The organism is Paenibacillus sp. L3-i20 (assembly GCF_022180385.2).
In the GTDB taxonomy this organism is placed as follows: domain Bacteria; phylum Bacillota; class Bacilli; order Paenibacillales; family Paenibacillaceae; genus Pristimantibacillus.
This window is the reverse complement of record NZ_BQME02000001.1, coordinates 2465307-2522977: the sequence shown is the minus strand read 5'-3', so window position 1 is coordinate 2522977 and position 57671 is coordinate 2465307. Positions and strand designations below refer to the sequence as shown.

The following is a 57671-nucleotide window of genomic DNA, read 5'->3' as shown; positions in this document are numbered from 1 at the left end:
CTTTTTAGCTGCCAATCTCACATTAATCGCACCGATCATCTTCGCGTCTACTGCAGCCGTTGCAACCCAAGGGCTGTTTTCTTCTTGCATTAGCTGCAAGTCTGCATTTGAAACGTCTATGCCGTAGATTTTGATTTCTGTTCGTCCAGCTTCTACAAGTGCACGAGTAGCACCGATTGCGAATGCATCCCACGTTGCGAATATTGCGTCAATTTCGCCTTTTGGATGTTTTGTTAACAATGCAGCAACAGCATTTTGTGTTTCAACGGAAGTGTTATCCGATGCTACTCCAAAACGCCCAACCTCAGTTATACCTTTATATTTTGCTAGTGTCTCTTCATAGACTTTGTTGCGTCGAACCATTGGAGGGAAGCCATCTACCCAAAGGTATACGATCTTTGCTTGTTCTCCCTTTTCTTTCACTAACTGATCTAGTGCGTATTGGGCAAGCGCCTCGTCCTTCTGCGAAGTTAGCGTTACACCACCAACTTGTCCAACCTCTGGCAAGGAATCAAATGCTACAACCTCAATCCCCTTATCTCTCAGCTTCTGAACAGCAGCCACTGTTGCCGGATCATCGCCATGGGACAAAATAACTGCATCTGCATCGCTGCCAGCAGCTTGTTCAATTGCATCTAGAAACTTCGCTGTATCGCCATTTGCAGAGAACGTGTCCACTTTAAAACCAAGTGCTTCTCCCTCTTGCTTCGCTCCTGCTAAAAATTGTGCAGTATGATCATCTCCGCCGATCTTGCGGATAACTTTAACTTTAATATCGCCCTTCTCTTTGAGCTTAGCAGGTAGGTTTTGTACTTCCTTAGAAGCTCCACCTTGCTTTGCCTTATCCGCTCCACAGCCTGTAACTACGATCATGATCGCAAGCATAAACACAAGTATTGCCTGCAGCTTTTTCTTGTTGTTCATTCTGACTACACCCCTTATGTATTAAAATAATAATACAAGTAATCCTATCGGATATACTGAGGTACGTCAATAGTTTTTTAGTAAATATTTACCTTGTTGTTCATTCATGGTTCCCTCTGAACATAGCTAAGCGCCCTTATCCGTAGGCATAGGATAACGACGCTGAATAATAAATGTTATTACATTACTACACTTCTTTTCGCTTCAAATAGATAAGACCACCTGCACAAAATAGAATGAAGCTGCCCGCAATCGTAATCATCATACTCTCCATTGGAAGTGTAAATGCACCAAACTCCATATCTTTGCTGCTGATCATTGCAAGTGCTGGCTGCGCCCATGGATAATACGGTCCGTAGGTAGCCGAATTAACGATAAGTATGTTCGGCACAGTCATAGCTACATTTATCGCTAACGGGGCAGCAAAGCTACTCCATCCAATTGAAGCCCATAATTGCAGAGCTGCAAGCGGAAGACAGGCAACAAGACCGCTTATAACATTCGGAATGAGTTGACCCCATTGAACGCCCCCGGCAATTCCTTGATAGTGAACTGAAATTACGACAGCACCCATAAACATCAGCTGTGTCAAAGCTAGCATTATTACTACTAATACAAACTTTGCAGCATAAAGTCCCGTTCGTGATACTGGCAATGATAATAGTTGCTTCCATCCGCCGCCGCTATGTTCATATCTGCACACGAATGCTGAGAAAATACCTGTTAATATAGGAAGCAGCAAAAGTGCATGCAAAGTTGTTACAATGGAATGGAGAGCACTATAATGCTGATCACTCGGATATTCATTCAAGTTGCTCAACATCCCCATAATCAATGACAGCAGTGGGCTTACTGGTATGAGAAGCCAAATATAAGAACGACTCAGTTTCATCCGTTCAGAAGCTAGAAGTCTAAAGAAACCTCTCATCTTAGCTCACGTCCTTTCCATTGAAATGGAGTAAGCCAAGAAGCAGTACTATAAACCCACATCCAATACCAGCCCCCATAAATAACATATGATCGGGAGCTGCATATGCAAGAGACGGCCAATTAAGCGGCACCCACTCTGATATCGGGAACAACGATAACATTGACATAACGACACCGAGCGTAATTGGCAACGCATGATTTTTCATCACATTACAAAGCCATAACAGAAGAGCAATCATCGGCATTGCCGCTACGAATGGAAAAAAGCAAAGCTTAGCAATTTCACCAAACGGAACATTACCGCCAAACTTCATAAACAATCCTAAAAGAATGATACCAATGAACAGCAGCAGACATGATACTGTTAACAGGAATACAGTAACAAGGAATTTTGAAATAAACACCGTACTCCGCGATATGGGAAGTGCCAGAAGCTGCTTCCACGAACTCGTATGATGCTCAATGCTAGCAAGCAAAGAGCAAAGGATAGTAGCTCCTAATCCCAATGCTAAAGGGATAAACATAAAAATATTTTCTAATAAGCCGCCCCAGAGATCATCTTTGTAGATTTCCTTCAAATAGTCATAGCGAAGACCGAAGTTGAGCCCTTGCATAGCGATAAGTCCAACTGGACCTAACATGATTAGAAACCATATTCCTTTTCCTTTTATCTTAAGCATATCTGAACGTATTGCTCTACCGATCATCGATTAACACCCTCCTCCATCATACGAAGGAAGAGTTCTTCCAGAGATTTGCGCTTCTCCTCTACTCTGTAGACCGAATGTCCTGCTCGAACAATTTCATTAACAGCTCCTGACACAACAAGATCATCCGTATTATCAAATGTTAGTGTAGAGCCGGACAATATTGCCTTGATACCATTTCTACGAAGCAATTCAAGTACTTGCTCCCCCTCGGAAACTCGAAGCGACATCGACCCTTGAGCTTGCAGGCGCAAGTTATCGATTGTATCTTGAAACACAAGTTCACCCTGACGAATAATACCAACCGTACTTGCCATCTGCTCTACCTCGGACAACAAATGGCTGGATATGAGTACCGTAATACCATGTTGCTTAGGCATCGCCTTAATTAGCTCTCTCATCTCAAGAATTCCGGACGGATCTAGCCCATTCGTCGGCTCATCCAAAATTAGCAATTCCGGATTACCAAGCAAAGCACTTGCGATACCAAGTCTCTGCTTCATCCCAAGCGAGTAACCTTTAACAGCTCGTTTAGATTCCTTCGTTAGCCCTACAATGTGCAAAACTTCGTCAATTCGTGACTGCGGGACATCAAGAATACGGCGAATAGCTTCCAAATTTTCTACCGCATTTAGATGTCCGTAATAGGATGGATACTCAACAAGCGATCCCACTTTTCTCAAAATAGACATCCGGTTTTTGGCAAGCGATTGTCCGAATATACGAATGCTTCCGCCCGATGGCTTTATTAAACCAAGCAACATACGTATAGTCGTCGTTTTGCCCGCTCCATTCTGACCCAGAAACCCATATATTTCGCCCTTAGCAATCTTCAAATTCAAATTAGAAACCGCATAACGCCCTTTATAACGTTTACTTAACATTCCTGTATCAATAACATAATCCTTCATTCCTCATCACCTCAGAAACAATCTTAACGCTCTCAGGTTAAAAGAACTTTCGATGAAGGTTAAGTTTTGTTTAAGAATGTGGGAACTATTTACTTTGTTGATAGATGTAAATGCGAGTCCCTTGCTTCGAACTTGCTACTTCCCAAGCCAGTCCCATTTCCGCTACAAGATAGTCGACAATCGCTAGACCAATGCCTGCTCCTTTATTTGAAGTAGAGGAGGCTAGATTGACGGGACTATTCACCATTTGATGCATGAAAGGTTGTTGCTCGGTAGCTTCTACAAATCCAGGTCCTCGATCCTCGATGACTAATGTTTGCTGCCCATTCCTTTGCTCTATAGAAAGGCCAATATAAAGCCCCTCTGAAGCATGCCGTACAATGTTTTGAAATAGATTATCCAAAATACGTCTAAACCCTTCCTTATCTACGCTCCATATCAACCCCTCTTCCTCCGGCAGATCTACATCCATTTCGATTTCCTCTTTTTCCAAGATTGGATACCAAGCTGCTGCACATTCTCGTGCAAGTCTCACGATATCTTGCTCTTGTAATTGCAGCGGATAACGTCCGCTCGTCATTAGTGTATAAGCAAGCAAATTATCGATTAGATCACTTAAACTTGCCGATTTCTCCTGCAAAATGACCAAAGATTGTTGACCACGCTCGCTTAATGGCTCTTCGCCCAACACATAGATATGACCTCCCATAACCGTCAAAGGTGTTCGGAGATCATGTGAAAGACTGGCAATTAGCCGTTTTCTAAGCTGTTCCTCTTCTAGTTGCAGCCCTCTGCTTGCCCTCAACTGCTCAATCATGCCATTAAAAGCTTCTTCTAACCCACCGATTTCATCCATACGTTTTAACGAAACGGGTATAGGGATATGTTGTTCATCATAAATCGTCATTGCCTCTTGAAGTCTAAGCAATCGTTTTCTTATCCGCTGGAAAAATAAGAGCGACATAAGCGCCAACAAGCTAAATAACACAAATATTAAAATAACAAAATAGGGAGTGCTTGATACAGCTACAGAAGGAGCTTGAACGATGGACCTCGGTATTTGCAACACCATAAATCCATCCCCTGAGTTATTGCTCCCTATAAAGGAAACAACTGTAAAGGGGTCACTGTCTACGTGCTCTTTCATAAATCGTATAGCATCAGCATGCGACCATTGCTCAGGCAGTCCCCCCTGCCGTGGGAGCTGCAAACCTATCCGACCATTCTCATCTACCCAAAACATGTTCGCCTCAGTATAGCGCTGCTTGAGCTCATGAAGCTTCAACTCTACTACTTCGGGAGATGCTCCATCAATTGCAGCAGCCTCTTTGTGCCAAACTGCCGCCAATTCTATTGAGCTACCATATTTCAACTTCTCCGAATGTTTAACGTTAAACATCGTTTCCGTACCAAAAATGATAACTGCCGAAATAGGGATGACAATAGGAATAAACAGAAAGGATAAAATGATTATGAACATGTAACGGCTCATCAAGGACTGGTTCGCAAATTTCATCTTCCACGTTTTAATTCGCTTTTTATCCTTCATAGTCGTACTCTGTAGCCGATGCCACGGACCGTTTCAATAATTTGAGGATTTGCTGGGTCTCTTTCTACCTTTTCACGAAGATAGTGAATATGCACCATTAAAGATTTATCCCCAGCTATATAAGACTCTCCCCATACTGCCTCGTAAATTTGTTCCTTTGTCAAAATTTGCCCGGTGCGTCGCAGCAAATACATAAAGATATGAAATTGCTTGCCGCTTAGACTAATTTCTTCATTAGTATCTCTATTCACTACCCTATTTTCCTTTTCATACACAGAAAGATGCTTCACTGCTATCGATTCCGCTGAGTGAGTCCCGTTCCTTCGCAACAATGCATCAATACGCGCAACTAGTTCATCGGGATGGAATGGCTTCGTCAAATAATCATCTGCAAAGCGAAGTCCCTGCAATTTGTCATCGATTGAAGTTCTAGCAGATAACATAAGAATTGGAATAGAGGGCCTAGCCGTCTTCAGCCTTTGTCCAACCGAATAGCCGTCCAGACCCGGCAGCATAACATCCAATATGACCAGATCGCAGCCTTCATGCAGCGCAGCAGCTCCTTCTCCGCTCCTTAACCACACCACTTCATACCCTTTGGACTCAAGATGATCTTCGACAAAGCGTCCGATTTCCTTATCATCCTCTATATATAGCACCTTAACTGCCATAACATTTTCCTCCAAATATACGTATTGGTTCGATTATAAGGCATAAGCGAAAAGCTGTCGAAAGTATAGCAATTCATATGCTTAAAAATTTATTTGCTGCACAAAAAAAGAGCACCTGCATAGGCGCTCCTTGGATAATTAACACTATAATAATTTACCTCATTAATTAAAGCACATCTTGTGGATGCGGCTCCGTAACAAGTGCTGCTGCTCTTGCATTGGATTCTACTTGCGCAGCATCCTTGCATCCCGGAATAACAGTTGTTACAGCAGGATGCTTCAAGCACCATGCTAGCGCCCAGCTTGCCATATCAATACCAGCTGGCACTTCTTCACGACCGATTCGCTCTACTTCTTCTAACTTCAGTCGCGTCGCTTCTGCATCATGACGATGGCGTACATCTGTATCGCTGAACACAGTACCAGGCTTGTACTTACCGCTCAAATAACCACTTGCAAGCGGCACACGTGCCAATACGCCAAGATCTTGCTTCTCGCATGACGGAAATACGCGTTCCTCTGGCTTACGATCTAATCGGTTATAAACAACCTGTATCGTACGTGAGCCAACTTGTGTCGACGCATCAGTCTGATGAACATTGTCGTTGCTGCCAATAGATGTACCTAGAAAACGTATTTTCCCCGCAGCTATTTGTTTATCCAGTACTGTCCAAAGAGCCTCATTATCGAATGACGAATCTGGTCCAGAATGGAATTGATACAGATCGATATAATCAGTCTTTAATGCCTTCAGAGAGGCATCTAGCTGAGCTACTACACCCTCCGCATCAAATACGTCTGTACGAGTAAATAAATTGTGGAAATGATGACCGAACTTCGTCGCAATAATCCAGTCCTCACGATTGCGGCGACTAATGTAGTCCCCAATAAACTGCTCTGACAGATGGTCACCGTAACATTCTGCTGTATCAATCAAGTTAATGCCAAGCTCATGCCCTTTATCCAATATGGCATCTGCTTCCCCTTGCGTATATTGTCTGCCCCATTCTCCTCCAAACTGCCATGTACCAATACCGACAGTCGAAACACGAAGGCCTGTATTCCCTAAACGTCTATATTTCATATGTAACACTCCCTTCATTTGATCGTTCTTACCATAACCATTATAACGCTCAATATGCTCCGATTCTATGAAAATCCACTTCAGCCATGGTACAGAGAAACAAACTCTTCCCTTCATTGTTGAATAAGATGTCCTATCAAGAGAAAAGGAGTGATGTCTTATCGCAACTTTTAGAGCAAGACTAAGGGGTAGAAATCAGGTTCCCCCTGTTCGAACGAATGCAACCGGCTCTGCCACATTTCGTGAGATTGATAATGGTTTTGGTCCATTTTTCAACAATGAAAATAATGTGGAAGACAATGCGCGCAACCGTAACCGCAGACGTAATCGTCGCCTCAGATTCAGACTTGTACTAAACAACATTAGGCGGGTAACAGCTGCACATATTCACCTCGGTCGCCCTGGCGAGAATGGCCCTGTTGTCGCATTCTTATTCGGACCGAGCATTCGAGGCGTATCCTTCAGACGCGGTGTTATTACAGGTACGCTTAGAGACCGCGATCTTGTAGGTCCACTTCGGGGAAGTACTATTCGCCAATTAATTCGCGAAATTGAGCGTGGCAATGCATATGTTAATGTGCACACTGTTCAATTTCCAGATGGTGAAATTCGCGGACAAATTAGATAAGTGCTCGCCTGAACGCAAGAATGCCACTGAATCGTATTATATTCAGTGGCTTTTTTTACGCAGAAAACCATACATAGTGTGAACCTTCAATTTATAGTACTTATAAGTAACTACAATCTATCTATTGAAGGCTTCATGCTTTGTAATACTGGTATACGAATTTGATGTTGTTCTGCTGTTGCACGTATATCCTGATAGATCCGTTTTATTTCTTCCGTTCCGTTATAGAGCTCGAATATCCGTCGCTGGACTTTATCCGTCTTTAACATCATTCGAAACGAAAAAGCTACGAGCCATACGGGCAAATAAAAGGCTTTTGCATCAGAAAACGATTTGATATCTACTCCACGAGATTTGCATACTTCAAATCCTTCGCGTACAGCGAGTACACCTTGGCTAATATCTCCTACACTGCTCATAAACTTCTCTGCACTACCAGACTGCATGATCGAACTGCTAATCCCAGCGTTTATAGCAAAGTGCTTTTGCAACCAATGTCCAATATTCGACTGCAGAACAGGCTTAACACCAATATTTTGAAACATCTGAGCCACATTCTTCAGTCTAGACGTAACTTCCCCGTTCCACTCACCTAAGTTGACGTTATTCATTAACACACCATTCAATACATGATTATGATTCAGATCAAATCCACCGCCTGCCCCCGGGAAGCCCCAAAGACATTTCTCCTTCGGTATGGCTTTAGAAACCTCGCTAATGTCCTGCCATGAGTGATTTAGAACTAGTATATCCGCTTTGCCAAGCTTGCCCGCGAGTAACTGTAAAACTGCTTCGACTTGATAATGTCTAACGCTAATGAGTACCAAATCAAAAGTGTTTAAATCGGGAAGTTCATCAACCATTTCAGCCTTATAATTGTCCTGAATCTCCTGCGGCCTCTTCTTATTCCTACCGTCTAATAGGTTCAGCTTGATTCCATCCTGGAGTTCATTTAATCTTTCTGAGCGGACGTAATGTACGACATGATGACCGCCCCTTGATAGGACATATCCATATACACTTCCGATAACTCCTGCCCCAAAAACGAGGATGTTCATGACTTCTCCCCTTTGACAACTATTTCAATAAGAAAACAAGGTTTTGATTCCACGTTTAATAACGTACTTCGTTAAACAACAAAGGATACTGCACATAATAATTACCTAATTTTAGAAACTAATTCTATTATATCTTTATAAATCTACCATGTAAAATTTGTATATATTTGTTTCTCTTATTGCTATAGTTTCGACTTAAAAGTTTGGTTTGGGAGAGTTTATTCTAATATACTTCATGGCATCCTATAGGTGTGCCTTTGAGGGGGCATATTGTGTGCGAATTGGGGTGTTCACTACAATAGACGGATTATTAATATCTAGTGTTAGACCAGCAATGTAAAATCCGTCTACAATAATAAGTGGAGATTGATGTACAGTTAGCGTAGATCGTAATTTATTTAATATAAACACTCCCAAAGGGGAGCACTTCTCGAAGCAAACGTTTAAGCCAGCCATCATCGGTCATCTTATCCTGCAAATCTTTATCACGTGAACCGGTTTGAATAAGTACGGGTCCTCGGCCTTTAATCTCCCATTGCACATTCATATGTTGGCTTGCAAGCGAGTTGCCATACACGGATAACTGGATAGAAGCATTCTCTGGATAGGCGACAAGTGCATTTTTGTCCACAAATAACGGTTGGTCAGGGTCTAGCTGAATTGTCGCCAAATCGCCGGCAGTTAAGATGCCCAGTGTGCCCGGTCCTGAAAATTTAATTCGCACTAATTCTCTAGTAATCCACGCTGTCTTCCACTTCAAAACTTTCGTCTTAAATGCTATACCATCGGTGAACATAACGACATGTCGGAAATCAAACAAGAGACTGCTGTCTTCAGGTATTTCTAACACTTCCAAGGAAAACCCAGCAGGTAGCCCAAGTATAAATTGGGAAGGACCTTGAAGTCTTGAACGTATCCATTTCTTCTTCCGAAATGCTCCACCCAAATCCATAAATCGATCCTCGCGACTGCGAGCAGGTCCTTGATAAGCAACTATCGATTGAGGATTCAGCACATGCAGTGTATCTTGTCCACTTAATTCAATTCGAACATGTCCAACTGGCGCTGGGGAAGTTATCTTCATGGCAGAAAGGCACCTTGTTGTTCTCTGCCTTGCTTGCGCCATACGATGTAGCGCCATATTCGAACGGAAATAGCATACAGGGCAATAAGCGCAATCAATGTGCCTACTGTATAGGCAATTTTACTGTAAATCGATTGGCGATTTGCTTCCATCTTCTCCATTCGCTCTAACAGTTGCTGATTTTCCGCCATTAGCAGCTCATTTTGTTTACGATAGCTTTCCTGCTGTGCGAGAAGCTCACTCGCTTGCTGCTTTGACAGCTCAAGCTCTTCACGCTGTGACTCCAACTGACCTTCCATTAACGCTTTGGTTGCATCATAGTTATCTTGTATTTCTTGCAGCTTATCGGGAGCTTCATAAATATCTTTAATTCGATCAATGACACCAGCATTCGCAATTGAAGATGCAAACGGATATAACATGACAACAAAAATAAACGCAGTTATAAATTTGATATTCTTCATAGGAATCACCTTCTTTTACATACTAAAATGATCTGCCTGAAAGCAAAGACTTGTCCCTATTATTCTATCATATTTCTGTCACTGTTTGTCGAATGAAAGATTGCTCTCCTACTATTTAGCACTTGACCGATTAAGCTACCCTAATTTCTAGAATTGAACAGTTTCTCCATGTTTATTTTTCCAGTTTTACGAACAGGATGATTATTAACGAGCGCTGTGCTACAATACGTTAGTTATATAGGTAACTAATGATCAGGAGGGTATGGAAAAACCATGCTTATTATAGGAATTGCTGGAGGCACAGGTTCAGGAAAAACAACTGTGGCACGCTCAGTCATCGACCATCTTGGATGGGATAAAGTAACATTTATTTCTCAAGATAATTATTACAAGGATCGTTCAATGCTTTCCATGCAAGAACGTGAAACGATCAACTATGATCACCCGAATGCGTTCGACAACGAACTGCTCATTTCGGATCTAATGCTTCTAAAAGAAGGAAAGATCGCAATCTCTCCTGTATATGACTTTACCATTCACGCCCGTTCAACAAGCAAGACGATTGAGATGCAACCAAATCCTATCGTCATCTTAGAGGGACTACATGTGCTCTCTGATGAAAATTTGCGGGAGATGCTTGATATTAAAGTATTTGTCGATACTGATCCTGATGTGCGTATCCTTCGTCGGGTATTGCGGGACATTGAGGAGCGCGGTAGAACGATTCATTCCATTCACGATCAGTACCTAAACGCTGTTAAACCGATGCATGAAGCTTTTATTGAGCCATCAAAAAAACACGCTCATATCATCATTCCAGAAGGCGGACATAACCAGGTAGGCATTCAAATGCTTTCAACTATGACCGAAAAGTACTTGTTAGAAAACAGTAACTAAACATCGGTTAAGCATGTTAAAGAGTCTGCCCCAAAAGTAGGTGCGCTTACTTGAGGATACAGCTCGTTTTATGAAAAATAGGAAAAATCAGAAAGGGCAGTGCTAGGAAGGTTATCCCTGCACTGCCCTTTCTGATTTTTGGTCTATTGCCGCCTTCTTGTGCAAATTGTAGGCGAGTGAAAGACATTCGACCTCAAGGCGCTCAGTTTCTACCATAAAATAGCATATAACGCTTCTCGGATTCGTTAAAAGGGAGTGACCACTCCGCTCCGCTCCGTGCGAGAAGCCCCCCAGCTACAACAAAAGACGCTGCCCAAAGTAGTTTACTTTGCTTATGGGACAACGCCTATTTACCAATCAATCTTCTTCACGTTAGATAAATAAATTAACCTTAGCATTAGTCGCATCGCCTAAATAGGCTGCAACTCCGGCATATTCCAAGCCTTCAATCAATTCCTCCTGCTTAAGCCCTAGAAGATCCATCGTCATCGTACATGCCACCAACTTCACACCTTGCTCCTGGGCAAGCTCAATCAATTGTGGCAAGGAAAGTGCATTGTGTTTTTTCATCACATGTTTAATCATGCTCGGACCCATCCCAGCCATATTCATCTTCGACAGTCCTAACTTCCTCGCACCACGCGGCATCATCCAACCGAACATCCGCTCAAGCATTCCTTTGTCTGTCTTCACAACTTCATCTTTTCGCAACGTATTAAGTCCCCAAAAGGTGAAGAAGATGGTTACATCATGATCATATGCTGCTGCACCGTTCGCAATAATAAAAGCAGCTATCGCTTTATCGAGTTCACCGCTGAACAACACAATCGTCGTTTTTTCCTTTTCCAATCTATTTCGCACTCCTTCTTATTATCTAATATCTATTTATACTCATACCCCTATAAGTATTTGTTGAGTATGAAGTGACCCTTTAAAATAGCAATCATAGAGTAAATAACAAATTGATTATTCTGTGATAAAAAAAGCAAGCATCCTCCGTCCAAATTCGACTTCTGGCTGCTTGCGCATAATGAAAACAATGAAGGTCGATGGTCAGAATCCGATTATCTGCTCTTCACGAGCAATTCAACCGCTTCCTTCACCAGTTTGCTAGTGTCTCCGCCTCTTTCCTTCTCATCCATAATGCATTGCTCCAAGTTCTGAGCTACGATATAAGCCATACCCTTGTCAGCGGCACTGCGTACTGCGGATAATTGTGCGACAACATCTTTACAATCCTTCTTTTCCTCCATCATTCTCATAACACCGCGAATTTGACCTTCCATTCGCTTCAGCCTTCTTATTATACTTTCATCGTATGTGTACATCTTTATCTCTCCCTTCCTTCTTTACCCGATACTCTGTATACCCTTAGAGGTAATATATATCGTCCAAAGCGGAATAGCAACAGGAGCATACAGCATTATCGTTTACGTACATAAAAAGTGAAAACTCCGTCTGCTTCCTCATGCTTAATAAGTTCATGCTTCGTTCCTTTGACCCATGCTTGAAAGTCTTGCAACGATCCCTTATCCGTGGATAGTACCTGCATAATATCACCATTTCCCAACGCATCCAAAGCACGCTTTGCTTTTACAATCGGCATTGGACATGCCATTCCTTTTGTATCTACAACTACATTTGCATTCATCTTAATATTGCCTCCTTATTTATCGTGAATTGCACATCGATTAGGTCCTAATTCCATATCCCGCTGCTCTTCTGCGGTGGGGTTTAACTTGCCCATGTTCGTTTGACGAATTTCCTCGTAAGCGTTTGGTTGCTGTGGCAAATTCTCTGTGACCAATTTCCTGAATACTGCCTCATCACCCATGTTTAGTCCAGCATTCCGCCGAAATAGTTCTCCCAGTTTATCTGCTACTCGTCCACCTTCGCCTAGTTCATCTATACTGCCGAAATGAGCTGGAAGAACAATTAATTCCTCCGACAATTTCGCAAATCGGTCATATAATGATTCCCGTAAATCCCCCGCCCAATCTTCGGCTAATCCAGCAAGATCTGGACGTCCGATAGACCGGGTAAACAATATATCTCCAGTCATCAAATAATGATCATCAATGATGAATGAGGTGCTCCCAATCGTATGTCCCGGTGTATAAAGCGCTTTGATCATCACTTGAGTGTTGCCAATAGTAAGGCTTCGGCCGTCTTCCAGCCCTTCATAAAGGAATGTTACTTCTGTCGCATCTTTAGTTGGAAGCCAATAGGTTGCTCCCACTTGCTCTGCAAGCACTCTTCCTCCTGAAATATGGTCGGCATGCAAATGTGTATCCATCGTATGTTTAATAACGACTCCAAGCACATCCGCAAACAACTTGTATTGCTCAGTCATTCTCATCGCATCTATCACCGCGGCCTCACCACCGGATACGACCATATAAGACAAGCAGCCCTTACCTAAACGAACGAACTGGTACACAGCACCACCATTCTTTAGATCACCAACTCTAACTGGTTCCAGATACTCGCTCCAATACTTCATTCCCCCTTCTAGGAAGCTTATATGCTCCAATCCTGCTTCTATTAACTGCTCCGCAATGAATATGGATGAGCCTTCCTTCGCACACACAACAAGTACCTCTTGATTAGAAGGTATTTGTGCCAGCGCTGTATCGACACCTTCCAGCAAATCGAAATACGGTATATTGATCGATTCAATGTGAGAACCTTCGATTTTCCAATTCTCATAATCGGCTTCATTTCGTACATCCAAAATAAATAGCTCTTTGTCATAAATAATATATTGAGCAAGCTCCCTTGCACTCATTGCTATCGCTTCTGCCTTTGTCATGATGAAATGCCCCTTCCTTGAATCGTTTTAAATCGACGTTGCAATTGAGCCCTTCCACTCAGACATACCAGGCAACACATTTTTTATGTGAGTAAAATCGTGCTTCGCAAGCAATTGGCAAGCCAAATCACTTCTTGTGCCCGTTCTGCAAATGACATAGATATTCTCTTGCTTATTTAACTCAGAGAACCTATTCTCCAACTGTCCTAAAGGGATAGAAATGGCCCCCGGCAAATGATTAAAGACATATTCTGCGGCTTCTCTCACATCCAAAACGACTGCTGTTTTATCCTTACTCAAAACCAATTCCAGCTCATCATTCGTAATGGTGTCTGGAAAAACCGTAGACTGCTTCATCTCGCTAGGCTCTGACTTCCTGACGAAATGCCTGAGCTCCTCGCCCTCTATAGCTGTGCCAAGATAGTGATGTCCGGCATTTCCCGACCAAGCCTGCAAGTCGGCGAGTGATCCTTTGTCTGTAGCTTGGACTTCTAGCACCTGACCTGGCAACATCCCTTCTATCGCCTTTTTTGTTCTGATGATTGGCATTGGGCACGCAAGCCCTTTGCAATCGATCGTTATATCTCCGACAAGTAGTGTTGATTTTGTCATATTTCCACTCCTCTATACCTATGGGGGTATATTTATTTGAAAAAAATTAGTTCAACATATCTGCCCAAATTTTTATAACCGTTGCAATAATAAGACCGGATAACAGCCACTGTAGTGCTTTCACATTCATTCGTTGTCCAATCTTCGCTCCAATCGGAGCTCCAATAATACTTGCTATAATCATAATAATTGCTGGTACGAGCAGCATATGACCACCAAGCAGCTTGCCTCCTGTTGATCCAATTGACGATAAAAACGTAATCGCTAATGAAGAAGCAATAGCAACTCGGGTCGGAATTTTCAATAGGACCAGCATAATTGGAACAATAATAAATGCACCAGCCGCACCTACAATTCCCGATAATATCCCAACTACAACAGCCGCACTCGCTGCTAGCCACCGATTAAACGTTAGCGCTGTATAATCTTCCCCATCTACTTCTGGCTTAGGGAGAAACATCATCACCGCAGCGAACGATGCAAGCATCGCATACGTTAGATTGATTGCGGAATCAGCCAGTAATTGAGAGCCTAAACCACCAACAAAACTTCCAATAAGAATCGGTACTCCCATATAAAAAACTAATCTTTTGTTAATTAATCCTCCTTTGCGATAAGCAAAAATACCTGCCAAGGAAGCGAAAAATACTTGTACTGCACTAACAGCAGAAACTTCCTGTGCTGTGAAGGAGATAAATCCTAATGCCGGAGGGATATAGAGCATCATAGGGTATTTAATAATAGAGCCGCCTATTCCAACCATGCCAGAAATAAAGGAACCTATAAAGCCAATTGCGAACAACAGTAGTAACCAATCTATTTCCACACTTATGTGAATCTCACCTCATCTCGTTTATATACCAATACCCCTATAGGTATAATAATAGACTCGATTCAACCATCTGTCAACTCAGCCAATATTAAGCCAGCACCCATAGCAACATATTTTATTAACCCATACAAAAAAAGGAACGCTCAAGCGAGCGTCCCCTTCCTTGCTATGATGATTGATTCAACGTATTTCGCTGATCGAAAATAGGAAAACTTAATGTTACTATAGAGCCGCTACCTATGATTGATTCTGCCTCAATGCGACCTTGATGTGCAAGTGCAATAGATTTGGCAATACTCATTCCTAACCCAACTCCATCGCTACTTTCGTCCGTATTCGTACCACGATAATAACGTTCAAATAGATTCGACAACGTCTCTTGGTCCATCCCTACCCCGTCATCGCATACAATAAGAATTGCCCTTTCTTGCTCTTTCTTCGTCATAATCGTCACTGTCGTACCCGCAGGATTATGTTTAACTGCATTAACAATGATATTGTTGAGCATTCTTGTAAACCACTTGTCATTCGCCTCAACATATATTGGACCCGTACTGCCTTCATATAAAAAATTAATTTGTCCCATCGTCTTGTCATTCACAAATGTCAAAACGATACGTCTTACGAACTCGCCAAGCTCTATCTTTTGTACCACAAATGGCAGTTGTTTATTTTTCAATTGGAATGCAAGAGAAAAGTCTTGAATCAAATCAATTAAATAATCGCTTTTCTCCCGTATCGTACTGCCCATATCTTTAAGTTCCTCGTCTGTCCATTCAAATTGCCCACTTTCGAGCAAATGACCATAGCCTTGAATAGAACTAAGCGGTGTTCTCAAATCATGAGAAATGCCGGTCATCCATTCCTCTCTCGTCTTGTCCAAGCGAATACGATCCTGCTCTATAGCGTTTAGCTTCGTCGTCATATCGTAGAAACCTTCGATCATTTCCCGATATAACTTATACCGACTGCGTAATTTCCCATTTTTACGATACAATCGCTTACGTTCTTTATCTGACAAGGTATCCTCATATTGTCCTTTTCCTAGACGGCCAAACCAATCAATAAATAAAATAAGCGGTCTGCCATATCGATAACCGTGATAAATGGACAATAGCAATGTAAATACAAGTATAATTATTCCGATTATACCAACAAACCATATCACTTCTTTCATAAATGGCGCTTGCACATAGCCGCCTTTCCTCTCTTCGTGCAATATCCAGAAATACCCGGATTGGTCATCCGAATAAATGGATACATCTGTCGGATAGCTGCCCTGCATCGCTTCCATATGAATTAACTCTAGAGGCTTGTAATGATCCTTTACGAGCTTTAATCCTGCTGTTTGAATAATTTGCCCCTCTTTATTCATCACTTGCATCGTTTTTTTGGATTGACGTAGAACTTCATTTAACTTTTCTACGTCCTTTGCACGAAATAACCCTTCGCTCGAATACGTATTAAAAAGTGATTTCACTTCATTAAACCCTTTATCTTCATAACCCATCATAAAGAGTGCAGATCTTTCCAACGAGTCATCAAGCTGCATCATCACATCATATGAACGAAATCTCCTCGTATCCTGAATACTTAACAGCTCACCAGGTCCATATGCTGAGGGGAGGTCATCAGGCGTATTTGAAGAAAAGATGACTTTACCTTTATAGTTCACAACCTGCAACCAATAGTGCTGCTCTTTTAATTGCTTAATCCATCGCTTCGGGACATCTGCTTTTTCATCATCCACCACTGTTTCCAAAATAATTGTTTCTATTGCACCCATCGGAAAGCTTTTTTTCAAATCCCTGTTCACTACAAGCTGCATAACAAGCAATATAATAGCGATTGTCAAAATGATTGAAAATAAAAACAATAAAAATGTCTGATAGGTGAAGTGAAGTGCCAACCTTCTTCTGACACTTCTCATAACGATTTCTCCTTCACCAGCTTATAGCCAAGTCCACGGATCGTTAACAATAACTGTGGATCGCTTGCATTCGCTTCAATCTTCTCTCGTATTTTGCGTATGTGAACCATAACCGTATTATCGTCACCGTCACCTTCCATCCCCCATACCGCTTCATATAGTTGCGATTTAGAAAAAACGAGGTTAGGATTTTTGCACAGGAAATGAAGCAGTTGATACACCATCGCAGGACAAGCTACAGGAGTGCCGCATACAGTCAGCTCTCCAGCCGCATCATCCAGCACAAATCTTCCGAAGTCGTAACGTTGACGTCTCTCCTCAAAGGCAGCTTGAGCAGGCAGATTCCCTCTGCGCAGCCTAGCCTTCACTCTCGCCGCAATCTCCAGCGGATTAAACGGCTTCGTTACATAGTCGTCGCCACCTGTAGCAAAGCCAGTCAACACATCGAGATCTGAGGTGCGAGCTGTTAAATAAATAATATGTGCGTTAGAGATGGCTCTTATTTTCGGACAAAGTTCAAACCCCGTCTGGTCTGGCAGCATAACATCGAGTAATATGATATCTGCACCATGCTTTTCGATAAGACGAAGCGCTTCTGCTGCTGTGCCTGCTGAATACAAGTTGCGGAAGCCCTCCTTGCGCAGCACCATTTCTATCATTTTTGTAATGGATCGTTCATCATCAATCATCATAATTCTGGCATTTGAGTAATCCAATTCGAATCCCCTCCACCTTAAAGTCTACTATATAAACCTTAATTCCCGTTTAACTCCTTCCCTCGAATTTAACTAGAAATAAGGTTCTCATAACGTAATGGTAAAATTCACATCGTACAATAATAACTGAGGTGAGAGATAATGACAGCAAATACGAACAGACAAGGAATCGTAGATGCAATACGTGGCTTTAGCTTATTTGGAATATTATTAGCCAATATGCTCATTTTTCAATATGGCATGTGGGGAAAAGATGAACTTGATGTATTTAACGTATCTTCCTTTGATAAGGGGATGCTCTCTGTTGTGAAAATTTTGATTGAAGGCAGTTTTATGCCTATATTCACTTTTTTGTTCGGCTTTGGGTTATGTAAAATGATGGAAGGATTAGAGACAAAGGGATTAAAACCCCGCAGAGTACTCATTCGCCGCTTCATTTTACTGTTTGGGCTTGGTCTTCTCCATTCTACCTTCGTGTGGGAAGGCGACATTCTTTTATTTTATGGATTAATGGGATTTTTCCTGTTACTGTTCTTAAGACGTAAAGCGAAGACGGTACTAATATGGGGTATTGTACTACTTTCCATATTCGGGTTAATGGGCCTCGGGGGCAGTAAAAGTGATGAAAAAGCTATAATGGGCGATCCTGCTAAAACCGAGCAGTTCGTTAAAGATTCTATACCCGTGTATACATCAGGCACATATAAAGAAATTTATGATCATCGTGCTGGCCCTTCTCCAATAGATGATGATGACGATTTTCTGATGTTGTTTGTATTGTTGCTTGCTCCGTTAATGACGGCACCAATGTTTCTATTTGGTATATATGCCGCTAAGAAGAACTGGTTCCAGAACCCTGAAACGAAGAGAGCATTTTATATAAAACTGGCTTTCATCTTCATCGTATTAGGACTAATATTGAAATCATTAAAGTATATCTGGCCTGATTTTATTGTTAGCGGTGTTGGTGAAACTGCTGGTGGGACGATTCTTGCACTTGGATATTTGATGGGAGCTGCATGGTGGCTCTCTCATGTGAAAGCTTCTGCAATGACAGAGCGATTTGCAGCTGTCGGCAAGCTATCGCTTACGAACTATTTAATGCAATCGGTTATATGCACAACTATTTTTTACGGCTACGGCCTAGGTTTATTCGGTAAAGTTGGTATATTAGGCGGCATAGGTGTTGCAATACTTGTATACACGCTCCAGATTTTCTGCAGTGTTTGGTACACGAAACGATTCAAGATTGGACCTGTTGAGTGGCTGCTTCGTGTATGGACGTATTGGTCATGGGGCGGGAAACCGCGGAACAAAGTGGCTAAGACCACTCAGGCAAATGAACTAAACGTATAGATAAAAAACTTGATATTCGTATACCTGTGAAGAGCTGCTCCTAAGTAGAAAATTCTACTTAAGAGCAGCTTTTTCTTATACGTTCATACCCGGACGCGATTGAAGATCTCAGAGTCTTATAACAAACCTTAATTTCTGTTTAAATAAATTCACCAAATTTAGGTAAATTTAAGCTGTTCATAACATAATGGTAAACTACGAGATGTAAACTAATTGCTGAGGTGAGATAAAATGACAGTAAATACAAGCAGACAAACACTTGTAGACGCAATACGTGGTTTTAGTTTACTCGGTATTTTGTTATCAAACATGCTCATTTTTCAATATGGGCTGTTGGGGAAAGACAAGATTGATCTATTTAACGCATCCTCATTCGATCATGGGATGCACATTTTTATGAAGATTGCCGTTGAAGGCAGCTTTATGCCAATCTTTACGTTTCTTTTCGGCTATGGTTTATTCAAGATGATGGAAGGTCTTGAAGTCAAAGAACTGAAACCTAAGCGGGTCCTTGCTCGTCGGTTTGTGATGTTGCTGGCACTTGGCCTACTTCATTCCATCTTTGTGTGGGAAGGTGATATTCTTTTATTTTATGGGTTAATGGGTTTCTTCCTATTGTTATTTTTGAAACGCAAAGCCAAGACCGTACTAATCTGGGGCGTTGTACTGATCTCATTAACTGGACTAATCGGACTTGCAGGTAGTGGATTTGAAACGGGTACATCGACTGGGGATCCTGCTAAGACTGAGCGCTCCATTAAAGATTCTATTCCTATATACTCTGAGGGTACATACTTAGAAATAATGGAAGAGCGCACTGGCTCATCTGAATCAGAAGACGATGGCAGCATGAAGATGGCACTAACGTTAGTACTTACAGCACTACTGTCATTGCCCATGTTTCTATTCGGAATATATGCAGCGAAGAAAAACTGGTTCTTGAAGCCTGAAACGAAGAGAACTAGTTATTTTAAAAAAGCAATTATCTTTCTTCTTCTAGGCTATGCCGGTAAGTCGTTATACTTTGTTTGGCCTGATTTATTTAAAAGCGGTGGCGGGGAAGATACTGGTATGTCCCTTTTCACTCTAGGCTATTTAGTAAGTGCTGGATGTATTCTCGCCCTTGGCTACTTGCTCAGTGCTGCCTGGCTATTATCCCATATCAAAACCTCTGCAATGACATCACGATTCGCCGCCGTTGGCAAGCTTTCACTAACTAACTATTTAATGCAATCAATCATATGCACAACTATTTTCTATGGCTACGGATTAGGGCTATACGGAAAAATTGGCATAGCAGCCGGTATCGGTGTTTCATTACTTGTTTATTCGGCTCAAGTATTCGGCAGCGTTTGGTACTTAAAAAGATTTAAGATTGGTCCTGTCGAGTGGCTGCTTCGTGTGTGGACGTATTGGTCATGGGGTGGAAATCCAAGGAACAAAGTGACTCAGCCCACTGATTTAAAATCGTAATACAACGTTTAACATCTATAACCATGCAAGGGGCTGCCTTAAGCAGAAAATTCTACTTAGGGCAGCCCCTTCTTATGCGAGTACATCATATTCGCACTAATAAACTAATGTGATTAGTATAAGCGCAAAAAAAATCCACACCCGCACTCGATTGTGGATTTCAGAATCTTAGTTGTGTAAGCTCACATCTACTAAGATGGGCTCAGATCCTTTGTTTCTTGTTTCTTAACCTCAGCCTTTGACCCATAATTAGATCCCATTAAAATCGGAAGACTTTTCATCGTGCGGACCATTGGAGACAGACATTGGGAACAAGTCGGAACGTCTTCGAATGAATAGTTTTCTCTTACCCATCCGTTGCAGTCTGCCTTTGTACATGACCAAATGGATGTCATTTCATTGGGCAGTTCTGCCATTGGTCTCTTACGGGAGTAATACATTGACATGTCCCTCCTTCTTTTTCCCTAGAAAAAAAGCTACCCTACGCTGAGGCAGGGTAGCGGTTGATTCAAATACTACAGTTTTACAACGTTTTCTGCTTGTTGGCCACGTTGACCTTGAACTACGTTGAATTCTACGCGTTGACCTTCGTCAAGGGATTTGAAACCGTCGCCTTGGATTGCGCTGAAATGTACGAATACATCGTCGCCGCCCTCTACCTCGATAAATCCGAATCCTTTTTCTGCGTTAAACCATTTAACTGTACCTTGTTGCATTGTTATTTCCCCCTAATACTGAATGTTACATGGACATTAAAAAAGTCACACATCGAAAAGGCAGCATCGCAACCATTTCCAATATGCGACCTAAAGTCTCATATACGATTTACTAACTATAACACATTATCGGGACAATCGCAATTTCAAACACCAAAACTCCGTTAATTACCAAAACTTTTTTTGAAAGGCTATAATTAACGCCCGTATTCGGGCGAAATTAATCCTTCAAAAATGAGCTGTGTAGTTGAGGATGGTTTAATGTGGAGCTCTCCAAGTCGATCTATTAATTGCCGATATGTGCGTAGTACATATTCAGTATGTCCAAGTTGCTTATAGGCATTCATGAGAATACAATACGCTGACTCATCACATGGGGACAAATAGATCACCCGGTCTGCCGATTCAATCGCCTGTCTGTATTTCTGTTGACTCAGATAGGTTTCAGCAATCTTAAGAAACCATTCTGAAGCCGTGCCTATAAGATGCTCACTTTCTTGGGAAACCCATGGGTAATCCTCATCTTGCAGTAAGTTACCTTTATATAGCTTCATCATTTCAACTGCATCATCAATTTGCATTGCAGTGCCACTCATCTGCTTTGCAACTCTTTTTTTGAAGCAAAGTACATCCACTTCTATTCGACTTGCTTCAAGCACATATCTTTCCTTCTCATACACGACAACACCATCGAGTCCCAGTTGCTTCAGATGTTTACGAATTAAGCTAATACATGTATGCAAATAAACCTTGGCCTTCAGATAAGGATCATCTGGCCACAAATCTTCAATAATACGATCTCGGTGGACTGGGTTTCCATTTTGCAAGGCAAGATAAATAAGCAACTCTTTTTCTTTTGCAGTACGCCATTTATAAACGCCGCCACTATCTGTCGAAGCATAGAATGCACCTAATAAGCGAATGCTAAGTGAATTAGTGATTTCATCTTTTATGTCAGAGACAACCTCTACACTTTTTCCTTCAATACCTTTTTTCAACCGAGCTATCGTCCCATTTAATCGAATTGGCTCAATTGGTTTTAAAAGATAATCCATTGCAGCTAGCTCAAATGCTTTAATCGCATACTGATCGTACGCAGTTACATAAACAATCGCTGCCTCTGGATCATAGCTGCGGATTCTTTCTGCAAGATCCATGCCATTCATTCCGGGCATCTCAATATCAAGAAACCAAACTTCTGGTTTAGTCGTTTCAATTGCTTGAAGTGCATCATACCCATTGTTGAATCTGCCTGTTGTCTGAATTTCACCCGTTTTGTGTAGAAACATCTCCAATAGGTTTAACGCATGTTCTTCGTCATCAACTAAAAATGCTGAAATCATATCGCGCCCCCCTTCCGATGCATCCTAGTTTAACAGACGGTACTTAACATAATCTGAAACAAGGTTTTACATATAAATCCATCCTGATTATTGGAGGGGCGGCAGCCAAATCGTTACTTTAGTCCCTTCGCCAGGTACACTCTCAATACTAGGCGGTTTGCCTGTCAGGTGTAGCAATCGTCTCATAATATTACGGAAACCAACACCTTGATCTGGCGTACCAGGTGCAAAAATTGCTTCCACCTGCTGGACTGTCATGCCAATGCCGTCATCTTCTACGACAACTTCTATAAGATCCAGATGTCTAGCTATCGTTAAGCGGACCGTTCCGCCTTCAACTTTTTTGGACACACCATGACGAATCGCATTTTCTACAAGTGGCTCAATCGTTAACGGCATTACACGATAGTTGTACAACTGCTCGTCCACATCAAGCTCTACCCGCAGCCTTGTACCAAATCTCTCCCGCTCAATATCTACATAAGCTTGGATAAGCTCCATCTCTTTACCTAAAGGTACGGTTTCTTCTGTATTATCAAGGTGAAAAATAATGCGCAAGTAACGACTTAAACTTCCAAGCAGTTCCCCTGCCCGCTCGCCGTTTGTATAACATAATGACATAATTGTGCCAAGTGCATTGTATAGAAAATGAGGTTTAATTTGCGATCTCAAAAACGCCATTTCATTTAATGCTGCTTCCTTTACTAATCGATTCATGGCGAACAATGTATGGATTCGAACACGAACCTCACCTGCATCAAAGGGTCTTGTAATGAAATCACTTGCTCCAGAAACAATACCTGCTTCGATATCAGCTGGCGTGCTGCGAGCACTAATTAGCAGAATAGGCAGTTCTGCGTGATTGAAATGTCGTCTTAATTTTCTACATAGCTCATAACCATTGCCCTCTGGAAGCATAACGTCCACTATGATTAAATCGGGTCTTTTTGCCCCAGTAATGCGATTATAAGCTTCCTCATCTGTTCCGACGCAATGTACACTGAAGCCCTCCAATGTAAGCATACTATATAAATGCTCTACATCGATTGGATCAGCTGATGCTACAACAATCGTACCGAGGCTGTTTTCAATGCCAGTACTACTATAAATATTTTTCTCTATTTCGTAGTATTCTGAGTTTGTTGCAACTTCATCATAGGTATCTACAATTGATACATCCAATGGTGATGAATGAGCTCGTCGTTCTGAAGCCAGCCAAAAGGTGACTGCTCCCGAGGACTCATTTACGGAGAAGGCTCCCCCCATACGCTCTATCAACTCTCGCGCAATCGACATACTTCTTGCAAAACCTTCCCTGCTCTCTTCTTCCGCCTCATGAGGAGAGAAATGACTAGCTAAAGTGTTCTTCAATTCAATATCAATACGTACATTACCTCTATCTGTACTGCTTTCAATCCACACAATCGTATCATGACGATGTCTCAAAATATGATGGATCACATTGTACATGACTTGTAAAAGACGATTCTCATCAGCACTCACATACCTGGCATCAGACGCTATACGTTGATGTAGTTGAACATTTTTCCCTTTAGCCAGAAAGCCGAACACTTCCATAACAACGGTTACACAAGTTGCGAGATCAACCGTAGAGGCTCGTACCTCCAAGCGCCCGTCTTTTATATGTGATGCATCAATGATGTCCTTAACCATGTTGGACATCCGGTAGGCAGTATTACGAATAAGTTGAAGTTTATCTTTAAGCTCCCGCTCATTCATTTTTTTGAGAGGTACAGATAGAAGTGATTGTGACACGTTAATAACACCATGCAGCGGCGTATTTAACTCATGTGATGTTATGAGCAGAAATTCATCTTTCATCTGATCAGCCATTTGCAGTTGATGTGTTAAACGCCTCATTGAATCGTAAGTTCCTATATATTGTGATATAAGAAGAAGTCCAATAGATATTAATAATAAAAGACCTGATATGTTTGTCAGTACTAATGGAATATAGTTCGCTGTATTCAACAGGGTGACTACACAAGTTAGAACTTGAAGCCACACTCCAGCAAGCAGCAATTGAAATTGCTGTACATTCAGCTGCCCAAATCTACGTTTGACATAATGAACGCCTAACACTGCTACTAACAGCATATTAATGATAATCGTGTACAAATATAAGGGCCCCTGAAGCAGCGAGTACACTCGGAATGGAAATATAGCAATAGCAGCGCCGTAGAGCGACATAATGACGACTGAAATAAACAGCCATCGTTTTATCCAAGAATTTTCAATAAGTTTCATTGCAATAAAAAACATTAGACCAGGAATCATATAAACCGATATGTACTTCACTTTGAAAGCTAACTCAAATGGGATATCAGGAAACAATTGCAGAAATAATCGTTCTCCGTTCGTAATTATGCCAAGAGCATAACAAATCGAAAATGCTCCAAATAATAAGAGTAACGGATTTCGATCGAACCCGAAGTAAAGAAACAAAAAAAGTAGCATAAAGAGAATTAATATACCTACGCCCATTAACTCAAGTGCCGAGCGAAAATGATTTCGCGTTGCTATTTCATTTCCAGTCCCTAATTCGATGGAATTAAAGACACCTCCGCTGAGAAAATCGAAATTCGCAACTTGCAAAATAACTTCTATTTCATCCCCCGCCGCACGAAAAAAAGCAGTATAGGGCACATTGCGTGGCTCATAGTTATCTCGTGAAAAACCAGGCGTTCCTGATTGGCCTAGGAGCAATCCATCGACATAGATTTTGTCCGAAAATCGAACGTACTGCTTCGCTATTGCAAGTGTACGATCCTTTGGAGCATTTTGGATAATGAGTCGATACGTTCCGTACCCTTGCCCCTTCATCTCACTTCCATCTGTCTTCTTCCAGCCGTCCCAATTTCCTGGTACAGTAATAAATGACTCTGTTGGTTTAAGCTCTTGTGTCTCTTCTCGTGTAAGTAAAGCATCGGGATAAAACATCCATTCACCATCAAGAGGAAATATACCATTCCCCTCCCAATCCCATCCATTTAGATCAAGAACACCCCGTTCAATATTGGGTGCTTCCCTCTGATCTTGCATCTCCAACCAGATGAAGAGTCCCCATAGAAGAGTCATTGCAATCATACCAATGACATATTTATCTCTCCATATCTTCAACAGATGCACTCACCTCATTATTCTCCTATAATTTTCTAATCATAAGTTGAAATTAATTTGCTTACAATAGTGATCTTGGCTTTTCTAGTAATACTAAAAAAATCGTTCAAACCAAAAAGGCCTGCCTATGGGGCAAGCCTTGCTCTATCTGTTTTTAATAAGGAATAAGATTAAACACCCCTTCATTAAGGATATCAGACTTATTTGGATGGTAAAGGAAAAAAGGCCGTCGTACTAGCAGGCAAGCTGCTTTTCCGACGGCCTTATGCCGTAGTTCTATAAGTGAGTTTTGTCCATTTTCGGAAAGGTAGAACATTCTAATGGATTATATCTTTCGGAGAGACCAATCGAATGAAAGCTGCACGAGTAATTCCTCAATGCTCCAATGACTTATCGTTGACGGAAACTTATTAGCAAACGAGCAAGCAGCCATTTTGTAATGCGGGGCTAGATCATATTGCTTAAAAAATACAGAATCCCCGTCAGGCTTCAATGTAATGCTGCGATCAGATTGAAATTCGATAGCGAACGAATGTAGAGGGATAGATAACCCCTCTCCTCTAGCTTTAATATAGCTTTCCTTCAGTGTCCATAGCTCATAAAAAAATGCAGTACGCTCCCCTTCAGATTTAGCTAATAGATCCCTGTACTCTTCTTTTGCGAAGTAGGAGCTTGCTATATTCATATCAATCGACCGTACTTCTTCAACGTCAATACCAACCTCGTAAGTACTAATAAATGCTACTATCCAATCTCCTGAATGGGATAAATTAAAATGCAACCCTTCACATCTTGCGAGTGTAGGTTTACCATACTCATTATAATTAAATGTGATACTTTCGTTCGGTACTCCTAATCGACTCATAATAGCTGTACGAATAAGTGCATCACCTAGCAATGCGCGATAGGCGTCCTTAACTAAGCGGAACCGATTTATTTTGGATCGCTTCTCATTTGAAACAAGACTTAAGAGCATATTATAATCTTTCGTATCTATAATGGCTGGAACTTCTAAAACAACGATTTCAGCGCTCAATTCGACTTACACCTCCAACGACCTTCTCATGTTGTTCAACTTCAATAAGCTACGCTTTTCCATATCTCTCTAATACACGAAAAATAGCCTGCGCTCCGAAATCAATTGCAGTTACAGGTACACGTTCATCAGCTGCATGAATGAGTGCAGAGAAATTAATATCCTCAGGCAGTCGCATCGGCAAAAATCCATACGTTTGAATACCTAATCTGGCGAAATGTCTAGCATCCGTTCCTCCTGGCAGCAGCATTGGTACTGGTATTGCAGCCCCATCTGCTTCTGTCAGCACATCCGACAACAGCTTAAACATCCCCATATTAGGCTTTGCTGGGATAGGCTCATACCGTATAACTTCAAGCTCAACATCATCCTGAATAATATGTTTGCGAAGCTCCGCAATAAATTGCTCTGATGTAAAACCCGGCAATAGTCTTCCATCAAGCTCCACAATAATTTCACTTGGATGCACGTTTATTTTCTCTCCGCCGCGAACGACTGTAGCGCTTACCGTGTTGCGTAGAAGCGGCTGAAACAGCTTCCCCTTATCTCCTAACAGCTTCAGAATGAGATCAGTTCGGCTTGGATGCAGCAGTCCTCTTAACACCATTCCTGCAATAGCTGGTAATGCTGCAGCCATAGATTCTATCATATAAGTTGCTGCTGGAGTCGCATGTATCGGCAGCTTCGCACTGTTAAGTGACTGAAGGAGCTTGCCCAATTGTGCCATGCATCCATTCTGTTGCCCCAGAGAACCATGTCCACCTTCACTTCTCAGAGTAGCCCTTAGCCAGCAAACTTGCTTCTCTGCAACCATGATAGGATAGAACGATCGACCACTTACTTGGAACGAGAAACCTCCGAACTCACCGATTGCATATTCAACACCCTCGAAGTATTTCGCATAGTTGTCGACTAGGAATGAAGCTCCAAGATCGCCTCCCGCCTCTTCATCGCTTACAATAGCCAAGATGATATCGCCTTGCAAATGCGTTCTCTCCCCATGTGCGCGAAGAAAAGCAGATACCATCATTGCGATACCACCTTTCATATCAAGGCTACCGCGTCCCCAGATATAACCGTCATGGATTTCTCCGCCGAACGGATCGTGACTCCATACTTGTTTGTCAACGCCAACAACATCTACATGTCCATATAAGAGAAGCGGAGGTGCTGCTCCACTCCCCTTTATTCGTGCAATCAGATTAGGTCGATCGTTCTCTTTAGCAACAATGGTCGTTTCAATGCCAGCTTGATGAAGCAGCTCTTCAATGTAAGCTATACAATCCGCCTCATCTCCAGGCGGATTTGTCGTATTAAAACGAATCAAATGTTGCAATATGGTCGCAGGAGATTCATATATTAGATTAGGATTATTCAGCGTACTCACCGATTCCTTCCTCTTTCATATAACACTCCAAATCAGATCATCGTTGCACTTTCGACTGAATTTTTCTCAAATAGTTGTTTCACGCCGTTTTCTTCTAAAAGCCGCTCCAGTCGTTGATTATACTCTGCTTCCGGAACCTGCTTTGTTTTCAAGATTGAAATTAACAGTGTGTAGGCTTGCTCCACACTCTCCCATGAAGCTTGCTTTCCAGATTGTTCTAATTGAAACAACATCGCTTGGAGCTTTCTATACGGAGCAATAACACCTTGTGCATAAGCCTCCGTATCCCAATTCCGATTGCGTGTTGATGTTGCAATCATCATACATTGGGTAATGAATTCAAGCGAAAACTCTTTCTGCTGATTATGACTCATTTTTATCAATAAATCCTTATCGGGAGTATGATCGAAAGAATAAACTTTCAGATCTCTTACACCTTGAGCCAGCTTCTTCAAAACAGACTGCGGCCCTAACTCAACAGCCTCAGACACTTCATTTTCCAATAAATAGCGAATGACTTTTGTCCACCTGACTGGAGCCGTCAACTGGTCCGTCAAAACGTTCCCTATTTCATTGGCACTTCCATAGGGAACGCCTGTCACACTTGATATGACAGGATATTGAAGTGGCATAAAGGTATACTTTCCGAGTTCCTTTGCAAACTGCTCTGCTGCCGATGCCATTAACGGACTGTGGAAAGGTGCACTCACTTGCAGCGGGACAACGACAGCTCCCAACTCTGTCAGTCGTTCAGCCGCTTCGTTTAATGCTCCCTTATGACCAGAAATGACAACTTGATCTTCCGAATTAAGGTTAGAAACGACTACCGTTTCAGTTCCTCCGTTATGTGTAGTACTAACAAGTTTACAGACATCCGCAACAACTACTTCAGTTAGACCAGTTACCGCAGCCATTGCGCCGCCTCCTGCAGCGGCAGCATCTCGCATAAGCTCTCCACGGCGATGAACAATACTGACTGCACTTGCAAATGGAATACCGCCTGAACATGTCAAAGCAGTAATTTCTCCAAGGCTGTGACCTGCCAAATAAGAAGGAACACATTCTGTTATGTCCTTATACACTCGAAACATAGCCATCCCCATAGTCAGTATGGCTGGCTGAGCAAACTCCGTTCTTGTGAGCTCCTTCAGGCTGCCGCCCAACATAAGTGATCCGAGATCAACTCGCAGAACATCATTGGCTTCTTCAATTGTCTCTTTAGCGATTGGATAGGTTGAGCAGAGCTCCTTGCCCATGCCAACATATTGAGACCCTTGGCCAGGAAATAAATAAGCCTGCCTTACCATCAGCTTTCACGCCCTTTATAAAGTTCATTAATAATCATTTCGAAGGATTGCTCATACAGGGCAAGCAGTTCTAATGCTCCAGTCTCATCCCAAGCCGACGTATCATACATACATCCGATATTAATCTCATCACTTATTTCAACTTGGATAGCTAAGCCAAGCAACTGAATATAGCTCTGAGCACCGCTTAGATCGAATGTGGAAAACCATGGTACAACACCACTGCTTGGGCTGCGGAATCTTGCCGCAGTTGCAAGGGTTGAGAAGGTATAGTACATTCCCCCCAGCCGCTTCGCATTTACTTCTGAGATCATGTTTCTGAAATCAGTATACTGGGACAGGTTGAGTGATACAGGAATAATCCGGTCTACATCCCCACCCTTTACAAATGCAGTAACTTCATCTTTCATCGCAATATCAGACAATACATATAAATAAATGGTCAGCAAAATATCCGTATTTTCTACACCCAGGTCTTCCGCTGCACTTGTAAGTTTCCGTAGTTGTTCAACAGGAAGCTTATTTGTTATGAAGCCAGCTCCCGCTTCACTTTGCTCCATGTCTTGGACTGCTTTGCTGCGAAAGATAATGCCCTTAAGCTTCGATAGTCCATCCATATCACCTTCCTCGCCCGTCGGAGCATCTAGCAACACAGCCATTTCGCGAAGCGTTGCATTGCTGAACATATCTGCTACCGATGGACATTCGGGAAACAGATTTTCAATTTCGTGGTGTAAAGCTACAAGCAGAATTGAATTGCCACCTACTTCAAAAAAATGGTCATCTGCTCGAAAGCCATCCCGATCAAGAATCTTTTGCCACAATCTAGCTAACGTTCGCTCCGTTTCGGAGTTCAATTCCGGTATAACTTCTTCTACTAATGCGTTACCTTCTTGAACGACTTCTAGTTCAAGATTTGCTAACTTCTCTCGATCTATTTTCCCATTTGGAGTAAGCGGCATATTAGCCAACCATACATATCTCCGCGGAATCATATGATCAGGGACTTGATTTACCATAAAATCTCTGAGCTCTTCAGCTGTTAATTGATTCATTGCCGTATAATAAGCGCATAACCACTGGTTTCCACTGTTATTTCCGTTCAGTAGTACCGTTGCTTCATTTACATGTTCATGCTGTGATAATACCAACTGTACTTCCTCTAACTCGACTCGATGACCAAGGATCTTTACTTGAAAGTCTCGTCTACCAAGGAAATCGATACGTCCATCCATCATAAAGCGCGCCAGGTCCCCTGTTTTATACATGAGCTCCCCAAGGTGAAACGGGTCAGGAATGAATCTATCCGATGTCATTTCCTCATTTCCCCAATAACCTTTGCCAAGCCGATTCCCAGCGATGTAAAGTTCACCTGCAACTCCCGGCGGTAACATGCGACCATGCTCATCGATTATGTAAATTCTAACCCCGGACAATGGTTTTCCAACACTAGGATGGCTGTCACTTATCAAACCAGATGTCGACCAAACTGTCGATTCTGTAGGTCCATACACATTAAACAGGCGCAACCCTTCAAACTCCTTTAATTGAACCCATATTTCAGGTATAAAAGGTTCCCCTCCGACCATTATATCCGTTAAACAGTGCAGCCACCTGTCATCCTTACGGCTTTTCAACATGAGTTTCAGACGCATCGGCGTGACTACCATCATCGAAACATTGTATTTAACAATTAGTTCTTTCACTAACTCGGGGTCTCTACGTTCTAATTGTGTTGCTAAGACAACCCTCATCCCATAAAGGAGCGGCATTATCAAATCATGGATAGTAACATCGAAAGCAACACTGGCTAATGCTACTATCGCCTTATTAGGAAGAAACTCCACTTCCTTTGCCATACCCTTCATAAATTGAATAGCACTTTTGTGTGTAACCATGACTCCCTTTGGCTTACCAGTCGAGCCAGAAGTATAGATGATGTATGCCAAATCATCAGGTGAGCTAACTCCCCTCTCTTGAGTAGAGCAGTCCTTAATAGACGATGGATCAAGATCACCCCTCTCATCATCTACACACAAAACATTCCCTTTGTACCCTGATAATTGTACTAGCAAATGCTGCTGGGTTAGCAAGACCGTTGCCCCAGTATCCTCGAGCATATAGGATCTACGAGCTTCTGGATACTCGAGATCAATAGGCACATATGCTCCTCCAGCCTTCCAAACACTTAGAATACTAACAACAATATCAATTGTCCTCTCCGACAATAAGCCAACAAGTACACCAGTACGTACTCCTTGTCTTCGCAATCTTGCTGCTAGCCTTTCCGAACGTTCATTCAGTTCAGCGTATGATAATGTCTGCGAGCCACAGATAATTGCAGTTTCATTCGGCCTTAATTTAGCTTGTTCTTCAAAAAAACTACTCATCGTCCAGTCCGATGTGTCAGTATTGGTGGGCAAAAACCTTTGATCCTCATCTATTACAATACTTTGACTACCGCAATGGGAACGCAGAAGAACATTCATTTCATCCGAATCTAAAAGCTCAAAGTCACGAATGATGAAATTGCTATCATTTAAAACTAATTTAATCAAGTACTCTACTTGCTTCCCTAGTCTTTCTATCATTTGGTTACTATAAGCGGCCTCATTATAAAATAATGTAAGTCTGTCACTTTCCCCAGGCAGCACCCCTAAGCGGAACAAAAACAACAAACCAAACTGTTGAAAAGAGGGGGCTTCCTGCGTATTATCAAGAGCCACTGCTGCCGTTTGTGTGAGATGTGACATAACAACAGCTATATCTTCTACGCTGTCTATATGCAATAGATTATTATTGAGGGAATTAATCGTTCCCCCTTCATTAACTACCGATAACATGTCGTTCAGTCTGCTCTCAGTTTTTTCAAGTAATGTATCTAAGGAATTCATTTCATTTAATGAAACATTTAGAGGCGACCAGCCATATTGATTAATCTTGCTACTCCCTAACGTTGGGATTGCCAAAACTAATGTTTCATCTCCCGTATACTTGTAAAGAAGAGTACTAACTATTGCAACCAGCTTCGATAATAACTTCTCATGAGAGGACTCATTCTTCGACAACTGACTAATAATACGATCAGTAAAGGCTATTTGATATTGGGCAGAATGGAATTCATCTATTTTGATTGCTAGATCAGAAGGAAATCCCTTGGATTCCTTCCACAATCTCAATACTTCTTGCTCCGTCTCTTCGACTGAAAAACAAACTGTATCCATTAACTCAAAGCCCCCTTAATATCGTTGCGCTAATAGACTATCTTTCATCATTTCCATCATTTTTTCATTAATGAGAGTGACTACTTTTTCCTCTTGCTCTTGGATGAAGAAATGTCCTCCCTCAAAATGAACGATTTCGCAGGTGTGGCTTGTATGAGCCTTCCATTCTATTGATTCACCACATAAACTAGTATCATTAATGCCATTCATTACAATCATATGAATGGGTAGCGGCTCTCCCGGTACATGCTGATACGTTCCTACAAGCTTGAAATCCGCGCGCATGATTGGCATGAATAAGTTTAGAAGCTCCCTATGCTGGAATAGTTCATTTGACGTACCGCCCAAACCTTTCACTTCAGCAATAAACGATTCATCAGGTAATAGATACGTCTCTCGGTTACTATCAATCCGATGCGGCGCATCTCTTCCTGATAAAAATGCAGCAGTTGGCAGTCTTAAACCTTCATCCCGCATACTTCGCATTAGTTCATAAGCTAGCAAGCTTCCCATACTATGTCCGAAGATGGCATACGGCCCCGAAGTGTACTTACGAGTAGCATAAAGAAGATCCTTCACTGCTAATGATACTTCCTCGCAAAGCGGCTCCCCCATTCTACTACCCCTGCCCGCCATTTCGATCGGGATGGGCAAAATAGACGGGTGTAACGCCTTCACCCACTTTTTGTACACTTGTGCAGATCCCCCTGCATACGGTAAAAATAGTAACGGTATCTGATTCATCGCCTGCCCCTTTCGATAGTCGAGTAGGATATTATTATTCGCTTCTTGCTAGACTGCCCCAGAACACTCTTTCTTTGGCGAATAAATCTTTAGCCAACCCAAGCTCACGCTCACGGTCAAATTTATGAGTAACAAATGCTTGTTTGATTGCTTCCCAGCCATTCTTTACTTCAAGAAGCTGATCCATTAGAAAGTCACAACTACTCTCTTTAAGCAACTTTTGCTCGCGCAATGTGCGAATTAACCCTTCATTAGCTGTATGACGATTACAAATAATATTAATGCCGATAAGTGCGTAAGTAATATGAGATTGGTATTTGTCAGGGCTTGAATCGACATTCCACATGCCTTCAATTGAAAATTCACCAAGCTCACGCTCTAGTCTTTCCGCATTCTCTACTACCTCTGATAGTTGCAGCTCATAAGGCTCGATCGTGGAATGGAGATTATAAATGTAATACGCCGGCCCTGTGTAATTTTCATTAATATTGTATTCCGCGTTTAAAAATGCCTTCCGAAGACGCTCCTCTGGAACTTCATGTTCGCTATAACCAGCAAGTGTATCGTCAATGACATAAAACGATGAACGCTCCTCGTCATAACCGTTGAATAAGGAGTAGTGGTACCAATGAAACTTCCTCCATGCCATACTGCCGGGCAGCCAGTAATATAAATCCACATTTACACTTAAGTTGCGTCCACCGCGCAACACTTCCTTAATTTCTTCGGTAAATGTTTCTTTGTTACGAAAATGTCCAGGCTCAATGAGTTTAATAACTCCTGTTAACGGGAATTTGGTCCAGTCATCGAGATAATATAACGTATCAATTGTCGGATAACGAAACTCTTTATCTGTCGCTGCAACCCACGGATAGTAGCGATAAATGTTTAAATAAGCCGCATTGTGATAGCTTGGGTGAGCGGATGCAGCGATTGAAAATGCCTGATTCAGCATACAATTCATCCAAAACTCGTTAAATGGCTTTCTTTCTAGCGTCATCTTCATCTAAAATCAACCTCCTTAAAGTGGTTAACCTGGCGAATTGTTATGGCGGGAAGCCATTTCACTACTGATAGTCACAACATCCCGCCATTCCACATTCATTGCTACTTACCGTTTCATATTAGACAATGTAATTTCACCAATCATTTTTTCAATCCCATTAATTGATGTCATATCTTGCAAAATGTCACTATAGTCATTCGCCAACCTAACTATCGTTTCTTCAAGGAAAAGATCCCTTGCATACTCCACATTCAGAACGATCTCACCCGCACTCTCTACAGCCTCAAGCGTCATATCGAACTTGCTCACGCCCGGATCGAATGACAGAGGATCAAAGATCAAATCGCCCGCTTTCATTGCTGAGCGCTCCATGTTTTGCAATATAAACATTGTGTCAAACAATGGGTTGCGACTTTGATTGGTCACTAAACCCAATTCGTCAACGAGATCCTCAAACGGATATTCCTGATGCTCTAATGCTTGGAGCACTTCACCATGAAGCTCTGATACATACTCCCCTACGAGATGCTGCGCTTGCGGGCGTATTCGAAGGGCAACCGTATTAATAAACATACCGATTATTCCTTCAGCATCAATATGTCCTCGGCCTGCAACTGGCGTACCGATAACAATATCCTCTTGCCCGCTACACTTACCAAGGAGCAATGCATACGCTCCAAGCAATACGGTATAAAGCGTCGTCCCGCGTTCCCTCGCTAATTTATTCGCAGCAGCAGTCAGCTCCGCACTAAGCTTGAACCTATATTTGCCTCCCGCGTAGCTAGGTGTAGCAGGTCTAATCTTATCTGTTGGCAGCTCTAGAACAGGAAGTTGGCCTGAGAAAACTTCCTTCCAATAGCGTTGGTGAGTTGCATACTCTTCGCCGCTCAGTCGCACCTCCTGCCAAGCAGCATAATCCCGATATTGCACTCGTAATCCAGAAAGCTCACTTTTGCTATACAGCTGCTTTAGCTCATGCATTAATACGCTGACAGATACACCATCCGTAATAATGTGATGCATATCCAGCAGCAACAGATGATGTTCATCATCAAGTGGTAATAGCTGTGCTCTGAGTAGCGGCCCCTCTCCCAAATCAAATGGTTGAATAAATCGGGTCATCAGCTTTGAGACCGTCTCATCTATCCCCTTCTCGGAATACAGTAGCTTAGCCGTCATCTTTGCCCAAACATTGCCTTCAAGCTTAAACTCAAAGGGCGCAACAATACGTTGACGGAATTCGCCATCTTCATAGTGGAATGTCGTACGCAACGTTTCGTGCCTATCAATTAAGCCGATAAAAGCTTTTTCAAGTCGGACAATGTCCAACCTTCCTTGAAGAGATATCGCAAATGGCACATGATACATTGTCGCTTCACCCGAAATCATGCCCAGTACATATTGTCTTTTCTGCGAACGAGACATTGGATAATAATCCCGGTCCTCGAGGCGAGGAATCGCTTCATGCGTACGTGTTTCTTTGCTATCAATTACTCGGGCTAGCTCTTCCAGCGTAGGGTGTAGAAACAGCTCTCTAAGAGGAAGCTGTACCCCAAATTTCTCCTGAACTCTACTCACTAAAGCAGCAGCTTTGAGAGAATGACCGCCAAGCTCGAAGAAATGATCCTCCGCGCCAATCCCTTTAATAGAAAGGAGCTCTTGCCAAAGCAATGAAAGCTTGTATTCGGTCACATTTCTCGGAGCGATAAATTGATGCTCACTACGCTCTGCTACCTGCGGCTTAGGCAACGCTTTTCGATCAATTTTCCCTGTTGGTGTAAGCGGAATGGCATCCAGTTCCATCATATAAGTTGGAATCATAAAGGACGGAAGCATACTTCCCAAATAGTGTCGCAGCTCAGAAGCTAACGTTTCCGAAGTACCCGCATGATCAACAACGTTAGGCTCTAGTACTAGCTCGACGCTTGCAGCTATTTCACCATATGACGCTTCTTCTCGCTCAGAACGCACAACCACATACGCACATAATGCAAATTCGTCATCCGCTTCCTTAAGCGCTATTACTACCGCCTCTTTCACCCTGTTATGCCGTGCCAACTGTTGCTCGATTTCACCGATCTCAATACGATGCCCACGTATTTTCACTTGGTGGTCGCGTCTCCCAACGTATTGAAACTGTCCATTCGCAAGCCTGCGCCCAAGGTCACCTGTTCGATACATCCGCTCTCCATTTCGGAATGGATTCGGTACGAACGCTCCTTCATTCCATTCTGGATGTCCAAGATATCCACGTCCTACACCCGCACCGCCGATACAAATCTCACCAATAACTCCTTCAGGCTGCAGTGCAATATTACTGCCTAGGACAATCATGCTAGCACCCGCTATCGGTGTACCAATCGTAATAGGTTCGCCATGTGACACTTCGCAAATTGATGTCCACACTGTCGTCTCTGTCGGACCATATAAATTAAATATTCGTGCATCAGTAGCCTCTTTCAATCGATCAAGGAGCTGTACAGTTAAAGGCTCAGCTCCAATCATTAAAATGCTGAGCGATTTCATTGCACTTGCTTGGCCAACCTGGGCCACCCACCACTTAAAGCGTGATGGTGTAATTTGCAGAACATCAACCTCGTGATTTTCTAATAACTCTTGAAGTAAGAAAGCATCGTTTCGTTCCTCTTCTCCTGCGAGCACAATTCGCATACCTATCGATAGAGGCAACAGGCTCTCCACAATAAAGATATCGAAGGATACGGTTGCCATTGCTAGAATACTTTGTCCGCTAATGAATGGTATCCGATCACGGAAACCTCTCACAAAACTTGCGAGTCCGCGATGTTCGATCATCGCACCTTTTGGTCTGCCCGTTGAGCCAGATGTATACAGCACATAAGCAAGCTGGTTCGGTTCTATTACTTGTTCTAGATTAAAGCTGCGTGCATCATACATGTCGGAATCATCCAAATACCATTCCTGAACAGCGTTTTGAACACGTCTCGCATATTTCCGCTCTGTTAGAAGGAGCGACTCCCCGCAATCTTCCAACATCCAGACGATTCTTTCCTCTGGGTATGAAGGATCAATGGCAACATACGCCCCGCCCGCTTTCAAAATACTTAGAATACCGACAATAAGCTTTGGCGAGCGATCAGCCATTAGTGCAACGATACATTCAGATCCGACACCTTTATCTCGCAGCGTATGGGCGAGCCTATTGGCTTGCTCATTCAATTCCCGATATGTCAACGTTTCTGCCATGAACTGGATCGCTATCGCAGCCGGATTACACTCCGCTTGTTGCTCAATTTCGTGGAGCAAACTCACCCAATCTGATTCGCTCGTCGAATGTTCCAAGGAAGCAAGCAGCGTGTTCTTTTCCAACTCATCTAGCACTTCCAGCTGGTTAAGACTGCGCTCCATACAACCTGCCTCTGACATACCCCTTATCAGCGCACAATAATGCTTCGCCATTTTCTCCGCTGTTTCTTCTTCAAATAAGGATGTCGCATACTCCAGACTAAGATCGATTTGCTCTCCGTTTTCTACTGCTTCAAGCGTTAGGTCGAACTTACTGACACCTTGCTCAAATGGTTTCAACTGGAAGGTCAGTTCACCAACCTGTGACGTAGAACGCTCCATATTTTGCAAAATAAACATCGTATCGAATAACGGATTACGACTGTGATCTTGTGGAATATTTAGTTTTTCCACCAAATCCTCAAACGGGAACTCCTGATGCTCTAGAGCTTTCAATACTTCTTCATGCATCGCCGAAATGAATCCGCCCACGCTTTGTGATGATACAGGACGACTGCGAACCGCCACTGTATTAATGAACATGCCGATCAAGCCTTGAACATCATGATGAGCACGTCCTGCCACTGGCGTTCCTATGACAATGTCCTCTTGACCGCTATACTTACTGAGCAGAGTCGCATAAGCCGTGAGCAAAATGGTATATAGCGTAGTCCCTTTCTCTCTGGCCAACTTCCTTATTCGATTGGACAGCTCCGCATCCAGCTTGAAGTTATATTTCTTCCCTTCGTAGTTCAACATCCCCGGACGTGGTTTATCCGTAGGCAACTCAAGTACCGGCAGCTCACCTGCAAATGTCTCCAGCCAGTGGCGCTCATGCTTCGCATAAGTGTCACTCATAAGACGTTTCTCCTGCCACACTGCGTAATCGCGATACTGTACCGATAACTGCGGCAGACGATTGCCCATATACAACTCTGACAACTCCCGCACCAACAGACCTACAGATACACCATCCGTTACAATATGATGCATATCCAGTAGCAGTAGATGACACTCATCAGACAGCTCAATACATGTTGCTCTCATTAATGGCAGCTTTTCGAGATCGAACGGTCTTAGGAATTGTTCCATCATTTGTCCGATTCGTTCTTCGATCGTTGCACCCTTCAACAGACTTTCCTGCCTAATAGCCAGCTCGAACGATGTATCCGAGTGAACTCGCTGGCAGAAGTCGTCGTTAACGAAATGGAAAGTTGTTCGTAAACTTTCATGTCGTTCGATTAAAGATCGGAAAGCTCCTTCTAACCTTGCAGTATCAAGTGCACCTCTTATTTCTAATGCAAACGGTACATTATAAAGAGTCGCTTCTTCAGCAATTAATCCCATTACATATTGCCTTCTCTGAGCACGAGACATCGGATAGTACTCAAGATTCGGCTGACGCGGGATAGGTTCGTATTTCTCTAACTTGTCCCCGTCTATGATCCGGGCAAAAGAGGCTAGAGTTGGATTTAGAAATATTTCCTTCAACGGAATTTGCAGCCCAAACTCCTCTTGTATGCGGCTGATCATAGATGCCGCCTTAAGCGAATGTCCACCTAACTCAAAGAAATTGTCGCTTGCTCCGACTGCATCTTTTTGTAGTAAATGCTGCCATATTAGAGCTAACTTAACCTCAGTCTCGCCGGCTGGGGCAATATATTCTCTGCCGCCACTTTCCGATTGATCCGGTTTAGGCAGAGCTCTGCGATCTACTTTTCCAGTAGGTGTAAGTGGAATCGCACCGATCGTTAAAATGTAGGCAGGAATCATATATGTTGGCAAACCAGCACTTAAAAATTGGCGAAGCTCAGAAATCTGCAACGGGAACTCTGAATTCACTACGATATATGCACAAAGTGTGTAGTCCCCATCATTTTCCTTCATAGCTGTAACAACCGTTTCCTTCACATTTGCGTGCCGGAGCAGCTGTTGTTCCACTTCTCCAATCTCAATGCGATGTCCACGTATTTTCACTTGGTGGTCTCGCCGTCCAACGTATTGAAATTGTCCATTCGCAAGAAAACGTCCAAGGTCACCAGTTCGATACATCCGCTCGTCAGCACGGAATGGGTTTGGAACAAACGCCCCTTCATCCCATTCTGGGTGTCCGAGGTAGCCCCGACCTACGCCCGCTCCACCAATACAAATTTCACCTATAGCACCCTTCGGCTGCAATGCAAGATTATGGTTTAAAATAACCATCCCTGCACCTGCTATCGGTGTACCGATCGTTATGTTTTGACCATCTGTCACTTCACAGATTGAAGTCCACACTGTCGTCTCTGTCGGGCCATAGAGGTTAAATATCCGTGCATTGGTTGCCTCTCGCAATCTACCAAGAAGCTGCTCAGTTAGTGGTTCAGCACCAATCATTAGTATGCTGAGCGGTTTTAAAACCTCTGTTTCGCCAACTTGCGCCATCCACCATTTGAATCGTGATGGTGTAATCTGCAACACATCAACCTTTTGTTTCTCAATTAAACGTTGCAGTAAGATAGCATCATTTCGTTCTTCTTCATCAGCAAGTACTACTCGCATCCCGATTGATAGCGGGAGCAAGCTCTCCACAATAAAGATATCGAATGATACAGTTGCCATGGCTAGAATGCTTTGCCCGCCATCGAATGGTATCCGATTGCGGAAACCTTTCACGAAGCTTGCAAGCCCGCGATGTTCGATCATCGCACCTTTTGGTCTTCCCGTTGAACCGGAAGTATAGAGCACATATGCCAGCTGCTCTTGTGCTATTTCAAGATCAGGATTAGTGCTGCGAACATCATACATATCGGAATCATCCAAATACCATTCCTGAACAGCAGTACGAATTCGCCCGCTATATCTCCGCTCCGTTAGAACGAGTTGCTCTCCGCAGTCTTCCAGCATCCAGCCTATTCTTTCCTCTGGATAAGAAGGATCAATGGCGACATATGCCGCTCCCGCTTTCAAAATACCAACAATACCAACGATTAGCTGCGGTGAACGATCAGCCATTAGCGCTACGATGCGGTCTGGTCCAACACCACGACCAAGCAGCGTATGAGCAAGACGGTTAGCTCGCTCATTTAATTCGCTATACGACACCGCTTCCTCACCGAATTGAATGGCTACAGCAGCTGGTGTTTGCGCGGCTTGACGCTCAATCTCTTCCAAAATGCTTATCCAACGGGATTGCTCTGCGGCGCAGCTTCCAACATCGAACGAAGCAAGCAGCTCTTGCTGTTCATGTTCACCTAAGAGCTCCAACTGACCAATTGTCGTCTCCGTACCTCGGACACTCGTAATCTCCCGTACAATAGTGCAATAATGCTGTACCATCTGGCGTACAGTCTCCTCATTGAATAACGAAGCAGCATATTCCAAACTAACTTCAATTTGTCCTCCGTTATCGACTGCTTCGAGAGTTAAGTCAAACTTGCTGACACCTGGCTCAAACGGCTGCGGTTCGAAGGTCAAGTCCCCTGCTTCTAGAACGGAACGGTCCATATTTTGCAAAATAAACATCGTATCGAACAACGGATTCCGGCTTTGATCCTGAGCGATATCAAGCTTCTCCACCAGATCCTCAAATGGATAATGCTGATGCTCTAGTCCCTTCAATACGACATCATTTAGTTCAGTTAAATAGTCACCAACTCGCTGCTCTGCGGCTGGATAACTTCGAATAGCAACTGTATTTACGAACATGCCGATTAAACCTTCAACATCAACATGACTTCGTCCAGCTACTGGTGTGCCCACAACAATGTCCTCTTGACCACTATACTTAGCGAGTAAAACATTAAACGCTGCTAACAATACGGTATAAAGTGTTACCCCTTGCTCCCGAGCCAATGTTTGAGCGTTCCTTGTTAGCTCAGCATCAAGCGTAAAAGGGATTCTTTTCCCTTCGTAGCTCTGTACAACTGGTCGCGAACGATCCGTTGGAAGCTCCAACACGGGAAGTTCTCCCGCAAATGCAGTTAGCCAATAGGCTTCATCTGCTTCGTAAACATTCCCGTTTAGACGGCCTTCCTGCCAAATCGCGTAATCTCGATATTGTACTCGAAGCTCAGGGAGCTCATTTCCGCTATATAGCTGTGAAAGCTCCTTCACTAACACGCTAACGGATACACCATCCGTAACAATATGGTGCATGTCGAGCAGCAACAAGTGATGCTCTTCCTCAAGTGGTATAAGCCCTGCTCTTAGAAGCGGCGATCTCTCTAGATCGAACGGCTTCATAAACTGCCCCATCCACTCACTCGTTAGCACTTCTGTCCCTTTCGTAACAGCCGATTGTTGCCAATCGACCCTTACTTGTTCAAGTGTTGAATCCACTATGCTATTTTCCAGCGTAAACACTGCTTCTGCGTGAACACACTGCCTGAATTGGCCCTCGGCAAAATGGAACGTCGTACGCAAGCTCTCATGTCTTACGACTAATGATTGAATTGCTTTCTCCAACTTCACGACATTTAGCTTACCGCGGATATGCAAGGCAAAGGGAACATGGTACATCGTTGTATTCCCAGCAATCATTCCAAGCATATACTGCCTTCTCTGAGCCCGAGACATCGGATAATACGGTGCTTCTGCATGCCTCGGAATAGGTTGATGCTTCTCTACATGTTCGGAGCTAATTAATGCTGCGATTCCTTCCACTGTTGGATGCTGAAACATTTCTCGCAGCGGCACATTGACACCAAATTGCGCTTGTAGCTTATTAACTAGAGCTGCTGCCTTCAAGGAATGACCGCCAAGCTCGAAGAAGTTATCCCTCACCCCAATATGCTGCACTTGAAGCAGCTCTTCCCAGAGGATAGCAACACTTTGCTCCGTTTCATTTCGTGGTGCTATATGTTGCTCTTTGCTCCGTTCGACAGGCTGCGGTTTTGGCAGTGCCTTACGATCTACCTTACCCGTAGGTGTTAGTGGGATCGCATCGAGCGACATCAAATAAGCTGGGATCATATACGCCGGGAGACTTGCACCTAAATAGTGACGCAAATTAGATATCAGCGCAGTTGAATCCCCACTCACTACGATATATGCACACAACGCATATTCACCGTCAGCTTCTTTGGCAGCTACAACAAGGGCTTCACTCACTTGCTCATGACGCACCAGTTGCTGTTCTATATCACCGATTTCAATACGGTGTCCCCGTATTTTCACCTGATGATCGCGGCGCCCAACGTATTGGAACTCTCCATTAGCGAGTCTGCGTCCAAGGTCACCTGTTCGATACAACCGTTCACCGTCTTTGAATGGGTTTGTCACAAATGCCCCTTCATTCCACTCTGGATGACCTAAATAACCTCGTCCGACACCCGCCCCTCCAATTGCTATTTCTCCAACTATGCCTATAGGCTGCATTCGTAGATCATCACTTAGAATGACCATTCCCGCACCCGCAATAGGCGTTCCGATTGTGATGTCCTCACCGGTAGTAACTTCACATATCGATGTCCACACGGTCGTCTCTGTTGGACCATATAAGTTAAAGATTCGTGCAGCTGTCACCTCGCGCAATCGTTCAAGCAATTGCACAGTAAGCGGCTCCGCTCCGATCATTAATACACTTAATGATCTCAAAGTATCCGTCTGTCCGACTTGCGCCATCCACCACTTGAAACGTGATGGTGTAATTTGTAGAACATCAACCTTATGCCGTTCTATCAATAGTTGCAGTAAGTAAGCATCATTTCGTTCATCTTCACCAGCGAGCACAATTCTCATGCCTAATGACAGCGGCAGCAAACTTTCTACAATGAAAATATCAAAGGAAACAGTCGCCATCGCCAATACACCTTGGCCCTCAGCAAATGGTATTCGCTGAGCGAATCCTTTTACGAAGCTTGCAAGTCCACGATGCTCAATCATCGCACCCTTCGGTCTTCCGGTTGAACCAGATGTGTACAACACATAAGCAAGATGGTCTGGTTCATTTATTAATTTTGGATTAGTGCGTAAATCATCGTATAAATTCGCATCATCCAAGTACCATTCCTGGACGGCACCTGGAACTTGTCCTGCATATTTCCGTTCAGTTAAAAGAAGATGCTCCCCACAATCGTCCAGCATCCATCCGATTCGTTCCTTCGGGTAAGATGGATCAATTGCGACATAAGCTCCACCAGCCTTCAAAATACCGAGAATACCAACCAGTAAAAGCGGTGAACGATCCGCTATCAGCGCAACGATTCGTTCAGGGCCGACACCTCGATTACGAAGAGTATGGGCCAATGCGTTCGCCCGCTCATTTAGTTCACGATAACTCAACGTTTCAAAACCGTATAAAACCGCTACAGCATTTGGCATTTTGACAGCTTGCTGCTCGATTTCCTCCACAATGCTCCTCCATTGTAGTTGTCCAGTTGTTTCAGTAGTATTATTGCTCGTTACTCCTGTAACGTTGTTCGGTTCGACTATACTAATCATTTCTGTTGCTGTAATGTCGCTGCTATTGGTTTCATTATTCGTAATGCCCGTTATCGGACTCTTATTCTCGAATGCTGCAAGCAATAACTGGCGTTCGCTCGCATCTAGCAGCTCAATCTCGCCGATTGTTCCATCAGCACCTCGATCCCCTGCCATCTCCATCACGATTGTGCAATAATGCCCTGCCATCCTCTCAATCGTCTCTTCATGGAACAAGCTTGTCGCATATTCTAAGCTAAGCGAAATTCCGTCCTCGACTTCCACTGCTTCCAGCGTCAAATCGAATTTACTGACTCCTGGCTCGAATGACAGCGGCTCCAACGTTAACTCACCCGCAACTAATGCAGTGCTCTCCATATTTTGCAATATGAACATTGTATCGAATAATGGGTTGCGGCTTTGATCCTGTTCCAAGCCTAGTCGTTCCACGAGCACTTCTAGCGGATAATCCTGATGCTCTAATGCGCTAAGTACAGTAGCTTGTAGGTCCTTCACATATTGACCAACTGCAAGCTTTCTTTGCGGACGACTCCGAATGGCGACCGTATTGATGAACATACCGATTAGACCTTCAAGATCGACATGGGACCGACCAGCAACAGGTGTTCCAATGATGACATCCTCTTGTCCGCTATATTTACTAAGCAATATTGCATATGCACCAAGTAAGACGGAATAGATCGTCGATCCTTGCTCCTTAGCTAAACGATAAGCGCTCTCTGTCAGCCCTTTATCTATCGTAAACGTGTATCTTCTTCCCTCGAAGCTCTGTACTAATGGGCGGGGTTTATCTATTGGCAATTCAAGCATGGGCAATTCGCCATCAAACGTACTAAGCCAATGATGCTCATGCGCTGCCAACAGTTCCCCGCCAAGGCGCTCTTCTTGCCAAACTGCGAAATCTCGATATTGCACTCTCAGCTCAGGCAACTTGCCTCCGCTATACAGCTCAATAAGCTCTCGAACAAGTACACCCATAGATACTCCATCCGTTACGATATGGTGCATATCCACGAGCAGTATGTGTCGCTGCTCTTCCAGCTCCAATAAACCAGCACGCATTAGCGGTAAACTTCCCAATTCAAACGGGCGAATAAAACTAGACATCATTACATCCGCTAATCCATGGACTGTTCCTGCCTCAGAACTAGAAACCCATCTTGAAGATGTCATTTCATCTAATGAACATATTTCAAACTTGAACTGACCTCGTTTATGAATGACTTGCTGAAATCCATCATTCTGGTAATGGAATGTTGTACGTATACTCTCGTGCCGATTAATCAGCTCATTAAATGCTTTTTCTAGTCTAGCCACATCCAGCTTACCTTGAATTTGCAGTGTAAACGGAACGTGATACATCGTCGCTGCACCAGAAAGTAGTTGCAATACATATTGACGTCTTTGGGCACGAGACATCGGATAATAATCTCGTTCCTCTTGCCGTTCAATGAAACGAAGAGTTTTCAGTGAGGAAACACTCTCATCTTCTTCTGTATTACTTTTGGTCGCACTAACAATCCATGCTGCAATTTCTGCTACTGTTGGATGCCCAAATACAACTCTAAGCGGCAGCTCAATTCCAAACTTCTCTTCGATTCTTCCAGCAAGAACAGCCCCCTTTAATGAATGACCTCCGAGCTCAAAAAAATCATCGAAAGCTCCAACGTATTCGATGCCAAGTACATCCATCATCACTGCTGCAACATCTGACTCCAGCTTCGTCCGCGGTGCTATTGAATCCCCACTTAATCTCATCTGCTGGGAAGGTTCTGGCAGTGCTTTGCGGTCAACCTTTCCATTTGGGGTCAATGGAATTTCTTCTATCGGAATAAAGTAGGACGGAATCATATAATCTGGCAACTTATTTTTCAAAAAGCTCTTTAGTTCATGTCGCTCGACAAAGCGATTCGTAACGATATAAGCACAAATCTCCTTTTCACCCGAGTTATTCTCATGAGCTATAACAACCGCAGAATCAACGGCTTCATGCCTTTGAAGCTGCGTTCCTATTTCTCCTAGCTCAATCCGAATGCCCCGAATTTTCACTTGATGATCCATCCGCCCTAAATACATGGCATTGCCATCAGGCAACCATTTGGCAAGATCGCCAGTTCGATACATCGTACGACCAGGCTGCAACGGATGCTCTACAAACTTCGATGCTGTGAGCTCAGGTTTATTGAGATAGCCGAGTGCCAAGCCGTTTCCAGAAATACAAAGCTCACCAGGTGCTCCAAGCGGTGCAGGTTTATCACCGTAACCCAAAATATGAATATCTACGCCATGCATCGGTCCACCAATCGGTACGTTAACCCCTATCGGAGCACCAGAACGATACAAATACATATTCGAGCACACCGTTGCTTCTGTTGGACCATATCCATTTACAATTTGTATAGCTGGATTCAATCGAACAAACATCTCAAGCGTCTCGTCCCTAATTGGTTCAACACCTACGAGCATTTTGTTAAGACGTAAATTATTACCCGCATTTCTTAAAGCATCTGCTACTTCCTTCAGTAGCATTGGCGGCAGATAAGCAGATGTAATACCTTCCTCCACGATGACAGAAGCGAGCTTTCTAGCATCCAGCAATTGCGGCTCTGGATATAGAACGACACACGCTCCAAACATTAACGGCATAAATAATTCACTTACGCTAACATCAAATGCTATGTTAGTTAAGCTCAAGCATCGATCATGCTCATCATATTTCCCATCGTAAAATTCTCTTAATGAATAACCGAAGTTAAAGAAACTGCGATGCGGCACCATAACTCCTTTTGGTTCACCTGTCGATCCAGATGTGTAAATTACGTACATCAAATCGTCAGGAGAGGAATTTACTACAACATTGTTAATCTCATTTCCTTCAAGATAACCATCATCGGTTAACAAAATCTGTTGAAGTGATGATGCCGAATCGATGTCTGCTTGGAAGCGATCAGTAAGCAACAATAATGCTCCGCTATCCGCCAACATATATTGAATACGCTCCTGCGGGTAATTAGGATCGATAGGCATGTATGCTCCGCCCGCTTTCATAATTGCAAGCATACCTGTCAGCATTGGAATAGATCGTTCCGCCAGCAAGCCAATAATGGAGTGCCGTACTGCTCCACTGTCCTGCAACTTACGGGCGAGTATGTTCACATGCTCATTGAGCTCTCGGTAGGAAACTGACTGACCTCTGCAACTTACAGCTACTGCATCCGGAACTCGCTTCACTTGCTCCTCAAAGCAATGATGAATGCTCTTTGGTTCAGGAAATGAAGCTTCACGGCTTCCAAATTCATATAAAAGCTGATCATAATCTTCAGAAGAGAATATCTCACTTTCACCAAGCGTTTGCTCGGGATTGATCGTCACATTTTTAAGTAATGAAATATAATGCTCTACTATCTTTTGCACCGTCTTTAATTGGAAAAGATCCGTACAATATTCGACTACAAGTCTAATACTGCCATCGGATTGCTCAACGGCTTGAATCATCAAATCATATTTGGCTGTACCATGAGGAAATCTTTCATGTCTATACGTTAATGCTTGTCCAGAATAATCAGGAATGTGCAAATTTTGCATAATAAACATCGTATCAAAGAGCGGATTGCGACTTAAATCACGTCTATCCATATGCAATGCAAGCTCTTCAAACGGATAGTCCGCATTTTCGTAAGCTCTAAGCGCCGTTTCTTTCACTTCCGCGAGAAATTGAAGATACGGCTTATTTACTTCAGGATAGCTTCGAAGCACTAGCGTGCCGACAAACATTCCGACTAGTGACTCTACTTCCCGATTAACACGACCACTAATCGGTGTGCCTACAGCAATGTCTTCACTTCCGGTATATTTTGCAAGTAACGTGTAATAAGCAGATAGCAGCACCATAAATAAAGTAGACTCATTTGATTGCGCAAGACTACGAATGGAATCGCCCAGTTCAGCATCTATATAAAGATCGAACGTATCACCGTGGTTGCTCTTAATTGGTGGACGCGGAAAGTCGGCAGGGAGCTCCAATACAGGCCATTCTCCTTTGCATTGCTGGTGCCAATATTGCTTCTGTAACTCCATTTGCTCCGTTAGCAGTTGATCCCCTTGCCAAGCCGCAAAATCTCTATATTGCAACTGAAGCGGCTGGAGCGTTTCTCCACGATATAACATGATGAGCTCATGAAGAAGAATACCTGCCGACATCCCGTCGGAGACAATATGATGCATATCCAAATAGAGGACGTGCTTCGTCTTATGTATTGTAAGTAAAGCTGCTCGAAGCAATGGTGCCACATGGAGATCAAACGGTGTGTACAAGCTCTGCAACATCTCTTGTATATTTTCCTCTGCAATCTCTATCCTAATAAGCTTTATATCTGCCTTCTGACTTATAAACTGTCGGATTTCACCTTCTACTACAGTGAAAGAAGTACGAAGCATTTCATGCCTCTCTACTAAAGCATGTATGACTTCTTCTAACCTTTCAGCATTAATTTCCCCCTCTATATGCAACAATTCAGGCAAGTTATAGCTTTTATCTCCTGGAAAAGCTTGTTGTTGTAAATACATGCGCCGCTGCGGAGAAGAAATTGTATAATGAGCCTGCTCCTCAATGGCTGGAATGACAACAATGTCTTTACCTTTTGACTCCCCGCCTTCTACTCGCCGTTTCTCTATGACATGGGCAAACTGACGAAGCGTCGATTGTGCGAGAAGATCGAGCACCTCTACCCGAACTTTCCATCGCTCGCTCAACAGATTAACGATTCGGAGTGCAAGAATGGAGTCGCCGCCAAGCCCATAAAAATTCGATGTGCTATAGAGCTCCTTATAACCAAGCAGCTCACCCCATGTATCGGCAACACTTTGCTCTACTTCTGACCGACAATCGTCCAATAGCAACACGTTACTACTGGTTGTAGCGACTGCCGCCTTGATCCCAAGCCTACTTGTCCAGCTTGCGAATGCTGCTTGCATCTCACTACGCAGCTCAGCCTGAAGTTCATCTCCAACATTGCCATTTAACAACATCTCTTCTAATACGGATAATGGCGTTCCAAATGAAAGAGTAGTCTGCGACGCAGATTCTTCAACCCAGCATGAATAATGATCGAACATATAAACAGGAAGCGGAGTTCTTCTTCGTACTTCTCTACTGTAAAGCTGCCTCCAATCCACCTTCGCACCAAACACATAATGCTTCGCTAAATGTAGAGATGCTTCATAGGCCACTTCTCCGCTATACGCTGCTTTATCAAGGAATTCAGACATCATTCCATCATCCGCTGCACTTGGAATCATTCCTGCATCTTCTCCGAAAAACACATTCGTTGCAGTTGACCCTTGCAGCTGATCTACATCAAGATTTCTCAACATGTTTTGAAGCTCATTCATGCTACTAATAACGACAGCTAGACGATAGCGATAATGACCACGTCCCGTCGCTGCCGTATAACACATATCTCTCAAATTCGACTGATCTGCATGGTCTATTAGCCACTCTTTGTAGGCTGATAGAGAGCGTTGCAATGCTGATTTGCTTTGGGCAGACAAAATAAATATAGCTGTTTCTTTCCTTTTTATTATGCTATCAGAATTACTATATTCCGCATCCTGGCTCTCACTCGCCCAATCGTCGCTGCTAGCTACAGTTGCTGGTGCTTCTTCGAGAATGATATGACAATTCGTTCCGCTCATCCCAAAAGCACTTATTCCACATCTGCGGGGACCGTCCTCATTGCTCCAATCCGTCAACGTATTGTTGACATACACGGGCGATTCGATAAATGAGATTTTGCGATTAGGATTACGATAATGCAGCGTTGGAGGAAGTTGCTTGTTCATAAGAGAAAGAACACCCTTCAACAAACCGACGATACCAGCGGCATGATCCAGGTGACCAATATTGCTTTTGACGGAGCCAATGGCACAAAACTGCTTTTTGTCGGTATAGCGGCTGAACGCCCTTGTAATACCATCTATTTCAATAGGATCTCCTAAGGAGGTTCCTGTTCCATGCGCCTCTAAGTACGTGATCGTCTCTGGATCAATACCAGCATCCTCCCAAGCACGTACGATGACATCTTCCTGCGCCAATGCATTAGGCGCAGTAATGCCGACGGAACTGCCATCTTGATTCATAGCACTCCCTTTAATGACACCATAAACATAATCCCCATCCTGCAAAGCCTTCGAAAGTGGCTTGAGCAATAGAGCAACAACACCATCTCCGATTCCTGTTCCATCCGAGGAATCATCGAACGTCTTCGCACGGTTATCGCTAGATTCGATGCCTAACCTGATACCGATATCGATAGGAAGCAAATTCAACTTCACACTACCCGCAATTGCAGCATCACATTCACCACTGCGAATAGATTGGCAAGCTAGATGAACCGCTACAAGCGAGGAAGAACATGCTGTATCAACGCTAATAGCTGGACCGCGCAGGTTCAATAAATAGGAGATGCGACTTGCAATCATCGAGCTTAAATTACCCGGCGCAGCCATAGCTAACGCCCCAGGATTAACGGTTTCAATTATTCGTTTATAATCATGCAATGCATCAGCATTATGACCGATAAACACGCCCGTTCTAGATCCATGAAGAGCTTCCCCTCCATAACCGCCATCCTCCAGCGCATTCCAAGCCGTCTGAAGGAACAATCGTTGGTTTGGACTCATTAAAGAAGCTTCTTTCGGTGACAAGCGAAAAAAAGAATAATCAAAGGAGGAGATATCCTCCAAATATGCACCATCGAATATAGAGATCGTTTCATGCATTTGCTTCAACCTGCGCAAATAAGGCTCGAGCTCTCGTTGCCGAGTTTCTGGAAACGTATCTACGCAGTCCACACCTTCACGCAGCAATTTCCAAAATTGCTCCTGTGTGTCCGACTTTGGAAGCTTCGCGGAAATGCCGACGATTGCGATTTCATGTTGAGCGGTTTCCATAACTCCGCCGCTAACCTTTTCCGATTCACGTTCCTCATCTTTAGACTCCAACAAATCCAATTGAAACATGCCGCTTACCCCTCCTTAGCTCTGTTTTGCAGTTTTCAGTTCCGTTACTGCCGTAAGAGTATACATACCTCTAATCATGGCGTATACATGTGCAAGTATTGCAGCCCCACTAACAATTGTAAGAATGAGCAGCATGTCCGATGGCCACTCTTTGATGAACGAAGAAACAACATACAAGGTAGCTGTACTGAGGATATGTGCAATTAATGATGACCACAATGATCCCGAAGTTACTCGAATAATGCCATAAATGACAGCTCCAAGTGCTGCAAAAAGACCAACCGTAACATTCATCAGTACAACTCCGAACAATATTGCCTGAAACAGTACCGACAACAATACGTTGAAACGTGTACGGAATACATGAAGCAACATTCCTCGGAATAACCATTCTTCTAATAGTGAACCAAGCAAGAGGCTGCCTAATACAAACACGAGAAAGCTTTCCCCGCCCGTTACAAAGCTCACTAATCCCGAAATCTCCGGGAAACCTTCCTTCATCCAGGGCAACTGTGTAAATACGGCAATGAAAAGACCTAACCATATGCCAGCTCCCGCACTGACAGTTAGTGAATTCGGGCGTTGAAACCCTAGATCACGGAAGCTAATTTTTTGAAGGCGTAGCAGTGGAATAAATAGAGCCAACACAATTGTGTTAGCTACGATGAGTAACGAAGCAGGATTATCCGCAAGCCAAGCATGAAACCCTTTATGGGTGATCCACCCATAAAGTGCTTCATTTGTTAACAGAACAACTCCCGCATAAATGATCAAATAAAGGAGCGCTTTTGCTATTACGATTATTATTTTCAAGCTTGAACCCCCTGGTGACGAGGCAGTGTCTTCCGACGATGATGATTAGCCCAATAAAGGCCACAGCCAATAATAAGAGCAGATATCGCCATAATTACACCCAAAACATCTACATTGCTTATTTTGGGACCATGATGCCAAAGGATGTATTGAAGTCCCTGACAAGCAACTTGTGCAGCAATCGGCGCCCAGATGGAATCAAACCATACATACAATATTGCAAAGATAACAGCTCCGAGAAACCCGTATAGTGTAAGTGGAATATCCAAGAAGAAAAACAATACGCCATACAAAACACCTTGAAGGATAATAGCGACCGCAAGCGGGAGTACCCTTCTAAATTCGTTAAGAAGCATGCCTCTAAACAATGTTTCCTTATAAATATTGCCTAGCAGTAAGAACACAAGAAATACGTACCATTCCGCTCTATTCAAGTAGTCAAACAACTCACGGAATTTATACTGGTCGGATTGAATGACTGGTAATTGTGAAAAAGCGAATGTAAATAACCCGGCTCCAATACCAACCAACAGGGCAATCGACACTGCTTTGCTATCCATTCTGTGGAATCGAGCTTCTTTAAACAGGCTTTGCTTATAGATCAATCTAAACGCAATATACATTAGAGGAAGTCCGATAATATCGTTGAGAATAATTACAACTAACGTGTTTTGCTGAAACCACGTGCTGAGTGGATAGATGTAATCAAAAAACAACTTATTTACAGTAAAAAACCAAGCGAAATAAATGCCTATAATGAGCGCAATACGCCCTAACGCCATTCCCCAACGTCTCATCTTATATCCCTTTTTCTGCCGTGTTCGGCTTTACTTGAATGGAATGACCAGCAACTTTCGTTCCTCTAAGCCATACAAACCACGTTGCCCCTAATAGGAAGAGCAAACTAATCGCAGTAAGGATATACAGCATAGGCTCACCCAATTTATTGAGAACCTCGTAGAAACCAGCATCCTTCAAAATAAAGATGAGACTCATCGCAGTCGTTTGGACGATAATTGGCGCCCAGAGTGTTGCGATTCGAATATACAAAATGGCGTAGATAATTCCTGAACCGAGGCCAATAAACGACAAGCTAAGGCTCGGTTGGAAATAAGCGTAGAGCAGTGCTTGCAAAATAAGTGCCCCAAACACTGGCATAACTGAACGTAATTGTCCGAATATTAATCCACGGAATAATATTTCCTCGTAGATCGGGGCAATAAGCCCCGCCCCGAGAATAACGTAAAAAATAGAATCGCCACGAATAAGGTCTTCTACTAAAAACGGAATCGATGGGAAATTCCGTGCAATAATATCAATTTCCATAAGTCCAATGCTGAATAAACAACCAGCAACACCCATTGCAAACATAAGACAAGCGTCCTTCAATGCAATTCGTTTAAAACCGCTAGCTTGAAACAAGGTTTGTTTATTTTCCGGCCATAGACTTCGCTTAATCCGGAACATCAACATGTAAACGAGCACAATAGCCGTGAAGAGCACTGCAAAAAACATTGCTGGGTTAATATCAAGAAACTTGGCGAAGCTGGCCGTAAATTCGTAATCATAGGTTGAGCGAAGTAAATAAAGAAAGGCGTAAAAGACACCGAGATAAATAGCGATATTCCCAAGCATGAACAAGATTTTTTTCACCGTGCTGCCCCTTTGCATCCTAAATTCTCCTCCTATTTGCCACTTACTCCAGACTTCGCCGACTCATGAAACTGGTGAACAGCCATCCGAATCAGCTTGACGTAACTTTCCGCCCAGCCCTTTACTTTTTCCTTATTCAAGCGACGTGCATTAAATTCAATTAGTGCAGTAACGTCTCTTTTCGTTCCAGATTGCCCTCCCGTAGTTAACGTCAGGACAAAATCAAACACTTGCAACAATTCCCCACCAGCAACAGGCATCTGTGACCTTGCACTATTCACAAAAAGCGGCGCCAATGTGTTACTATCCCGTTGAAGCCTAATTTGCTGCCAGTCGTACATTTCATTGCCATCATTTTCACCCCAAATTGATGCAGCAGAGCGCAAAAGATCTCCAAACTCTTTTACAGCACCAAAATCGATTACTAGCGGTGAAAATTTCCCGTTAGATCCCGCAACTGGAAGTCGAATATCATTAATTCCGGATTGTTGCTTCCAACTCAAGGCATATAATGCCAATGCTACATTTTCAACCGAAACTGATTGTGCAGCTGCCATTTCTACTAAACCTTCTGCCACATCTCCATCTAGTGAAAGTTGGAACGAACCCATTCGTTGTGCGGTATATTCAGCTTGAAAGTAGCTGACAGACATTGGTATCCCGCTCCATGCCCAGGTCCGAGATGCATCTGTCCTCGAACCCATATATTCCGCCAGCTTCGAAATTGTTGGATAGTTGAATAGATCCGTTACTTTCAATACACCAGGATATAGCTCATCTAGACGCTGATGGGCTCGGATGAGCAGGAGTGATTCCCCACCGACATCAAAAAAGTTATGATGTATGCCAATTTCTGCGAGGTTCAACAGCTCTCGCCAGATCGCAGCGATTGCCAATTCCGTCTCGCTGGATGCTGCTACGTATTGCACGCCTGTATTCATCGTATCGCTTGGTGCAGGCAACGCCTTCCGATCAACCTTGCCATTAGGTGACAACGGCATCTCAGTTAACTCCACAAAAGCAGCAGGAATCATATAATCGGGAAGAGATTTTGTCAGATGCAAGCGCAGCTCGGTAACCGTTACAGCTTCGTTAGCAACGATGTATGCACACAGCATCGCAGATTCCCTGTTCATTGCCTCGCGCATCACAACAACCGCTTCCTTCACTCTTTCATGAGCGATGATCGCATGTTCGATTTCACCACATTCAATACGGAAACCTCGCAATTTCACCTGATGATCGATACGACCCAAATATTCGATGTTGCCGTCTGGAAGCCATTTCGCTAGATCACCAGTTCGGTACATCACGCTGCCTGCTTCGAACGGATTGTCTACAAACCGATCCGCTGTCAGATCTGGCCGACCCAAGTACCCTCTCGCCAAACCTACACCAGCGATGCACAACTCACCTGCGACACCTATCGGCTGTAAGCGCATTGCATCATTTATGATGTATAAGGAAATGTTGTCGATAGGTTTACCGATAGGTAAACTTGTCATCGTCCCGAGCTCGTTGCAATCGTAATAAGACACGTCAACCGTCGCTTCGGTCGGTCCGTACAAGTTCACCAGCCTTGCACCAAACGGTTCTTCTAACTTGCTCTTGAAACGTTTAGCCTGATTAATCGTTAATGCTTCTCCACTTGCAAAAACTGTACGTAAACTATCCAGCCTTGCCGTTAATAAACTAGGATGCTCTAGAAATAAATGAAGCATCGATGGGACAAAATGCATCGTTGTCACTGAATGCTGAGCAATTGATGCGGCAATGATGCTTGGGTCCCTCTCTCCTCCAGGAGGAAGCAGACTTACCCTCGCACCAACGAAACTCCACCAAAACAGCTCCCAGACTGATACGTCGAACGTGAATGGTGTTTTTTGCAAAATCACATCCTGCATATCAAGCACATATTTGCCCTGCATCCACATTATCCGATTCACGACAGAATGATGTTCGATCATAACGCCTTTGGGCTGGCCAGTGGAGCCAGATGTATACAGTACATAAGCTAAATTTCGCGAGTTATGAATCTTCTCCACTGTCGTCCCATCCCGCTCACCATCTACTGCTCCCATTACATCTAGCCACTCAGCGGTCGCACCTAACCCGAAGGAATCTGAACTATTAGTTAGAACGATTTCCGCTCCCGAATCCTCGATCATATACAAAATGCGCTCTTTTGGAAGCTGAGGTGAAATTGGCATGTACGCTGCTCCAGCCTTCAACACACCATAGATTGCAATGAGCATCTCTACTGAACGCTCCATCATAATGGCGACAATGGCTTCACAACCTGTCCCGCGCTTTCGAAGCACTCTAGCCAGACGGTTGCTTTTCTCATTCAATTCGCCATATGACATCTCACCCGATTCATGTAGAACAGCAACCGTATGTGGTATCCATTCCGCTTGCGCCTCCAAATAACGTTCGATCGTCATGCTGCTAGGGTAAGGAGTAGTCGTATCATTTAATGCTGCGATTTGACTCGTTTCCTCTTCTATAGACAGCAGGTTAACATCTCGAAGCAATGTATTCGCATTTCCTACTGCTGTCTCAACTATGCGAACGTATCCATTTACCATTCGACCAATACTTTCAAAATCGAATAGTGCTGTCGCATACTCTACCGTAATATCCATACCATTACCGCGCTGTGCCAGCTCAAATGTAAGGTCCAACTTGGAAACAGCATTTGTCATCTGTATCGTCTCAAAGCGTAAATTATCGGTTTCTGTTTTTGGCGGCTCCATATTTTGCAAAACAAACATCGTATCGAAAATTGGATTGCGGCTGAGGTCGCGTGTTACATCGAGTGAACTGACAATATGCTCAAAAGGGAGCATGCTATTGTCTAGAGTACCTAGCACATTTCCCTTTAACTCCTCCGCAAATTGCTGGAACGTTCGCTCCCCAGAGAGCTCGCTTCGAATAGCAACCGTGTTGACGAACATCCCTACTAACGGTTCCGTACTCGGATGGAATCTTCCACCTACCGGTGTGCCAACGATAATATCCTCTTGTCCAGTCAGCTTATAAAGCAGTACATGGTAGCATGCTAGCAATATATGATAGGATGTTAGACCAGTTTGAAGCGCAAGTCGTTCAACTTTATTCAGCAATGATGGAGGAAGTGAGCTTATGAGCTTATTACCCTCAAAGCTATGCTCCGCAGGACGTTGCCTATCAGTCGGCAGATTCAGGAGTGGCAGCGTTCCTCCCAGAACTTCCTTCCAGTAGCGTTCTTCACGATTCCGTGCTTCACTCTTCATCCAATCCTGCTGCCATACAGCAACATCCTTGTATTGAATTGAAAGAGCTCGAAGCTCTACTCCTTCGTACAAAGCAATAAAGTCGCTAGCCAATACGGACATCGATATGCCATCTGATACGATATGATGCATGTCGAGCAGCAGCATATGATCCTGAATGCCATCGGTCATAAGGGAAGCTCGAAGCAGCGGCGCTTGGCCTAGATCAAATGGAATAACAAAGCCTTCTAACCATTCCGTTCCATCTATTCGATCTGTCCTTCTTATGCTTGCCTGCAAGGCAAAATGCTCATGTATATGCTGCACTGGCACACCGCTTTGCCATTCGAAACTTGTTCGAAGCGGCTCATGTCGGTCAACTAGTCCTTGCAGTGCAAGCTGCAATCGCTCAACGTCTAGCTCTCCGCTTATTCTGAGTGCGAGCGGAAGATTATATGTCGTACCTTCCGGATTCATATGATGCAGGACAAACAATCTATTCTGCGCCAGTGACAATGGATAATGAGCTTGCTCACTCGCTTTTCGAATAACTACAGCCCTTTTCCTAGGAGCCGCTTCGATGAAAGCTGCCATCTCCTCAAGGACCGGATAAGCAAAAACATCCTTTAACGAAAAGGCTATCTCTAACTTCTGCTCTACTGCACCAGCAAGCTGAGCTGCGCGAAGTGAATGTCCGCCAAG

General features: G+C 43.3%; 37 protein-coding genes (2 of these 37 cut by a window edge). 4 read left to right on the top strand and 33 right to left on the bottom strand.

Annotated elements, in window-relative coordinates; translation table 11 throughout:
- The 7 genes from MFF31_RS11685 to MFF31_RS11655 all read right to left on the bottom strand — a co-directional run.
- On the bottom strand, window positions 1-924 hold the 5' portion of the coding sequence (locus tag MFF31_RS11685) for a sugar ABC transporter substrate-binding protein (protein WP_238188155.1). The gene continues 186 nt to the left of window position 1, outside the view; only the first 924 of its 1110 coding nucleotides appear in the window; the start codon lies at window positions 922-924; the stop codon falls past the left edge of the window.
- A 187-nt stretch (window positions 925-1111) separates the two neighbouring features.
- The gene (locus MFF31_RS11680; protein WP_238188154.1) at window positions 1112-1852 is read right to left on the bottom strand and encodes an ABC transporter permease; all 741 of its coding nucleotides are present in this window, start codon (window positions 1850-1852) and stop codon (window positions 1112-1114) included.
- Window position 1853: 1 nt separating this feature from the next.
- Window positions 1854-2561 (bottom strand): ABC transporter permease, encoded by a 708-nt coding sequence (locus MFF31_RS11675; protein ID WP_238188153.1) that lies wholly within the window; start codon window positions 2559-2561, stop codon window positions 1854-1856.
- Window positions 2558-3472, bottom strand: coding sequence for an ABC transporter ATP-binding protein (locus MFF31_RS11670; RefSeq protein ID WP_238188152.1), 915 nt, complete (start codon window positions 3470-3472; stop codon window positions 2558-2560). Before MFF31_RS11670 ends, MFF31_RS11675 begins: the two co-directional genes overlap by 4 nt.
- Before the next feature lie 85 nt (window positions 3473-3557).
- The gene (locus tag MFF31_RS11665; protein WP_238188151.1) at window positions 3558-5021 is read right to left on the bottom strand and encodes a HAMP domain-containing sensor histidine kinase; all 1464 of its coding nucleotides are present in this window, start codon (window positions 5019-5021) and stop codon (window positions 3558-3560) included.
- A complete protein-coding gene (locus MFF31_RS11660) occupies window positions 5018-5692 on the bottom strand; it encodes a response regulator transcription factor (protein WP_238188150.1) in 675 nt (224 codons plus the stop codon). Before MFF31_RS11660 ends, MFF31_RS11665 begins: the two co-directional genes overlap by 4 nt.
- 166 nt (window positions 5693-5858) lie before the next feature.
- A complete protein-coding gene (locus MFF31_RS11655; RefSeq protein ID WP_238188149.1) occupies window positions 5859-6776 on the bottom strand; it encodes an aldo/keto reductase in 918 nt (305 codons plus the stop codon).
- Window positions 6777-6936: 160 nt separating this feature from the next.
- Here MFF31_RS11655 and MFF31_RS11650 point away from each other — a divergent pair, with 160 nt between their 5' ends.
- Complete coding sequence (locus MFF31_RS11650; RefSeq protein ID WP_238188574.1) at window positions 6937-7404, top strand: CHRD domain-containing protein; 468 nt, start codon at window positions 6937-6939, stop codon at window positions 7402-7404.
- Between the two features lie 110 nt (window positions 7405-7514).
- On the opposite strand, the gene MFF31_RS11645 is transcribed toward MFF31_RS11650, so the two are convergent.
- From MFF31_RS11645 to MFF31_RS11635, 3 genes are all read right to left on the bottom strand, one after another.
- Entirely contained in the window at window positions 7515-8462 is a 948-nt protein-coding gene (locus MFF31_RS11645) for a ketopantoate reductase family protein (RefSeq protein ID WP_238188148.1), read from the bottom strand.
- 394 nt (window positions 8463-8856) lie between these two features.
- The gene (locus MFF31_RS11640) at window positions 8857-9546 is read right to left on the bottom strand and encodes an AIM24 family protein (RefSeq protein WP_238188147.1); all 690 of its coding nucleotides are present in this window, start codon (window positions 9544-9546) and stop codon (window positions 8857-8859) included.
- Entirely contained in the window at window positions 9543-10010 is a 468-nt protein-coding gene (locus MFF31_RS11635; protein WP_238188146.1) for a hypothetical protein, read from the bottom strand. Before MFF31_RS11635 ends, MFF31_RS11640 begins: the two co-directional genes overlap by 4 nt.
- Before the next feature lie 273 nt (window positions 10011-10283).
- Between MFF31_RS11635 and udk the strand changes: the two genes are divergently transcribed.
- On the top strand, window positions 10284-10907 hold the full coding sequence (udk, locus tag MFF31_RS11630; RefSeq protein WP_238188145.1) for a uridine kinase: 624 nt from the start codon (window positions 10284-10286) through the stop codon (window positions 10905-10907).
- 372 nt (window positions 10908-11279) lie between these two features.
- Here the strand turns inward: udk and MFF31_RS11625 are convergent, their stop codons facing one another.
- The 8 genes from MFF31_RS11625 to MFF31_RS11590 all read right to left on the bottom strand — a co-directional run bounded on the left by MFF31_RS11625 (window position 11280) and on the right by MFF31_RS11590 (window position 17785).
- A complete protein-coding gene (locus MFF31_RS11625) occupies window positions 11280-11756 on the bottom strand; it encodes a DsrE/DsrF/DrsH-like family protein (protein ID WP_238188144.1) in 477 nt (158 codons plus the stop codon).
- A 215-nt stretch (window positions 11757-11971) separates the two neighbouring features.
- Entirely contained in the window at window positions 11972-12235 is a 264-nt protein-coding gene (locus MFF31_RS11620) for a metal-sensitive transcriptional regulator (protein WP_238188143.1), read from the bottom strand.
- Window positions 12236-12330: 95 nt separating this feature from the next.
- On the bottom strand, window positions 12331-12558 hold the full coding sequence (locus MFF31_RS11615) for a sulfurtransferase TusA family protein (protein WP_238188142.1): 228 nt from the start codon (window positions 12556-12558) through the stop codon (window positions 12331-12333).
- Between the two features lie 15 nt (window positions 12559-12573).
- On the bottom strand, window positions 12574-13719 hold the full coding sequence (locus MFF31_RS11610) for an MBL fold metallo-hydrolase (protein ID WP_238188141.1): 1146 nt from the start codon (window positions 13717-13719) through the stop codon (window positions 12574-12576).
- Window positions 13720-13746: 27 nt separating this feature from the next.
- Window positions 13747-14331: a sulfurtransferase TusA family protein gene (locus MFF31_RS11605; protein ID WP_238188140.1), complete on the bottom strand. Its 585-nt coding sequence runs from the start codon at window positions 14329-14331 to the stop codon at window positions 13747-13749.
- Window positions 14332-14377: 46 nt separating this feature from the next.
- Window positions 14378-15163, bottom strand: coding sequence for a sulfite exporter TauE/SafE family protein (locus MFF31_RS11600; RefSeq protein WP_238188573.1), 786 nt, complete (start codon window positions 15161-15163; stop codon window positions 14378-14380).
- 166 nt (window positions 15164-15329) lie between these two features.
- Window positions 15330-17093 (bottom strand): sensor histidine kinase, encoded by a 1764-nt coding sequence (locus tag MFF31_RS11595; protein WP_238188139.1) that lies wholly within the window; start codon window positions 17091-17093, stop codon window positions 15330-15332.
- Window positions 17090-17785 carry a response regulator transcription factor gene (locus tag MFF31_RS11590; RefSeq protein WP_238188572.1) on the bottom strand — a complete coding sequence of 232 codons (696 nt, stop codon included), beginning with the start codon at window positions 17783-17785 and terminating at the stop codon, window positions 17090-17092. The genes MFF31_RS11595 and MFF31_RS11590 overlap by 4 nt, the downstream gene beginning before the upstream one ends.
- 165 nt (window positions 17786-17950) lie before the next feature.
- Between MFF31_RS11590 and MFF31_RS11585 the strand changes: the two genes are divergently transcribed.
- Together MFF31_RS11585 and MFF31_RS11580 are read left to right on the top strand one after the other, a co-directional pair.
- On the top strand, window positions 17951-19165 hold the full coding sequence (locus MFF31_RS11585) for a DUF418 domain-containing protein (protein ID WP_238188138.1): 1215 nt from the start codon (window positions 17951-17953) through the stop codon (window positions 19163-19165).
- Window positions 19166-19396: 231 nt separating this feature from the next.
- Window positions 19397-20638, top strand: a complete 1242-nt coding sequence (locus MFF31_RS11580) for a DUF418 domain-containing protein (RefSeq protein ID WP_238188137.1) — start codon at window positions 19397-19399, stop codon at window positions 20636-20638.
- Window positions 20639-20829: 191 nt separating this feature from the next.
- On the opposite strand, the gene MFF31_RS11575 is transcribed toward MFF31_RS11580, so the two are convergent.
- From MFF31_RS11575 to MFF31_RS11505, 15 genes are all read right to left on the bottom strand, one after another.
- A complete protein-coding gene (locus MFF31_RS11575) occupies window positions 20830-21078 on the bottom strand; it encodes a cold-shock protein (protein ID WP_238188136.1) in 249 nt (82 codons plus the stop codon).
- A 75-nt stretch (window positions 21079-21153) separates the two neighbouring features.
- Window positions 21154-21354: a cold-shock protein gene (locus tag MFF31_RS11570; RefSeq protein ID WP_197935941.1), complete on the bottom strand. Its 201-nt coding sequence runs from the start codon at window positions 21352-21354 to the stop codon at window positions 21154-21156.
- A 197-nt stretch (window positions 21355-21551) separates the two neighbouring features.
- A complete protein-coding gene (locus MFF31_RS11565) occupies window positions 21552-22697 on the bottom strand; it encodes a response regulator (protein WP_238188135.1) in 1146 nt (381 codons plus the stop codon).
- An 87-nt stretch (window positions 22698-22784) separates the two neighbouring features.
- Complete coding sequence (locus tag MFF31_RS11560; RefSeq protein WP_238188134.1) at window positions 22785-25838, bottom strand: hybrid sensor histidine kinase/response regulator; 3054 nt, start codon at window positions 25836-25838, stop codon at window positions 22785-22787.
- A 325-nt stretch (window positions 25839-26163) separates the two neighbouring features.
- The gene (locus MFF31_RS11555; protein ID WP_238188133.1) at window positions 26164-26874 is read right to left on the bottom strand and encodes a 4'-phosphopantetheinyl transferase family protein; all 711 of its coding nucleotides are present in this window, start codon (window positions 26872-26874) and stop codon (window positions 26164-26166) included.
- A gap of 49 nt (window positions 26875-26923) precedes the next feature.
- Window positions 26924-28261 (bottom strand): M20/M25/M40 family metallo-hydrolase, encoded by a 1338-nt coding sequence (locus MFF31_RS11550; protein WP_238188132.1) that lies wholly within the window; start codon window positions 28259-28261, stop codon window positions 26924-26926.
- Window positions 28262-28293: 32 nt separating this feature from the next.
- Window positions 28294-29568 (bottom strand): ACP S-malonyltransferase, encoded by a 1275-nt coding sequence (fabD, locus tag MFF31_RS11545; protein ID WP_238188131.1) that lies wholly within the window; start codon window positions 29566-29568, stop codon window positions 28294-28296.
- Complete coding sequence (locus tag MFF31_RS11540; RefSeq protein WP_238188130.1) at window positions 29568-32792, bottom strand: non-ribosomal peptide synthetase; 3225 nt, start codon at window positions 32790-32792, stop codon at window positions 29568-29570. The genes fabD and MFF31_RS11540 overlap by 1 nt, the downstream gene beginning before the upstream one ends.
- Window positions 32793-32807: 15 nt before the next feature.
- Window positions 32808-33536: a thioesterase II family protein gene (locus tag MFF31_RS11535; protein ID WP_238188129.1), complete on the bottom strand. Its 729-nt coding sequence runs from the start codon at window positions 33534-33536 to the stop codon at window positions 32808-32810.
- 34 nt (window positions 33537-33570) lie between these two features.
- On the bottom strand, window positions 33571-34542 hold the full coding sequence (locus tag MFF31_RS11530) for a BtrH N-terminal domain-containing protein (protein WP_238188128.1): 972 nt from the start codon (window positions 34540-34542) through the stop codon (window positions 33571-33573).
- A gap of 105 nt (window positions 34543-34647) precedes the next feature.
- On the bottom strand, window positions 34648-51249 hold the full coding sequence (locus tag MFF31_RS11525; RefSeq protein ID WP_238188127.1) for a non-ribosomal peptide synthetase: 16602 nt from the start codon (window positions 51247-51249) through the stop codon (window positions 34648-34650).
- A gap of 15 nt (window positions 51250-51264) precedes the next feature.
- Entirely contained in the window at window positions 51265-52062 is a 798-nt protein-coding gene (locus MFF31_RS11520; protein ID WP_238188126.1) for a CPBP family intramembrane glutamic endopeptidase, read from the bottom strand.
- A complete protein-coding gene (locus tag MFF31_RS11515) occupies window positions 52059-52859 on the bottom strand; it encodes a CPBP family intramembrane glutamic endopeptidase (RefSeq protein ID WP_238188125.1) in 801 nt (266 codons plus the stop codon). The genes MFF31_RS11520 and MFF31_RS11515 overlap by 4 nt, the downstream gene beginning before the upstream one ends.
- Window position 52860: 1 nt before the next feature.
- Complete coding sequence (locus MFF31_RS11510) at window positions 52861-53733, bottom strand: CPBP family intramembrane glutamic endopeptidase (RefSeq protein WP_238188124.1); 873 nt, start codon at window positions 53731-53733, stop codon at window positions 52861-52863.
- Between the two features lie 14 nt (window positions 53734-53747).
- Window positions 53748-57671 carry the 3' portion of a non-ribosomal peptide synthetase gene (locus MFF31_RS11505; RefSeq protein WP_238188123.1) on the bottom strand. 8229 nt of this gene lie beyond the right edge of the window, so only the last 3924 of its 12153 coding nucleotides appear in the window; its start codon lies off the right edge, out of view; the stop codon is at window positions 53748-53750.

Bases quoted from the DNA above. Each gene is read 5' to 3' on its own strand.
- MFF31_RS11530 (WP_238188128.1), bottom strand. From the start codon at position 34,542: ATGAAGATGACGCTAGAAAGAAAGCCATTTAACGAGTTTTGGATGAAT.
- MFF31_RS11610 (WP_238188141.1), bottom strand. From the start codon at position 13,719: ATGACAAAGGCAGAAGCGATAGCAATGAGTGCAAGGGAGCTTGCTCAA.
- MFF31_RS11540 (WP_238188130.1), bottom strand. From the start codon at position 32,792: ATGGATACAGTTTGTTTTTCAGTCGAAGAGACGGAGCAAGAAGTATTG.
- MFF31_RS11580 (WP_238188137.1), top strand. From the start codon at position 19,397: ATGACAGTAAATACAAGCAGACAAACACTTGTAGACGCAATACGTGGT.
- MFF31_RS11635 (WP_238188146.1), bottom strand. From the start codon at position 10,010: ATGAAGAATATCAAATTTATAACTGCGTTTATTTTTGTTGTCATGTTA.
- MFF31_RS11590 (WP_238188572.1), bottom strand. From the start codon at position 17,785: ATGATGATTGATGATGAACGATCCATTACAAAAATGATAGAAATGGTG.
- MFF31_RS11510 (WP_238188124.1), bottom strand. From the start codon at position 53,733: ATGCAAAGGGGCAGCACGGTGAAAAAAATCTTGTTCATGCTTGGGAAT.
- MFF31_RS11645 (WP_238188148.1), bottom strand. From the start codon at position 8,462: ATGAACATCCTCGTTTTTGGGGCAGGAGTTATCGGAAGTGTATATGGA.
- MFF31_RS11640 (WP_238188147.1), bottom strand. From the start codon at position 9,546: ATGAAGATAACTTCCCCAGCGCCAGTTGGACATGTTCGAATTGAATTA.
- MFF31_RS11665 (WP_238188151.1), bottom strand. From the start codon at position 5,021: ATGAAGGATAAAAAGCGAATTAAAACGTGGAAGATGAAATTTGCGAAC.
- MFF31_RS11615 (WP_238188142.1), bottom strand. From the start codon at position 12,558: ATGAATGCAAATGTAGTTGTAGATACAAAAGGAATGGCATGTCCAATG.
- MFF31_RS11565 (WP_238188135.1), bottom strand. From the start codon at position 22,697: ATGATTTCAGCATTTTTAGTTGATGACGAAGAACATGCGTTAAACCTA.
- fabD (WP_238188131.1), bottom strand. From the start codon at position 29,568: ATGGTAAGGCAGGCTTATTTATTTCCTGGCCAAGGGTCTCAATATGTT.
- MFF31_RS11675 (WP_238188153.1), bottom strand. From the start codon at position 2,561: ATGATCGGTAGAGCAATACGTTCAGATATGCTTAAGATAAAAGGAAAA.
- MFF31_RS11535 (WP_238188129.1), bottom strand. From the start codon at position 33,536: ATGAATCAGATACCGTTACTATTTTTACCGTATGCAGGGGGATCTGCA.
- MFF31_RS11570 (WP_197935941.1), bottom strand. From the start codon at position 21,354: ATGCAACAAGGTACAGTTAAATGGTTTAACGCAGAAAAAGGATTCGGA.
- MFF31_RS11595 (WP_238188139.1), bottom strand. From the start codon at position 17,093: ATGAGAAGTGTCAGAAGAAGGTTGGCACTTCACTTCACCTATCAGACA.
- MFF31_RS11680 (WP_238188154.1), bottom strand. From the start codon at position 1,852: ATGAGAGGTTTCTTTAGACTTCTAGCTTCTGAACGGATGAAACTGAGT.
- udk (WP_238188145.1), top strand. From the start codon at position 10,284: ATGCTTATTATAGGAATTGCTGGAGGCACAGGTTCAGGAAAAACAACT.
- MFF31_RS11605 (WP_238188140.1), bottom strand. From the start codon at position 14,331: ATGACAAAATCAACACTACTTGTCGGAGATATAACGATCGATTGCAAA.
- MFF31_RS11655 (WP_238188149.1), bottom strand. From the start codon at position 6,776: ATGAAATATAGACGTTTAGGGAATACAGGCCTTCGTGTTTCGACTGTC.
- MFF31_RS11525 (WP_238188127.1), bottom strand. From the start codon at position 51,249: ATGTTTCAATTGGATTTGTTGGAGTCTAAAGATGAGGAACGTGAATCG.
- MFF31_RS11575 (WP_238188136.1), bottom strand. From the start codon at position 21,078: ATGTATTACTCCCGTAAGAGACCAATGGCAGAACTGCCCAATGAAATG.
- MFF31_RS11585 (WP_238188138.1), top strand. From the start codon at position 17,951: ATGACAGCAAATACGAACAGACAAGGAATCGTAGATGCAATACGTGGC.
- MFF31_RS11660 (WP_238188150.1), bottom strand. From the start codon at position 5,692: ATGGCAGTTAAGGTGCTATATATAGAGGATGATAAGGAAATCGGACGC.
- MFF31_RS11620 (WP_238188143.1), bottom strand. From the start codon at position 12,235: ATGTACACATACGATGAAAGTATAATAAGAAGGCTGAAGCGAATGGAA.
- MFF31_RS11515 (WP_238188125.1), bottom strand. From the start codon at position 52,859: ATGAGACGTTGGGGAATGGCGTTAGGGCGTATTGCGCTCATTATAGGC.
- MFF31_RS11670 (WP_238188152.1), bottom strand. From the start codon at position 3,472: ATGAAGGATTATGTTATTGATACAGGAATGTTAAGTAAACGTTATAAA.